General features: G+C 56.3%; 48 protein-coding genes (1 of these 48 running past the window's edge). 23 read left to right on the top strand and 25 right to left on the bottom strand.

The annotated features are described in order from the left end of the window. Together KF784_06485 and KF784_06480 are read right to left on the bottom strand one after the other, a co-directional pair. On the bottom strand, nucleotides 1-1,867 hold the 5' portion of the coding sequence (locus tag KF784_06485) for an ABC transporter ATP-binding protein (protein ID MBX3118694.1). 35 nt of this gene lie to the left of the window's left edge; only the first 1,867 of its 1,902 coding nucleotides appear in the window; its start codon is at nucleotides 1,865-1,867; the stop codon falls past the left edge of the window. A gap of 409 nt (nucleotides 1,868-2,276) precedes the next feature. Continuing rightward, a complete protein-coding gene (locus tag KF784_06480) occupies nucleotides 2,277-3,725 on the bottom strand; it encodes an FAD-binding oxidoreductase (GenBank protein ID MBX3118693.1) in 1,449 nt (482 codons plus the stop codon). Between the two features lie 402 nt (nucleotides 3,726-4,127). Between KF784_06480 and miaB the strand changes: the two genes are divergently transcribed. The 6 genes from miaB to KF784_06450 all read left to right on the top strand — a co-directional run bounded on the left by miaB (nucleotide 4,128) and on the right by KF784_06450 (nucleotide 12,191). Continuing rightward, entirely contained in the window at nucleotides 4,128-5,939 is a 1,812-nt protein-coding gene (gene miaB / locus KF784_06475; protein ID MBX3118692.1) for a tRNA (N6-isopentenyl adenosine(37)-C2)-methylthiotransferase MiaB, read from the top strand. Between the two features lie 50 nt (nucleotides 5,940-5,989). Next, complete coding sequence (locus tag KF784_06470) at nucleotides 5,990-7,603, top strand: hypothetical protein (protein MBX3118691.1); 1,614 nt, start codon at nucleotides 5,990-5,992, stop codon at nucleotides 7,601-7,603. A 16-nt stretch (nucleotides 7,604-7,619) separates the two neighbouring features. Beyond that, nucleotides 7,620-8,420 carry a hypothetical protein gene (locus KF784_06465; GenBank protein MBX3118690.1) on the top strand — a complete coding sequence of 267 codons (801 nt, stop codon included), beginning with the start codon at nucleotides 7,620-7,622 and terminating at the stop codon, nucleotides 8,418-8,420. 105 nt (nucleotides 8,421-8,525) lie between these two features. Further along, nucleotides 8,526-9,170 (top strand): hypothetical protein, encoded by a 645-nt coding sequence (locus KF784_06460; GenBank protein MBX3118689.1) that lies wholly within the window; start codon nucleotides 8,526-8,528, stop codon nucleotides 9,168-9,170. Nucleotides 9,171-9,344: 174 nt separating this feature from the next. After that, on the top strand, nucleotides 9,345-9,971 hold the full coding sequence (locus KF784_06455; protein ID MBX3118688.1) for a hypothetical protein: 627 nt from the start codon (nucleotides 9,345-9,347) through the stop codon (nucleotides 9,969-9,971). Between the two features lie 222 nt (nucleotides 9,972-10,193). Continuing rightward, nucleotides 10,194-12,191 carry a PAS domain-containing protein gene (locus tag KF784_06450; GenBank protein ID MBX3118687.1) on the top strand — a complete coding sequence of 666 codons (1,998 nt, stop codon included), beginning with the start codon at nucleotides 10,194-10,196 and terminating at the stop codon, nucleotides 12,189-12,191. Here the strand turns inward: KF784_06450 and KF784_06445 are convergent. The 9 genes from KF784_06445 to KF784_06405 form a co-directional block, all read right to left on the bottom strand. Further along, entirely contained in the window at nucleotides 12,171-12,710 is a 540-nt protein-coding gene (locus KF784_06445; protein ID MBX3118686.1) for a DinB family protein, read from the bottom strand. The two genes, KF784_06450 and KF784_06445, sit on opposite strands and share 21 nt — an antisense overlap. Nucleotides 12,711-12,798: 88 nt before the next feature. Further along, on the bottom strand, nucleotides 12,799-13,569 hold the full coding sequence (gene hisF / locus KF784_06440) for an imidazole glycerol phosphate synthase subunit HisF (GenBank protein MBX3118685.1): 771 nt from the start codon (nucleotides 13,567-13,569) through the stop codon (nucleotides 12,799-12,801). Further along, nucleotides 13,566-14,351, bottom strand: coding sequence for a hypothetical protein (locus tag KF784_06435; protein ID MBX3118684.1), 786 nt, complete (start codon nucleotides 14,349-14,351; stop codon nucleotides 13,566-13,568). The genes hisF and KF784_06435 overlap by 4 nt, the downstream gene beginning before the upstream one ends. Next, nucleotides 14,348-14,572: a hypothetical protein gene (locus tag KF784_06430; protein MBX3118683.1), complete on the bottom strand. Its 225-nt coding sequence runs from the start codon at nucleotides 14,570-14,572 to the stop codon at nucleotides 14,348-14,350. The genes KF784_06435 and KF784_06430 overlap by 4 nt, the downstream gene beginning before the upstream one ends. 82 nt (nucleotides 14,573-14,654) lie before the next feature. Further along, complete coding sequence (locus tag KF784_06425) at nucleotides 14,655-15,869, bottom strand: family 10 glycosylhydrolase (protein ID MBX3118682.1); 1,215 nt, start codon at nucleotides 15,867-15,869, stop codon at nucleotides 14,655-14,657. Between the two features lie 213 nt (nucleotides 15,870-16,082). Then, on the bottom strand, nucleotides 16,083-16,622 hold the full coding sequence (locus tag KF784_06420; protein MBX3118681.1) for a hypothetical protein: 540 nt from the start codon (nucleotides 16,620-16,622) through the stop codon (nucleotides 16,083-16,085). 181 nt (nucleotides 16,623-16,803) lie between these two features. After that, nucleotides 16,804-17,517, bottom strand: a complete 714-nt coding sequence (locus KF784_06415; protein MBX3118680.1) for a biotin--[acetyl-CoA-carboxylase] ligase — start codon at nucleotides 17,515-17,517, stop codon at nucleotides 16,804-16,806. After that, on the bottom strand, nucleotides 17,514-18,368 hold the full coding sequence (gene nadC, locus KF784_06410; GenBank protein MBX3118679.1) for a carboxylating nicotinate-nucleotide diphosphorylase: 855 nt from the start codon (nucleotides 18,366-18,368) through the stop codon (nucleotides 17,514-17,516). The genes KF784_06415 and nadC overlap by 4 nt, the downstream gene beginning before the upstream one ends. Further along, entirely contained in the window at nucleotides 18,365-18,853 is a 489-nt protein-coding gene (locus KF784_06405; protein MBX3118678.1) for a hypothetical protein, read from the bottom strand. The genes nadC and KF784_06405 overlap by 4 nt, the downstream gene beginning before the upstream one ends. Before the next feature lie 190 nt (nucleotides 18,854-19,043). Between KF784_06405 and KF784_06400 the strand changes: the two genes are divergently transcribed. The 6 genes from KF784_06400 to KF784_06375 all read left to right on the top strand — a co-directional run bounded on the left by KF784_06400 (nucleotide 19,044) and on the right by KF784_06375 (nucleotide 25,545). Beyond that, nucleotides 19,044-19,688 carry an HAD family phosphatase gene (locus KF784_06400; protein MBX3118677.1) on the top strand — a complete coding sequence of 215 codons (645 nt, stop codon included), beginning with the start codon at nucleotides 19,044-19,046 and terminating at the stop codon, nucleotides 19,686-19,688. After that, nucleotides 19,685-20,383, top strand: a complete 699-nt coding sequence (locus tag KF784_06395) for a glycosyltransferase family 2 protein (GenBank protein MBX3118676.1) — start codon at nucleotides 19,685-19,687, stop codon at nucleotides 20,381-20,383. The genes KF784_06400 and KF784_06395 overlap by 4 nt, the downstream gene beginning before the upstream one ends. 4 nt (nucleotides 20,384-20,387) lie before the next feature. Beyond that, a complete protein-coding gene (locus tag KF784_06390; GenBank protein ID MBX3118675.1) occupies nucleotides 20,388-20,978 on the top strand; it encodes a hypothetical protein in 591 nt (196 codons plus the stop codon). Next, the gene (locus KF784_06385; protein MBX3118674.1) at nucleotides 20,935-21,606 is read left to right on the top strand and encodes a hypothetical protein; all 672 of its coding nucleotides are present in this window, start codon (nucleotides 20,935-20,937) and stop codon (nucleotides 21,604-21,606) included. The genes KF784_06390 and KF784_06385 overlap by 44 nt, the downstream gene beginning before the upstream one ends. A 3-nt stretch (nucleotides 21,607-21,609) precedes the next feature. Continuing rightward, the gene (locus tag KF784_06380) at nucleotides 21,610-23,259 is read left to right on the top strand and encodes a glycosyltransferase family 2 protein (protein ID MBX3118673.1); all 1,650 of its coding nucleotides are present in this window, start codon (nucleotides 21,610-21,612) and stop codon (nucleotides 23,257-23,259) included. Between the two features lie 288 nt (nucleotides 23,260-23,547). Beyond that, a complete protein-coding gene (locus KF784_06375) occupies nucleotides 23,548-25,545 on the top strand; it encodes an S-layer homology domain-containing protein (GenBank protein MBX3118672.1) in 1,998 nt (665 codons plus the stop codon). A 125-nt stretch (nucleotides 25,546-25,670) separates the two neighbouring features. Here KF784_06375 and KF784_06370 read toward each other — a convergent pair whose 3' ends face one another. From KF784_06370 to KF784_06325, 10 genes are all read right to left on the bottom strand, one after another. Then, on the bottom strand, nucleotides 25,671-26,069 hold the full coding sequence (locus KF784_06370; GenBank protein MBX3118671.1) for a hypothetical protein: 399 nt from the start codon (nucleotides 26,067-26,069) through the stop codon (nucleotides 25,671-25,673). Between the two features lie 465 nt (nucleotides 26,070-26,534). After that, a complete protein-coding gene (locus KF784_06365) occupies nucleotides 26,535-29,384 on the bottom strand; it encodes a VWA domain-containing protein (protein MBX3118670.1) in 2,850 nt (949 codons plus the stop codon). Nucleotide 29,385: 1 nt separating this feature from the next. Then, the gene (locus KF784_06360) at nucleotides 29,386-31,212 is read right to left on the bottom strand and encodes a BatA and WFA domain-containing protein (GenBank protein MBX3118669.1); all 1,827 of its coding nucleotides are present in this window, start codon (nucleotides 31,210-31,212) and stop codon (nucleotides 29,386-29,388) included. Continuing rightward, nucleotides 31,209-32,105, bottom strand: a complete 897-nt coding sequence (locus tag KF784_06355) for a DUF58 domain-containing protein (GenBank protein MBX3118668.1) — start codon at nucleotides 32,103-32,105, stop codon at nucleotides 31,209-31,211. Before KF784_06355 ends, KF784_06360 begins: the two co-directional genes overlap by 4 nt. A 6-nt stretch (nucleotides 32,106-32,111) precedes the next feature. Continuing rightward, on the bottom strand, nucleotides 32,112-33,116 hold the full coding sequence (locus tag KF784_06350; protein ID MBX3118667.1) for a MoxR family ATPase: 1,005 nt from the start codon (nucleotides 33,114-33,116) through the stop codon (nucleotides 32,112-32,114). Beyond that, nucleotides 33,117-34,739 carry a hypothetical protein gene (locus KF784_06345; protein MBX3118666.1) on the bottom strand — a complete coding sequence of 541 codons (1,623 nt, stop codon included), beginning with the start codon at nucleotides 34,737-34,739 and terminating at the stop codon, nucleotides 33,117-33,119. Between the two features lie 4 nt (nucleotides 34,740-34,743). After that, nucleotides 34,744-36,318 (bottom strand): ABC transporter permease, encoded by a 1,575-nt coding sequence (locus KF784_06340; GenBank protein ID MBX3118665.1) that lies wholly within the window; start codon nucleotides 36,316-36,318, stop codon nucleotides 34,744-34,746. Nucleotide 36,319: 1 nt separating this feature from the next. Further along, nucleotides 36,320-37,246 carry an ABC transporter ATP-binding protein gene (locus KF784_06335; GenBank protein ID MBX3118664.1) on the bottom strand — a complete coding sequence of 309 codons (927 nt, stop codon included), beginning with the start codon at nucleotides 37,244-37,246 and terminating at the stop codon, nucleotides 36,320-36,322. Further along, nucleotides 37,230-38,150, bottom strand: coding sequence for an ABC transporter permease (locus KF784_06330; GenBank protein ID MBX3118663.1), 921 nt, complete (start codon nucleotides 38,148-38,150; stop codon nucleotides 37,230-37,232). Before KF784_06330 ends, KF784_06335 begins: the two co-directional genes overlap by 17 nt. Continuing rightward, a complete protein-coding gene (locus KF784_06325; protein ID MBX3118662.1) occupies nucleotides 38,147-40,078 on the bottom strand; it encodes a hypothetical protein in 1,932 nt (643 codons plus the stop codon). The genes KF784_06330 and KF784_06325 overlap by 4 nt, the downstream gene beginning before the upstream one ends. A gap of 241 nt (nucleotides 40,079-40,319) precedes the next feature. On the opposite strand from KF784_06325, the gene KF784_06320 reads away from it, so the two are divergent. The 5 genes from KF784_06320 (at nucleotide 40,320) to KF784_06300 (ending at nucleotide 44,484) form a co-directional block, all read left to right on the top strand. Then, on the top strand, nucleotides 40,320-41,321 hold the full coding sequence (locus KF784_06320) for a thiamine pyrophosphate-dependent dehydrogenase E1 component subunit alpha (GenBank protein ID MBX3118661.1): 1,002 nt from the start codon (nucleotides 40,320-40,322) through the stop codon (nucleotides 41,319-41,321). Beyond that, nucleotides 41,318-42,310 (top strand): alpha-ketoacid dehydrogenase subunit beta, encoded by a 993-nt coding sequence (locus tag KF784_06315; protein MBX3118660.1) that lies wholly within the window; start codon nucleotides 41,318-41,320, stop codon nucleotides 42,308-42,310. Before KF784_06320 ends, KF784_06315 begins: the two co-directional genes overlap by 4 nt. A 172-nt stretch (nucleotides 42,311-42,482) precedes the next feature. Further along, nucleotides 42,483-43,262: an SDR family oxidoreductase gene (locus tag KF784_06310; protein ID MBX3118659.1), complete on the top strand. Its 780-nt coding sequence runs from the start codon at nucleotides 42,483-42,485 to the stop codon at nucleotides 43,260-43,262. Nucleotides 43,263-43,346: 84 nt separating this feature from the next. Further along, on the top strand, nucleotides 43,347-43,730 hold the full coding sequence (locus tag KF784_06305) for a GxxExxY protein (protein ID MBX3118658.1): 384 nt from the start codon (nucleotides 43,347-43,349) through the stop codon (nucleotides 43,728-43,730). Nucleotides 43,731-43,965: 235 nt separating this feature from the next. Beyond that, on the top strand, nucleotides 43,966-44,484 hold the full coding sequence (locus KF784_06300; GenBank protein ID MBX3118657.1) for a VOC family protein: 519 nt from the start codon (nucleotides 43,966-43,968) through the stop codon (nucleotides 44,482-44,484). A gap of 98 nt (nucleotides 44,485-44,582) precedes the next feature. Here the strand turns inward: KF784_06300 and KF784_06295 are convergent, their stop codons facing one another. Further along, nucleotides 44,583-45,071 (bottom strand): hypothetical protein, encoded by a 489-nt coding sequence (locus tag KF784_06295; GenBank protein ID MBX3118656.1) that lies wholly within the window; start codon nucleotides 45,069-45,071, stop codon nucleotides 44,583-44,585. Between the two features lie 157 nt (nucleotides 45,072-45,228). Next, nucleotides 45,229-46,296 carry a Gfo/Idh/MocA family oxidoreductase gene (locus tag KF784_06290; GenBank protein MBX3118655.1) on the bottom strand — a complete coding sequence of 356 codons (1,068 nt, stop codon included), beginning with the start codon at nucleotides 46,294-46,296 and terminating at the stop codon, nucleotides 45,229-45,231. A 50-nt stretch (nucleotides 46,297-46,346) separates the two neighbouring features. Here KF784_06290 and KF784_06285 point away from each other — a divergent pair, with 50 nt between their 5' ends. The 5 genes from KF784_06285 to KF784_06265 all read left to right on the top strand — a co-directional run bounded on the left by KF784_06285 (nucleotide 46,347) and on the right by KF784_06265 (nucleotide 51,276). Continuing rightward, the gene (locus tag KF784_06285) at nucleotides 46,347-47,297 is read left to right on the top strand and encodes an SIS domain-containing protein (protein MBX3118654.1); all 951 of its coding nucleotides are present in this window, start codon (nucleotides 46,347-46,349) and stop codon (nucleotides 47,295-47,297) included. Nucleotides 47,298-47,348: 51 nt separating this feature from the next. Further along, complete coding sequence (gene lysA, locus KF784_06280; GenBank protein ID MBX3118653.1) at nucleotides 47,349-48,650, top strand: diaminopimelate decarboxylase; 1,302 nt, start codon at nucleotides 47,349-47,351, stop codon at nucleotides 48,648-48,650. A 3-nt stretch (nucleotides 48,651-48,653) separates the two neighbouring features. Further along, nucleotides 48,654-49,325, top strand: a complete 672-nt coding sequence (locus KF784_06275) for a site-2 protease family protein (protein MBX3118652.1) — start codon at nucleotides 48,654-48,656, stop codon at nucleotides 49,323-49,325. A gap of 118 nt (nucleotides 49,326-49,443) precedes the next feature. Continuing rightward, nucleotides 49,444-50,421: a tryptophan--tRNA ligase gene (trpS, locus tag KF784_06270; protein MBX3118651.1), complete on the top strand. Its 978-nt coding sequence runs from the start codon at nucleotides 49,444-49,446 to the stop codon at nucleotides 50,419-50,421. Nucleotides 50,422-50,631: 210 nt separating this feature from the next. Beyond that, a complete protein-coding gene (locus KF784_06265) occupies nucleotides 50,632-51,276 on the top strand; it encodes a hypothetical protein (protein ID MBX3118650.1) in 645 nt (214 codons plus the stop codon). An 84-nt stretch (nucleotides 51,277-51,360) separates the two neighbouring features. Here KF784_06265 and carB read toward each other — a convergent pair whose 3' ends face one another. Continuing rightward, nucleotides 51,361-55,050 (bottom strand): carbamoyl-phosphate synthase large subunit, encoded by a 3,690-nt coding sequence (carB, locus tag KF784_06260; GenBank protein MBX3118649.1) that lies wholly within the window; start codon nucleotides 55,048-55,050, stop codon nucleotides 51,361-51,363. A gap of 317 nt (nucleotides 55,051-55,367) precedes the next feature. Between carB and KF784_06255 the strand changes: the two genes are divergently transcribed. Continuing rightward, complete coding sequence (locus KF784_06255) at nucleotides 55,368-56,297, top strand: hypothetical protein (GenBank protein ID MBX3118648.1); 930 nt, start codon at nucleotides 55,368-55,370, stop codon at nucleotides 56,295-56,297. A 174-nt stretch (nucleotides 56,298-56,471) separates the two neighbouring features. Here the strand turns inward: KF784_06255 and KF784_06250 are convergent, their stop codons facing one another. After that, nucleotides 56,472-57,602, bottom strand: coding sequence for a Zn-dependent alcohol dehydrogenase (locus KF784_06250; protein ID MBX3118647.1), 1,131 nt, complete (start codon nucleotides 57,600-57,602; stop codon nucleotides 56,472-56,474). Nucleotides 57,603-57,671 lie beyond the last annotated feature (69 nt).

Raw genomic sequence — 57,671 nt, 5'->3', positions numbered from 1 at the left:
CTTCATAAATTTGCTGATAGATGCCGCCTCGGTGAGCGAGCTCGTGGTGCGTCCCGATATCGACAATGCGACCACCGTCAACGACGAAGATCCTATCGGCCTCGACAACCGACGACAGCCGATGCGAGATGATAAACGTCGTACGACCCTGCATCGCCTTCTTGAGCGACCCCTGTACTCTCGCTTCCGTCTCGCCGTCTAAAGCGCTCGTGACGTCGTCGAGGATCAGAATGGACGGGTTGGTTATCAATGCTCGTGCAAGCGCAAGGCGTTGCTTCTGTCCGCCAGAGAGCTTGATGCCCCCCTCTCCGATCTTAGTTTCATACCCGTCTGGCAGCCCTACGATGAAGTCGTGAAGATCGGCGATTTGGCAAGCCGCAATCGCCTCTTCGTCTTGAGCATCGCGCTTGCCGTACTTGACGTTCTCCATAATGCTTACGCTAAAGAGAAGGTTTTCTTGAGCGACCATACTCACCTGCCGACGGATCGACTCCAACCTGACGTCGCGCAAATCGGTCCCGTCGATGAGCACCCGTCCGTGCTGAGGGTCGTAAAAGCGCATCAGCAGGTTCATCAACGTGGTCTTCCCCGCCCCAGTTGGACCAACGATTCCGATGATCTCTCCCGCTCCGACCGTAAAGTTCAATTCATGGACAGCGGCAACGCCTTCGATATAGCTAAACGAAACGTTGTCGAACCGGACGCCACTGGTGATCGGCGCTAAAGCGGGAGCATCTGGCTTATCCTGAATCTCCGGCTTGGTGTCGAGGGTCTGGAACACTCTGTCCATCGCCGTGACGGCCCATTGAAGGCTATTGTTGAAGTCCACCACACGAACAGCCGGATTGAAGATATAGCCAATGTAGAAAGTGATCGCCACCAGAACGCCGGTCGTCATCTGTCCGTGCTGCACGAGCGAACCACCATACGCATAAACTACACCTGTTCCGAGCGCCGAGATGGTGCCACTGACGAGACCCAGTCGACGGTTCAGGTGCACTTGCCGCATGTCCACCGCAAACTTCTCACGAACCGTTGTCATAAAGTTTCGGGTCTCGTACTTCTCCTTCACAAAGGCTTTTACGACCCCAATCCCCGCGATCTTCTCGGCCAATTTGCCGAGCATCTCATCCCAAAGTCGTCGCTGTTCGTTGCTCACTTCGCGAATGTGCTTGAGGAAGAAGAGATAGCTAAGAACATAAAACGGCACAAGCCCGAGGATGATCAGAGCCAGCTTCCATTGGAGCGTGAACAGCATCGCCAAGACCGCGACAATGGTAACCAGATCGCTGATGAAGGTGACAAGCTGACCCTGAATGAGCGACTGGATCAACTCGATATCCGCGGTAACGCGGGACATGATCTTGCCGACCTGGGTCTGGTTGTGATAGGCAAGACTAAGCCGGTGGAGGTGCCTCCACGTCGCAAATCGGAGATCGAAACAAAAGCGATGACCGACCCACGTCAGACTGTAGTGCAAGAGATAGCTGAGGAGATTGCGCGCGGCAATCACGACGATCAAGAACCCCGCGATGAGCCAAAGCATCGACGGAGCATCTTTCTCGATCGTCTTCTTGAGCTTGGCGATCTCGCGAGGCGTTGCTTTGTTCGGTTCTTGAGTTCCATCAGGATTGCGTGCACCGGTTGGGGCGGTGACCGACGGCGGGGCTTTGGCGGCCTCCGCTTCAATCTCCTTGAGCTGAGCACGGGCAGAAAGTGCGGGCTGAATGGCGCTGTCGATGGCAAGCTGGAACATCCGGGGCGGGATGATCTGGAGCAACGTCACCGTTAATGTCAGCACAACCGCAAAGACCATTCGCCAGCGATACGGGCGAAGGAACTCCAGCGTGCGCCGAAAAGAGCGCATGTACTAGTTTGTCCGGGAGGGACTGCCAAATACGACCCGTGGGACCAAATTCAGCTTTAACTGTCAAACACCATGCTGTATTCGGCCCCAACATCTACCGGGTTTTGGCGACCCTGGTATCCCTATCGGCTCCGGCTTATTCCAAATGCGGCAAAACATTTGTGAAGCGTGCCGACGATGGGTGCGTGGCTTACGATGAGAGGAATAGAATATCGGGAGGTGATCGGTTGTACCAAATTGTCGCCGCATTGATCGCGGTCGCAGCCGTCGCAGGGGCTTGGGGTCTTGTAAAGGACGCCGCCCATGGAGAACGGCCCAATTGACAACAAGCCTAGCATTGGGCTTACGATGAGAGAAAGGGTTCCGGGGCGCGCCAGCGAGGCTGGCGCGCCTTTGGATTTTTAGACCGTCATTTTTTGGCGGTGCTCTTTCGTCCTTCGGCGGAAACCACAGCCTTGGATGAAAGCGAGACAGGAATGCTCTGCGGATAGTTGAACACGTTGTTCGGGTCATAGTGAGCCTTCACCTTGACCAGCCGCTCCAGATTCCCGCCGTAGTACTGCTGCAGATAGTTGGGGATTGTCGCGTCGCTGTAATTGACATACGCGCCGCTGGTGTGCGGAGAAAGCTCATGCCGCAAATCTTCGACCCACTTGATCGTTTCGGGACCGTCCTCCGGAGCCGTCCAATACCCGTCGTACTGAACGATGAATTTGGTTCCTCTTCCCCAGACAGCCGTTGCCGTTCGATTCACTTGGTCGGGCGCTCCGCCGCCTCCCAATAGCTGCACCATCGTCGGTTGGCTCGGAGGCGCTGAGAGTTGTGGAACAGTCTCCAGGTACTTCCTCAAGATAGAGATGGCATCCATGCTGAAGTACTCCATCGCAAAGGCCGACGTGCTCTTGAATATCTGATTGTCGCTGTGTTGCTGCACTCGCCACAGCGGATTGAAGGGATCAACTCCCAGGATCACACGGGTGGCAATTCGGAACGGGAGCATTTGGATATTAACGGAGATCGGCGAAGGCTCGGAAAGCATCGGAGCGATAACGCCCATAAAACCGGCCAGCTCTTCGTCGGTGCCGGTGTATTGGCCCTGTACTGTGATCGTGCGATCGCCCACCAAAGCGATGAAGGAGGACATATTCCAGTCCGCTTCAAAGTTCCACCGCTGCCATTTATCGACCACGTACTCGAACGCTTCCCACGGATAGCCGATGCTGAAGATCGCCGCGTTGTTGACAGGATGAACCTTGAACTTAAACTTGGTTGCGATTCCAAAGTTGCCACCGCCACCCCCACGGCAAGCCCAAAACAGGTCGTAGTTCTTGGTCTCGTTGGCGATAATAATCTCCCCTTCGGCGTTGACCATCTCGACCTCAAGGAGATTGTCACAGGTCAGACCAAACTTGCGTGTGGTGACGCCCACCCCTCCGCCAAGCGTTAGGCCAGCCATGCCGACGCTGGGCCCGGTTGCCATAGGAAACGTAAGGTTGAGGTCGTTCAACTCCTCAAAGCACTCCAGCATGTCGATGCCCGCACCGACCTCCGCTGTATCGGAACTGCTAGATGCCTTAACGGTTTCCATCTCGCTGATGTCGATAATAATGCCGTCTTTGACGAGCGAGGAATAGCCTTCATAGTTATGGCGTCCCGCACGGGCGCGCATCGGAACCTTGTTCTTCACGGCCCACTTCACTGCATTTGCGACGTCGAGCCGATCCTGACAAAACACGATCACTCGGGGCTCGTTTGCTGCATAGTCGGCGCGTAGTGCAAAGCCGATACATGCCTCCTGCCACACCGGGTCCCCAGGCTGAATAATTCTTCCGGTCAATCCCTTAATACTTTTTTTCATCGTTGCCTCCTCTTGCCCGAGTGCGCCTTCACACGCAGGGCAGTTTCATTGCCTATTCGTAAACACCCTTACATTAAGCGGGCGTCCGTGAATATTCACTAGGGACCCGAATCATCAGGAAGAAATCCCATTCAGAAACACAGACATAAAAACGGATCGCCACAAAGTGATCGACTTTCGGACTCTTAGCTCCGAGCCCCGCTTGTGTTTGAATCGAGTCATTCCGTCCACGACGGCCGCCCCCCCTAAAAGTTGTAGCCCAGCCAGCTACAACTCTATCATAAGCCATTTTCACAGCGATGAGTCAGCGATTGTTTTCTTCGCATGAAACCAGACCGTCGAGCGGCCCGTTGTCTCATGAGCTTCAAAGGGTATCCTTTTGAACCTGAATCGAACTTAAACATGACCATTTCGCCGCTTACCGTTGCAAAGTCCGGACGCCCAAAGGCCCGTCGCGGAACCTACTTCATTCAAACCTGGGGGTGCCAGATGAACGAAGAGGATTCTGAGCAGATCGGGCTGTATCTGCAGCAGATAGGGTTTGAGCCCGCTGGCGATATGATGAGCGCACATGTGATTTTGCTGAACACGTGCTCAGTGCGCAAGAAGCCAGAGGACAAAGCGTTTTCAATGTTGGGCGAGTTGGCATTGCTGAAAAAGCAAAGGCCCGAGATCATCGTCGGCGTAGCCGGTTGCATGGCCCAGCTCCGAGCCAAAGAGATTCATCAGCGAGCGCATTTTGTCGACTTTGTGGTTGGCACTGGGCAACTCTCCACGATTCCTGGACTGGTTGAAGAGGCCGCCCAAACCCGCAGATTCCAAACCCGGCTCGATCTTCCCGAACGAAAGGGCGCGGTGGTGACCGACATCCCGCAACGTTTGGTGGCACCAAGGGTTGATGGAGAGGTCCCTTATGCGCCTACTCTGAGCGATCAGCTGTCGGCTATCGGAGATCAGGGCGCTGGAGATCAGAGATCGCAGATCGGAGACCGGAACCTGGGCAATCAGCTATCGGCTATCGGCGATCAGAATGCGGGAAATCAGAAATCGGAGATCGGAAATCGGAATCCCGGAGCCCCCTCCTTGTTTGAGCGAAGCGAAAATGGGGAGGGGGTTGGGGGTGGGGTAAGCGAGCCATCAGCAATCAGCAATCAACAATCAGCAATCGCGAATCAAGAGTTAAACCCCCTCCCCTTGAGGGGGAGGGTCGGTGAGCAAAGCGAACCGGGGAGGGGTGACAACGATAGCGAAAGCGCGAATAAATTCGCGCACTCCCAAAACGCACACACCAAAGCCCAATCCAAAATCCAAAATCCAAAATCCAAAATCAAAGCCTTCGTCCCCATCCAATACGGTTGTGACAAGTTCTGCACCTTCTGCATCGTCCCCACCACCCGCGGACGCGAGCGCAGCCGCCCGACCGAGGACATTGTCGCCGAGGTTTACGCGCTCAGCGAGAATGGAGTCAAAGAGGTCACCCTTTTGGGCCAGACCGTCAACTCCTACGGCAAGAACCTCGCCGAAGGCCGCGTGCCATTTGCCAAACTCCTTTGGCTGCTCGAAGGCCTCCCCAGTCTTCAGCGCATCCGCTACACCAGCCCTTATCCACGCGATTTCACCGCAGAACTCATCGAATGCATCCGCGACAACCCGAAGGTCATGGAGCACGTTCACTTGCCGCTGCAATCGGGCGACAACGACATGCTCAAGGCGATGCACCGGCTCTACACCGCCGAGTCGTTTTTGGAGATCGTGAAGGACCTGCGCGCAGCCGTGCCCGACGTCGGCATCACCACCGACATCATCGTCGGCTTCCCCGGCGAGACCGAGGAGCAGTTCGAGAAAACGCTGGAGATGGTGCGTGAGGTCCGGTTCGACGGGGCCTACATTTTCATCTACTCCACCCGGCCGGGCACTCCCGCCGCTGAGATGGAGCAGCTGCCGTATGCGCTCAAGCAGTCACGATTGAAGGTCCTTAGCGACCTACAGAATTCGATCACGATTGAGAGAAATGAAGCATGTGTCGGGCAGACGGTTGAGGTCTTGGTGGAAGGCCCGTCACCCAAGAACCCGAGTCTGTTGAAAGGCTACAGTCGAGAGTTTAAGATGGTGCACTTCCCTGCTCCTGCCGAACCCGAAACCCTGATCGGGCAGCTTGTGGAAGTGAAGCTGGAAGAGTCGTTCTTGTGGGGCTTGAAGGGCCAGCTAATTTGAACAACTGTACAGAAATCAGCGCTGATACGTCCCACTGATGAGGGTTCCAGATGCCGCTTGTTGCCACAACCTTGTTATGCTTACTTTCCTTGCAAACCCAGGGCAAGACAACAGAGATCAACGCCATCCTCAACCAGCCTCCCACGATCGCGGGATTTGAGAAGATCGTTTCAACGCTTGATTCAGGCTCGAATGCAGATCGCCATCGAATTCTCTTGGTTGCCCAGAAGCTAAGTCATGACTACTCATCTTATTGGAGCGATTTACAGTTTTTGAGCCATGCCTATGGGCTTGATGCACGCACCAAGGATGTCTATGAGAAAGTCCGCCAGTGGAGGCTCGATTGGGGGAGAGCGCTTGCCGAGGCGGCTCTTCATGGCGACTCAAAGGTTCGTGAAGAGGCCTTGGATGTACTGTTTGGCGAACTTCGAGACATAGACCTTACAACCTCACCGTACCGGGCAAACTGTGGCACAGGGTACGATCAAACGCTCGAGTATGCGTACACTCTTGGGCTTGAAAAAATCGCTCGTGACAACCCTTCGTGCCTAAAGACGCGGCTATCTTCGAACGACTATCAAACGGCTTACAAGGCCTGTAACGTTTTGCCTGACCCTTCTCCGATCAGACAAGACTGCCTGGACAGATGGCTGCATTCCCCCAAGCCAGAGTTTCGTGCGGTGGCGCTCCATCTGCTGTCTGACAACGAGAGCGAATACAGCCAGAAGGTACGGAGCGCAATGCTCTCCGATCCAGATCATTGGGTTTCATTTGCGGCGCTGGATACTTTCTTCCGAATTGAAGATTATCTCGGAACTGACCAGAGCCTGTTCAACCGGATGCCTGCCCATGCTCGATATTTTGTCGTCGATGGGAGCCCTTGGCAAGAGACTAACCCATTCTTGGCTATAGCACGCGGAGATCGCGATCCTATGGTTAGGTTGGCTTCTCATTATAGTACTTATTGGGAGTTAGAAAGCCTTTCGGATTCAGAGTTGATAGCGGGTACGCAAGCTTATTCTGCGGTTATGTGCACGCTTTGTCTCGAAGAGCTCGAACGACGTAAATACCCACAACTGGAAGCAGTTTGCCGTAGGATCCTACTCACCGATCCTGAGGGGTGTCGGTTTCAAGCGCTTCACTTCCTTGGGAAAAAGAAGGTCGCGGACCTTGCCGTCGTGTTTGCAGATTGGATACGGCAAGTGCGACGTCCTTACATGAATCCAAATGTCACGAATGCCCTTTGGAAGGCTTTCACTTCAAAGCAACTGAAAGAGCTTGCTCAGTCGACGGATGTTCGTGTGCGTCGTATTGCATTCGACTTACTCACACAGGGAGGCTTTCTGGGACTGGACTCAGAAGCTGATATCCTTGAATGGACATATCCGCGAATGAAGCAAGACAAGAACCTGGTGATACGTGCGGGCGCAAAGTATTACGCCCCAAAAACCAAGCATGATGCTAACCGCGAGACCATTCGGAAACTGATTTTTAGGGCAACGGAGCAACCAGAAGCGCAGACAAAGACGATGATCAGCAAGTATCTGACATCTGATGATATCCAAATCCATGAATTTGCCGAAATAGCTATCAAAATGCTGGAGGATATTAAGAAGAACCCTCCTAAAGATATAGGCGATGGAAGGGCGAGCGCGACCAAGTAAAATTTCAGCGCAAAATATGCGCACCGTCGTTTATCAGTCCTATCGCACGTTCGACGTGCCCCTCTTTATTGCCGACTGCCTCGACTCAGTCCGCGCGTGGGCCGATCAGAGCGGCTTTGAATACCGCTTTTACGACGATGACCTCTTCGACCGGGTCCCTGACTGGTTCAAAGAGAAGGTGCGACACGACAAGCTCCCGATGTCCGATCTCGCGCGGCTTATCCTCGCCCGCGAACTGTTGGAGGAGGGGTTCGAAAGAGCGGTCTGGGCGGACGCCGACCTGCTCGTTCTCAAACCGGACAGCCTCACCGTCCCCGACGCGCCGTGCTTCGTGTGCAAAGAGGTCTGGATCGACCGTTCTCCGGCGGGCCGCCCGATCGCCGTCCAGAAGGTTAACAACGCCTTCATGGGCTTCACGCGCCAACAGCATGTGCTGGAGTTCCTGACCGAGTGCTGCCTGCGCCACGCCGAAGCCGCAAAGACCATCGCCAAGATCGAGTTTGGGCCCGACCTGCTGACCCACCTCGACCGCTTTGCGCACTTCCCAAGGGCCGAAAGCGTGGCGTTGCTGAGTCCGCTTGTCATCATGGATTTGATCCAGGGAGGCGGCCCGTGGTGGAGTCTTTACGCTCAGGAGTTCGGCCGCAGCTTCAGCGCAATCAACCTTTGCGGATCCTACCTTCGTGAGCGTGTGCAAGGGCTGCAGATCACCGAAGAGCACTTCTCTGCGCTTGTCGAAAAGTTGAAGACGGCCCAGCTTCCCGCCGCGGTATCGGCAAGCCCCTTCGGAGGAAGGCGCAGCCCGACGCCGAGATAGGCGCTGAGACAACTCGACGGCCACAGCATGCAGATTGTTTTATCATTCGGCCTAAAAAACACATGCCAAGTTGCTATCGGAAACGCAGTCTGCGTTTTATGAGGCATGGCAATTCTAACCCTTATCTGTGCCGCAAGCGGGCTTATGCCAACCGTGAGCGCACCCATCGAACCTAAAGAACTCCTTTCAAAGATGCGCGACGCGTATCACAAAGTCAGCGAAGCCTATCTTGAGGTCCAAGCCAAGCACCCCGCAGTTCAGGGAAGCCTCGTTGGCCAGCCGATGAAAGTCAGCTACAAAAAGCCCAACAGCATCCGCATCGAGCTCAACTTAGCAAACGGAAGCACATTCAAATCTGTCTCCGACGGAAAGACCGTCTCCCTGTCGAAACCCGATGCCAGTCCAATGCAGGTAGATGCTAACGATCAGAACGTCTTTGGTGGCTTTCCACTCAACCTTGAAGTGATGAGCTTCCTTCGAGCCGACAAAGAACTCTCGACAGAAAAGGGCGCAAACATGGAGACAAGCAAGCTCACGGTGACCGAGAAAGACGGTCGATACTTGCTTCACGAAGAGGCGCCTGCCCAGCAAGTCGTCGTCGATTATGAGGTTGACAAGAAGACGATGCTCATTATGAAAACCACCGTCAAACTCGAAGGTAAGAAGGAGGTCTTCGCCGAGTTCACGGTTGTGAAAATGGACCTAAAGCCCAAGTTCGCAAAGGACCACTTCGACTTGCCCAAGCAGTAGTCCTGGCAATGCAGGCAAAACCTGAGCCCGGCATGGTGGAGCCGGGCTTTCGGCTTCTGCTTCCTTTCGAGCGATCAACAACGGCATGGAGAAAAGAAGCCTTCACAGCATAACTCACCCACAGAAACGACAAAACATTTCGCCTTTGCACGCCAATTGGGGGTATGTAAGGGCATGGGCATCGTAACATGCGCGGTACTTGCCGCCGGAATCCTTGCTTCAGATAGCACACCAAAGCCTGCCGACCTCCTTGCCAAAATGCGCAAGGCCTACGACGGCATTGAAGCCGCCCAATTCACCGTCGAAGTCTCCCATCCCTTTTACAACTATCAAGCTCCCATGACGGTGAGCATTAGGAAACCGAGCTTTGCCCGAGTTGACATCCAAATGAAGGGTGGGGCAAAGATCAGAACGGTTAGCGACGGAAAGCAGATGGCGCTCAGCGACCTCACAAAACCCGCCGCCAAATCTCCGATGACCGAGCTGAATCAATTCGGCGGAATGCCCGTGAATCTTGAATCGATATGTTTTCTCAACGCGGGTCGTGAACTCTCGACCGAGAAAGGCAACAACATGGAAAAGAGCGTTCTGTCGGTTCAGGAGAAGTCGGACCTCTACATCCTCAAAGAGACCGTCACGCAGCCAGACAGGATCATCTTTTATGAAGTGGACAAGAAAACTTTCCTCATCATGAAAACGACAGAATTCCGCAACAAAGAAGCCAAGCCCTACTCCAACACCAAACTCAAGAACCTAAACCTAAAACCGAAGTTCGGGCCGGGATTCTTCGACTTTCCCTAATGAAAACAACTGGGACACCCACTTTGACAGATAGCGGGTTGAGCGGTATGCGTTGCAAGCGCTATCTCTCATGGTCAGAGCGGACTCTACAGGTAAAGAAAACCCCCTTGCAGCAAATATACAAATAAGCCGAAATAAGGCTAAGGGATTATTGTGCCCGTCTGAAATTGCGGGACTTACGCCAAAATGACGTACTGTCACCTCATAAACTTGAAAAAAACGATGATCCAAGCTAACCTTGGGAAAGACGGTCGCCCCACAGACCGAGTCGAAGACGGTTGTACTTTGAGTGATAATGAACTCCCCACTGGACCGGCCAGCCTTAATTCGGCCTGCCCAACCGCTGTCGTGCGCGAAGGCAGTGTCATTCGCGTCAACAATGCGTTTTGTGTCCTGTGCGGTAATCCCGATGTGAACCACTGGATAGGCAAGGACATCGCCGATGTGCTCTTGCCCTCTTCAGCCCCGGATGGCTCGCCGCTTCCCTACGACAGAGTTGTGCGCCGTGCCGATGGAGAAACGATCGAGGTCAAGGCTTTTAGCCTCCAATCGACCCGCGACAAAAAAGCTTTGTTCGAAGTGATGGTCGTGGAGAGTCAGACCTTCAACAACCTTGATCCCGCCGTTCGTCATCTCCTTGAACGAACTTGGGATTGCCTGGAAGAAAGAACCCTCCAACTTGACGCGACAACGCGCAAACTGGATCAAGAACAAACACGACATGAAGCTGCTCAAGGAGCGCTGAGCGACAACGAGTCGCGCTATCGTCAGTTGATTGATCTTTCGCCAAACGGCATCATGATCCTCAGTCGGGGAATCATCGTTTCACCCAATAAAACGATCGGAGCTCTCATTGGGCTCCCTTCGAGTGAAAGTCTCATCGGCACAAACGTTGTTGACCTATTCGACAGCACGAGCCGAGCAGAAGTGCAGGCCGCCATTGACTCCCCAGAAACCTACGGTCGGCTCAAAGAGGATCATCAGCTCCTGTGCGCAAATGGAGAGACACTCGAAGTCGAGGTTTACGCCGCCGCCTACTCTGGCGACCCCGAAGTCACCTCCTACATGATCGTGCGCGATATTAGCCAACGCAGAAAGGCAGAACGCGATCTCAAAGTTGCCGAAGTTCGATCTCAATTCGCCCTGGATGCAAGCGGCATCGGAGTTTGGGACTGGCGTCCATCGACCAACGAGTCCTACTACTCTCCAACCTGGAAGGCAATGCTCGGCTATGACGACGATGAGATCACACCCCGTCACGAAGAGTGGTCCTCTCGTGTCCACCCCGACGACTGGCCTGCTATCTATGAAGCCGAGCGACGCTTGTTTGAGGGAGAAGCCACCCACTACGAATGCATCCACAGATTGCGGGCCAAAGACGGAACTTACAAGTGGATCCTTTCGAGAGGAAGACCGGTTTCCTACGACGACGATGGTAAGCCAGTACGGTACATCGGAACTCATATGGACCTCACCGATCGAGTCAGCTTTGAGACTCAGATCGAGGAGTTAAACCGAAACCTATCGGCAAGAAATGAAGAGCTTGAAACCGCCAATAGCGAACTAGAAACATTCAGCTACACGGTTTCACACGACTTGCGTTCACCATTGCGCACTATCGACGGCTACAGCCATGCCATCGAGTACGACTACGGCGACGAACTCTCGGATGGCCCCAAGGAGTACTTACACGCCATCCGTCGAGCCACACAAAAGCTGGGACACTTGATTGACGATATCCTCAGCCTCTCACGCATCAACCAGTCGCCCTTGCGCATCCAAAACGTTAACCTCGCGACGATTGCCGAAGACATTGCCAAGGACCTCAAGTCTTCGGAGAAGGACCGGAAAATCGAGTTTGAAATCGAGAGCGGACTGATGGCTCACGGTGATCGTAACTTGCTCTTTCTTGCTCTTCAAAACCTCATGGGCAACGCGGCAAAGTTTAGCGCGAAAAGCGATCCAGCCATTATCACGGTTGGCAAAACCGACGGCGCATTCTTCGTCCGCGATAACGGGGTTGGATTCAATATGCAGCACTCAAACAAGCTGTTCGAGCCATTTCAAAGGCTGCATAGTGCACAGGAATTTGAAGGGAGCGGCATCGGGCTAGCCACCGTTGCGAGAATCTTACGACGTCACGGAGGACGGATTTGGGCGCAGTCGGAAATAGGCCGTGGTGCAACGTTCTACTTCACGTTAGGCGAACCGGAGAGCTAACTCCTCTATCTGCTTCACGTGTCGCTCGGTGTGAGCGGCAATGATCTCGAACATATCGGCGACGTTCATTTTCGCGAGCTTCACAAAGGGATTCCGAATCTTTGCCTCGGTTAGATTTATCCCATCCGAATTCTTGGCGATTGAAACGAGCTCAGAATACTGCGCTGCCCAATCATCCACTTTCGACTTCTCCATAGGACCGGGACCAGGGTGCATCGACCGGTGAGCCGGAATGTTCGGTTTGTCCATCGCATTGATGAGAAACCTGCCAAACCAGGTGTGCTTGATCTCGTCAGTACCGCCTGATCGTGGGGCGCTTTTGGCCACGTGCGCCATTTCAACCAAGTACGGCCCGTTGGCGATCATCAAGTGCTCGATGATCTGCCCAATGCTCCACCAGCCGTCCTCTTGTTTCGTGTTGAATTGCTCGTCGGTGAGCCCGTCAACCGCCTTTTTCAGCCGTTCAACCAGTGCATTCACTCGGTCCGGATATCCAGCCAGGTACTCCTTTGACGTCATAGCTCAATATAGCCTCTCGCCTTTACACTATGACGTTAGGCTATGACTTTTGGAGCATCGATAGACCGCACGTTCGTTACCGTTCAGCCTAAGTTTTCTGTACCAACCTGACCGGGAGCCCTGCCTGATGCATCTCCTGTTTTAGATCGGCAATGCGATAGAGACCGTCATGCAAGATGCTCGCCAACAAAACGGCGTCCGCCTTGCCAAGACTCACTGCCTCAAGGAGATGTTCAGGCTTGCCCGCTCCTCCGCTAGCGATTACAGGCACCCCTACTGCTTCGCTAACGGCTTTAGTCACTCCCAGGTCGTAACCCGCTTGTGTGCCGTCGCCACCCATGCTCGTCAGCAGAATCTCCCCTGCTCCGAGCTCGACTCCTCGGCGCGCCCACTCAACCGCGTCTAACCCGGTCGATTTCCTTCCGCCGTGAGTGTACACCTCCCACTTGCCAGTGTCAACGGGCTTGGCGTCGATTGCCAGCACAACACACTGCGCCCCAAACTTATCCGCAGCCGCCGAAATCAAATTGGGGTTTGCCACTGCCGCGCTGTTCAGGCTGACCTTGTCCGCTCCAGCGAGCAGAGCTTGGCGGATGTCTTCGACGGTACGGAGCCCGCCACCAACCGTGAAAGGAATAAAGATCTCTTCAGCTACCCGACTCGCCAATTCCACTACCGAAGGACGATCTTCATGAGTTGCCCCAATGTCTAAAAAAACGAGCTCATCAGCGCCCTCGTCGTTGTAAAACTTGGCAAGCTGAACAGGGTCACCGGCATCTCTGAGGCCGACGAAGTTGACGCCTTTGACAACGCGCCCATCCTTGATATCCAAACAAGGAATAACACGGATCGACCTCATACCGGGTGTCTCCGAATCACACGGACCTGAATGGGACCCTTGCTCTTCGGCTCAAGCTGGACAACGAATTCATCCCCAAAAGCCTCCACGTCGATCTGGTCGGGCAGCGTCGTTTCTTTCCAGAGTTTCGCGGCGGCCTCCGCAACAACATCAAGAATGACCACCCGATGATCGCTGGGAGCGGCATGGGTTCTTAGCTCTGGAAATCCTACTTTCATCAAGCCCCGCGTCTCCACGTGCCCACCCTCTTCTTCCTCAACCCAAATCGTGCGCAAATGGAAGTCGGGGTTTGCCGTATCTGGGCGCTCGGCAAGCTGCTCGCGAAACTCTGCGATCCCAATAAGCTTCTCGGAAATGCTGTCGAAAATAACCTCGCTCTTGCCAAAATACGCCGCCGCTTCGGCGAGGTGAGGGAGGAAACGCAGATGCCGTTCGTCGGCCAGCTTTACGGCGCTCAGATAGCGAAGCTTCACCAGCGCGGAAGCATTCGAAAGCGCTTCCAAAACAGCGGCTGTCGGTTCAACGTGTCGGTCAAAGAGATCGGGTCGGAACAGGTGCGGATTCTTGGCCTTCAAGACCATCGCCATATGCAGGCGAATATCGCTAAAGAGCAGCCCTTCCGGGGGACCGCAGGCAGGGTGTCCGTCCACTTTGAATGGACTAGAGCGCAGAATTCGCCCCGTCAGCAAATCTTGGGGCGGGATTTTATCTCCCTGAACGTAGACCCAATATTCGATAACGGCAAGGTAGGGCACTCCCTTCTTGCCGAACGGCCATTTCACCAGCCAACGGCTCCTCGGCCCGACATCCAGGCCTCCGCCAATTTGACCTCTTCATCGTTGAGCATTGTAAAGCAGACTTGGCAAATCCCTGCTTCGTTCACTTTACGATTGCGGCACAGCAGGCAGGCGTCGTTCTTCACTGCGACGCGTATGATCTCAGGCTCTTTGAGCGCCACTTTCAGAAGGTCCCTCGGAATCCCTTCCGAATTAATGCGATCCACAAATCGATTTTACTGGAACCGACCAAGACAACGGTTGACAATCAGCGAACGGCGATCCCCAATCTAAAATCTAAAATCCCATTTAGCTTCCCGGCCGACCCTTAAGCCAAGGCGACTCCGGCACCAAAGCCGGTTCCTTGTACGGCCCATTCTTTAGAGCCGTCGCAATCCCCTTCGCATCCCTCATCAGCGCCTTCATACTAAAGTGCACGTTCCCGGTTGCTTTCGACCCTCGTGTGGCTTCGATCTGATCAATCAGTTCCTGAGCCTGCCAGCCCCCTGCCCCAGTGACCAAACGGCTCGTATAGTTGCCCACCCAAAGGTGCCGACCCTTCGTGTTTTCGCCGATCCACCAATCCTGCAGGTCCTTGTAAGCCTGCTCCTTTTGTCCAATCGCCCAATAGAGCTGAGGCGTCATATAGTCGCACCAACCGTTGTTAAACCACTTCTTTGCGTCGGCATACAGCTCGGCATATTGGTCGATTCCAGCCTTGATCCCTTGAGGCACTCCCGGACGGTAAATACCGAATGGGCTGATCCCAAACTTCACCCAAGACTTCTCCTTCTTGATGGCCTTGTAAAGCCCTTCGATGAAGTCATCGACGTTCTTCCGTCGCCAATCGTCCACCTTGAGCTTGCCTCCCGCCTTCTGATACTTTGCGTAAGAAGCGCTATCAGGGAAGGGGACATTCTTGCCACCGCTCTTGACCGGGTAAGGATAAAAATAATCGTCGATGTGGACGCCGTCGATATCGTAGCGCTTCACCACATCCATCATCACATCCATCGACCGCTTTTGAACGGCTGGCTCGCCTGGATCCATCCAAAGAAGGGTGCTGTAGGACTTCACCAGCCCCGGGTTCGTCTTGGCGATATGGCTGGGGTCGCACTGCCCTTTCATGCTCGGGTGCTTCGCCCGGTACGGGTTGAACCATGCGTGGAGCTCAATCCCCTTCTCGTGACACTTCTCCACCGCAAACTTGAGCGGGTCCCAAAACGGCGACGGCGCTTTGCCCTGCTGGCCTGTCAAATACTCCGACCACGGTTCAAGTTTGGATTCGTAAAGCGCGTCGGCTGACGGGCGCACCTGAAAGATCAGCGCGTTTAGGTTTAGCTCCTTGGCCTTATCGATGATGGCCTGAAGCTCGGCCTGCTGCTGCTGGGTCGTGAGGTCGCGCTTCGAGGGCCAGTCGATATTGTCAACCGTGGCGACCCATGCCGCGCGAAACTCACGCGGAACAGCAGGGGTTGAAGGTTGAAGAAGAGCCATTGCCGAGACCAAAACCACCGAGAGCATGGTTCTTTATACTCGCAAACTCAAGGAGTCGTGCCGTACCTTCAGTTCAGCGTATGAAGAACTTGACGACACATCCGACGTCGATGAGGAAACTCATCGGGCAACGGTCGCAAGCCCTGCCCTCTCCACGGATAGGCTGGAATCGCCGCAAGAATATAGGGAAACATTGACTGCCGTGGATGTCTCTCCGTCATGCCGTCCTTGCCAAGCTATCTAAGTTTGCGTTTGGTTTGTCTCTTCTGTATCCTCGTTACCGGAATCATCAGACTGAGAGTTCGCATCTGGATTGACCTGCTGTCCAGAACCTCCATCCCCTGCATTGCCACCATTACCAGCGTTGCCACTGTCGTCTGAATTGCCACCGCCCCGCGACTTATCTGCGTCAACCCTTCGACCATTGACATAACCGATAACAAAACCAACAACGGTTGTCAGCGTCGTAATCGCCCACTGTTGCGCAAGCTTATAGCTCTCACCGTTAAACTCCGTTGCTGTCGCGCTCCCGCTCGGAGACGATGCATTTGAAATCTTGTCGGCAATATAGAAAATCAGCCCCGGAAAGATGAGAATCACAACAGCCGAACCTACAATCCCCGTCATGATCCAAACCAGGATAAGCTCCATCTTTCGCTTGTGACGGCCCTTATCTAACTCTTCGCTAAGCTTAAAGAAGTCATGCTCCGACATCAAGGGCCGATTCCACGTATCGTTCCCCATGACCTTCTCACGTAAAGATCGAATCTTAAAAAGCACTCGACTGCCTCCACTATATGAACGCTAAACTAGGCTTTCGCCATCCAGTCTAACTATAGTACAAAACGGACTCTAAAAAGGCAAACTAACACTTTGCAATAAAAAATAGTGAATTTGACGAGCACTTCCGCAATTCCTCTTACAAAGGCCACCCCATTGTTGTTTGGGGTAACGGACCAGCCTACACACCAAAGACCGCATCTGCCGCCAGTACCGATTTCGTCTCCCCATTCACCGAGCAGATCAGCTCCCCATCCGGCCCGAAACCCAATCCCACTGCCTCCTCCCCATCGGGCAGTTTGAAGCGCTTGCCCGGCGTAGCGTCAAACAGCATCCACACCGACTCCAGCGCTTGCCAGCTCTCCGGCTCAGGAATCCCTGCCAACCGTTCGGCAATCTTCTGCGCAATCTCCAAAGGCGAATGATCGTGCCCACGCTCGATCTTAAGGCTCGTTGCAATGTCCTCGATCTCAGTAGGAAAGGAGTCGTGGTTGAGGTTTAGCCCGACCCCAACTACCGGAATACTCCGTCCCGCAACGTCCTTGACAAGTTCAGTAAGAATCCCCCCGACCTTCTTCGTGCCGATGGAAAGGTCATTTGGCCAACGCAACTGACAATGCAGAACCCCCGCAGCCGCAATCGCCACGCCCATCCCCACCAGCCAGGGCTTCGGATGGTCGGGATAGTCTCGTAGCACCAGAGTCATCGCCAGAGAGTCACCCGGTCGCCCGTACCAATTGCGCCCAAATCGCCCCCTACCCGACCTTTGATCGGTAGTCCAAATCACACCCGGAATCTCACCCGAGCGTGTACCTTGCAAGAATTCGGCGGCAACATCCTGCGTCGATCCTGCCGAATCCAGTTCGATCCATGGCTCAACACGCAGATCGGTCATTCAAACTCCATGTGCATCGCCAAAGCCGGGGCAGAATGGGTGAGCGCGCCAATCGAGATGATGTCCACACCAGTCTGGGCCATGCCGCGAACCGTGTCGAGTGAGATCCCCCCGCTCGCCTCAAAGATGACTTTGCCCCGATAGTCCTTGACGGCTTCGCGCATCATGAAGGGGTCCATATTGTCGAGCATCACGATGTCGGCTCCCGCATCGACGGCCTCCGCCACCTGCTCTAAACTTGTGCACTCCACCTCAATCCGAACCGTATGCGGCGCATATTCCTTCACCTTCTCCACCGCCTCCTTAATACTGCCGCAAGCGCGAATGTGATTGTCCTTGATCATCACACCGTCGAAGAGCCCCATCCGGTGGCTGTGCCCGCCACCGCACCGCACCGCATACTTTTGAAGCGCACGAAGGCCCGGGAGAGTTTTTCGTGTATCCACGATTCGGACGTTGCTTTCACCAGCCTGATCGACGAACTTTCGTGTGAAAGTCGCCACCCCGCTCAGATGCATCATGAAGTTGAGGACCGTCCGCTCGGCAAGCAACGCCCTCCGCGCCGATGTCCGCCCGCTGACCAAAATGTCGCCACGGCTCACCCGATCGCCATCCTTAAACCCAATGTCGATCTTTACGCCATCGGGATCGGTCGGGTAGGGCGCGAGAAGATATTCGGCGATGCCCAAACCGCAGACCGTGCCTTCGGCTTGCGCTTCGATATAGTAAGAGGACATCAATTCAGGGTCGATGCATCCGCCAGAAAGATCGCCGCTGCCGACATCTTCTTGAATCGCGTCATCGACGTTATGCCACCAGCTAAGGGGCTCAGGTTGCAGCCATATACTCACAAGTATTCTATGTTTACCTTGCAACGAGCCGAAAGCTCATCGAGCAAGGTCTCATAGGGTACTTCGAGCCCGTTTCTTGCCCAGCCGACCGGGGCCTTGAGTTTCCCGGCGACGATATAGGCGTGAGGCTTAATGGTAACGCTGCCCTGCTTAAGCACGACTGTCACTCGGTCGCCACGCTGCTTCATATCGACGACTTCGTCATAGCGGACAGTCTTGATATTCCCTGGCGTCACGACGTCGAATTTCTCGGCATGAAGCACATATTCGCTTGCCTCAGCCTGATGGTGGAGAACCTCGGCCCAAGTGCTCTTCCCCATGTCCACAAGCGCGCTCGCGACGTCTTTGAGGTCTTTGCCAATCGTCCGGTCGCCTTCGCGCTTAATCACGCTCTTGCCTTGCCGCACGGCCTGCTTGCGCAAGTCCTCTGCGCCGGTGTGAATCCAGCGGATCGCCTCTCCTGGTTTGTAGCGGATGAGCTCCATGCCTCTCCTCAGCCTAGCTCAGAAGCAGGCTGCGCGTTAATGTAAACACGCAATCCCACATTAAATCGTTGCGCGAATAGGCGCAACGGTCAAAAACAGGGTCGAAAACCTAAAGAAGTTCGTCAACTTCCCCGAAAAATTACCTGGAGCTTAGGTTCGCAAGACGAACTTATCGGTGGTAAGCCCACTTATGATCAAGGCAGTTCTCTTTGACGCAGACGGAGTTCTCGTAGATGCATGCGAGTTGCATTACGTTGCGCTGAACCGTGCACTCGCCGAGCACGGATACGAAATCACACGCGAAGAGCACATTCGAGCCTACAATGGTCTCCCTACACGCGTGAAGCTAGGCAAGCTCACCGACGAAAAAGGCTTCCCCAAAAACCTTCACGAAACCGTACACGAACAGAAGCAGCAGCTCACGGTCGAGTTGATCGAAGAGGTCTTGCGCCCCGATATGACCAAGGTCCAACTCGTCAAAGAGTTGCTTGGACACGAGTTTCTTGTCGCCGTTTGTTCGAACTCATTACGGCAAACCCTCGACCGGATGTTGCGTGCCATTGGGCTGCTCGACTACGTGAACATCATCGTAGGCAACGACGACGTAAAAAAAGCCAAACCCGCGCCTGATATCTACCTCGAAGGTGCGCGTCGACTTGGGATTTCCATCAAAGAGTGTCTGATCGTCGAAGACTCGCCAGTTGGATTGCTCGCCGCCCACGCCGCAAACCCCGCCAAGATCGTTAAAGTTTCCAGTCCAGATGAGGTCAATGTCGGGCTCCTGCCCAAACTCATCGGACCCCTTGATTCAAAGGAGAGAGCAAAAGCCGCATGAACATCGTTATTCCTATGGCCGGCGCAGGATCGCGCTTTGTCGTCGCTGGATATCACACCCCCAAGCCATTTATCCCGATCAAAGGCAAGGCGATGATCGAGCACGTGATCGAAAACGTCGCAATTCCGGGCGCAAAGTTTTTTCTTCTTTGCCGCATGGAGCACCTCTCTCACCTAAATGAGACTCGCATGATGGAGCGCCACGACGTTGCATTCGTGCCGGTCGTACACCCAACAGAAGGCGCAGCATGCACCGTCCTGCTCGCTGAGAAGTTCATCGACAGCGACGAGCCGCTGATTATCGCAAACTCCGATCAGTGGGTCAGCTACGACAAGGAAGCTTGGCAGAACAGGCTGCAAGGTTTGGATGGCGCAATCATGACCTTCCGTGCAAATCACCCCAAGTGGAGCTATTCCCTTGAAGAGAAAGGCCGAGTCGTTCGTGTTGCCGAGAAGCAAGTCATCAGCGACAAAGCCACCGTCGGCGTTTACTACTATCGTCATGGAGCCGATTTCGTTTGGGGGGCTAGACAAATGATAAGCAACGATACTCGCGTGAACGGTGAGTTCTACGTATGCCCAGTCTTCAACGAACTGGTCGAAACCAAGCTCATCAAAAACTTCGACGTCGAAGCGATGTACGGACTCGGAACACCCGAAGACCTGCAAGCGAACTACGACCGTATCGCCGCATAAGCCCATGAATTTGCCAACTCTCTATCTACACAGAGCCAATGACGAAGCCTCCATCCGCAAAGCTGCGGACAAGGGCTGGGGTATCGAAGTCGATATCCGTAGCTACGAGCACGATATCTACCTGGCCCACGATCCGATCCTATCAGCGCCAAGCTTTACCGGCCTTGACTTGCTCAAGGGCTTCCCCGGACCCGTGATCTTCGATTTCAAAGAGTCAGGAATCGTAGACCTCACCATCAAGCTGATCAAATGGGCAGGGCTCGATTTGAACAAGTGCTACGCCGCCGACATGATCGTTCCCGACATGATCCGTGCCGAGCGAAACGAACTCAAGACTCTAGCCCGATTGAGCCCTTACGAGGTTATCAGTGGCCCCTTTTACGGTTATTGGCTGGACTATGTGAAGGACACTGAGCCGTTCACCCACGTCCCCAAACACACTTTTCTCGTCTCTCCTGAGCTCCACGGCTGGACGCTCGACAAAGACTTTAAGGCAGCCGCGCTTCGAGCTGGATTCGAAGGCATCTGCACAGACTTCCCGGAGCGCTGGAATGATTGCTATAGCAACGAACAATGGACACAAATTTCTGCCTGAACTGATTGAAAGTTTAGAGACCTACGGAACCGATGGCCACGATGTCTTGATCGTGGACACGGGATCAAGCGACCCCGCAGCGACGGAGTATCTTGGCGCCCTTGAAAGCTACAATGGCCCGTTCAAACTCATGGTCACCCAGACGCCGTATAAAGGCTATGACACCGGGGCATACCTTTGGGCTTTCCGAAACTTCCCCGCCGACACCTACATCTTTATGCAAGACAGCGTGCTCGTCAAGCAGCCAGGCTGGACCAAAGAGTTCGAGTCGAGATTAAGCTTCGGCGTCGGCGCAGTTCCGTGGCTCACTTTCCCGCTTCAATGGGACAGCGAAGAGCAGGTTGGCTTTGTCACCGAAAAGTTTCAAACCACAGACCTTGCTCCATTCGGCGTTTTCGGGCCGATGTTCGCCACGACCCATGATGCGTTAAGCGATCTCGAATCTCAAGGCTTGCTCAATGTAATCCCATCGAATAAACACGAGCAACAGGCGATGGAGCGCGGCTGGGCCTTCGCATTCATCAAAGGCGGATACGGTGTGCGCCCAATCCACAGCGCATTTTCAGCCGACCGCATTCGCCACAACCAATATTCAACACTCACCAAGCGCCTGCCCAAGAGAGCCTAAACAATGCGAATTCAAACTCTACCGACCGCCGGAACAGCCCTTGTGTCCTCCGGGCCTTCAAAACCTATCCTTAGCGTGATTGTTGCTGAGCCGATCCAAGCGCCCACCTCTTGGCAAGCATCTTTGCAGCAGCAAGGCATAGAGGTATTGACTGTACAAGTGAAAGGCTCACGTGCAGAGTGCTTGAACGAAGCTGCCAAAAAAGCAGAAGGTGAGTTTCTCTTCTTCGCACCGTTTGGCGGTTGGTGCGATGCTTCTACCCTGATTGCCCTCAAAAACGACATGGAGTCGATCCCGACTCTCGCAGCAATAGCCTGTCCGGTCGCCTTGCCCAACGGCCACACCATCACGAACGGTTTCAGCATCATTGAAGATCACTTCAATCGGATGCCTCTCTCCTCCATTCCTGCTGACCAGCCGACCCAAGGCCTCGCCAGCGTTTCGGCTTTCCGACCCGATTGCGTCCTCGTTCGTAAGCAAGCCTTTTGGGGTGCGGGAGGATGGGATACCGAAGTCAGCGAAGATCTGCTCGGGCTCGCGTTAGGGGTTGCGATCAAGGGTCTGCTATGGCAGATCGGTGTCCGTGGCGACATGCTTTTTCACACATCGCCCACCTCCCCGACGTGCTCTGGAGAAGCCTCCGATGTCGGCGGATACCAAGACTTCGTCCGCAAGTATTACGGAACATTTATCCCAGATAACATCCGCACCGCCGATGGCGTGAGCCGCATCCACCCCGGACGATTTGGCTTTTGGCGATATGCGAATCAAGCCTCCTCCGCAGTCTCGGCAGAGAACTGGGAAACTCTGGCTCATCGAAAACCGACCGACGGCACATGCAGCATTGTCGTCGTCACCTACAACTCGATGAAGACCATCGAAGCGTGCGTCCATAGCGTTGTCGCCAACCTCGGACTGTTCGACGAACTCATCATCGTCGATAACGGCTCTCGCGATGGTACTCCCGAGTTCCTCAAGCAACTGACCGGCATCGGAAACAGGGTCAAAGTCATCCTGAGCGACAAGAACCTTGGCTTTTCTGGCGGCACCAACCTTGGAATCGAGAATTCAAAAGGCGACTTTATTGTCTTGCTGAATCCAGATACCGCCGTAACCCCTGGCTGGCTGGGCAAACTCGTCGAGCACTTTGCCGACCCAACAGTCGGTGCGGTCGGACCAACTTCCGATTGTGTCGCTGGTTTCCAAAAGGCCGAGTTCCATGCACCGGTCCAGGCAACGGGCGGATTTAACTATGATCGCTTTGCCGAAATGCTTGGGCAGGTGAATTCACGGCGCGCAATAGAAACAAAGCTTCTTATCGGCTTTGCCATGATGATCCGCCGAAGCGCCCTGGACAAGGTTGGTCTGCTCGACAACGATCTTTTCCTCGGGATGGACGATCTCGATATCTCATGGCGACTTCGCCTTGCCGGATATCGGCTTCTCATCGCCACGGATGTATTCGTTCATCACGATGGACACGTGAGCTTTGACTCCGAGCCATCGCAGCTCGTGCAGAAACTGAATCAGGAGAGCACCGACGCCCTCGGCCGCAAGCTGATCGAACACTATGGCAAAGGACAGGTTCCGGGCCAGTACGAACTTTGGGGAATCGACTGGTTCACGCCAACGTTCGATGTCTGGGCAGCGTAGGATGGGCGCTGTCAAGTTGCTGTCAACCACCTGCCGACCACCTGCCAACTACCTGCCAACCACCTGCCAACTACCTGCCAACCACCCGCCAACCACCTGCCGACGACTTATCCCCCATTTGCCTTCTCCGGCGCACCCTGCTATACTTGCCGGTAAGTTGTAAGCAGGGATGCGCTCGCGACGGGGCAGCTGGTTGTGAAAGGAAACTAGGAAAGTTTTCACTCCGGCTATCATCGCCACGTTCGTTTCCTCTGCTTCATCTAAAAACACAAGGAGCAGTGTAACCATATGAAACGAACGTTCGTTTACGCGCTCAGCGCCGTGATGGCAGTGGCTTTGGCCGCTCCCGCATCCGCGCAGGACGCATTTCCGGATACCCCGGACAATCACTGGGCATACGAAGCCCTCGCACGACTGAAGAACGCCGGCCTCTTGGTCGGTTACCCGGATGGCCTCTTCCGAGGCGGAAGACCGGCTTCCCGATACGAAATGGCAGTCGCCCTTAACGCCCTCTACATGAAGATGATGGGTGTGACGGACGGTCTTGCTGGACAGATCAAGGCTCTGGAAGACAAGATCAACCAGGGTGGCTTCGCCACCGCTGCCGAGCTTCGCCAGGTGCGAGACGCTCTGGCTGCAGCACAATCCCAGATCGACGGCATGAAGGCTTGGGGAGACGAAATCGCCAACCTCAAGCGCATGGCAGCAACTTTTGAGAAAGAGCTTGCTTCCATGGGTGTCGATGTCGAAGCCATGAAGAAGGGCTTTGCCGACCTTGAGAAGCGCGTTAAGGCTCTTGAGGATCGCAAGTTCCCGATCGCTGTTTCTGGCGATCTGAACCTGTGGATGGGCAACGGTTATTCGGACGAAGAGAGATACGGTGTCACCGTTGATGGACGTCCTACCGGAATCAAGAACGGCAACAAAGTGGGCATCGGTCGTGACTTTACCGTTCTGCACGAGATGGGCCTTGAGATTGAAGGCACTAACGAGACCGGTCCCAAGTGGGGCGGCACCCTCGTCGTTGGTAACACGCTCGGAGCTCCGTTTAGCAGCCTGATCCCGCAGTCCATCGCTCTCGACCGCGTTGCTTTCGGCAACCAGTCGATGACCTGGAGCGGTTCGCCGTTCTCAGAGGGCAACACCGACGTTTGGTGGCAGACCCTTTGGGTGAAGTACGACACCAGCCTTTGGGGCCAGAACTTCTCTGCGACTCTCGGACGTGTCGGACACCAGGTCGGCAGCTACTTCATGGAGCGCCCGGACACCACACCGTACTTCAAGAACAAGCGCTGGGACAACGGCGATTGGTACTTCGACGGCGGAGTCTTCGACTTCTCGCTCGGCAGCGCTGATCTCACCGTATTCGGAGGACGTCAAAGCGATCGCTATTCGACGAATGGCATCGACCTCAACCCGATGAGAGCCGGACAGTCCGGTCAGTGGTTCAACGGCTCAGCCCGCGACCTTGGCCTCGACAAGAGTGGCAACCAGATCTTCATCGATCAGCACCTCGGCTTCCAGCTTGGACTGCCGTTGACGGATCGCGGTAGATTGAACCTGAACTACCTCATCTTCGACTCCAACAGCACGGCAGGTATCGTCGGCAGCTCCGACGTCTTCAACCGCGTCGTGGTCTTCGGCGGAGAGTTCGATTGGAAGGTCAACAGTAGGCTCAACCTCAACGCTGGATATTCGCAGTCGAACCTTATGCTCAACAGCGACATCCGACTTGACGAGGACAACTCGGCATGGTGGGCAAAGCTGAAGTATGATGGCGGACGATGGGGTGGCTACCTTGGCTACCGAAGCATCGACCCGCAGTTCGCCGCGCCTGGCGATTGGGGACGAGTCGGCCTGTTCTGGAATCCGGTGGACATCCAAGGCTTCCAAGCCGGTCTTCGCTACGACCTGAGTTCGCGAACGCGGATTCACGCGGGTGGCGAGTGGTACAGCGGACGAGACACAGATAGCAGCGTCCTAACAGCAGACGATAGCCTATCACGGCTCCAATTCAAGCTTGAGCATCAATTTGCCCAAGATTGGAGTCTCTTGCTTGGCTCCGAATGCGTCTACTGGGACTTTGATGGAACCAGCGCAAGCCCGAACGAGCACTGGTATCGCATTGGCCTCAATCACAGCATGGGCAACAACACGAAGCTCATGTTTATGTGGGAGCGCAGCGACTACCACGCCGACGGCCTGAACGCGTTCAACCTTCCGTTTGGAAATGGTGGACGACAAAGCGGTGGACTCTTCACCACTCAGATCTCGGTGCGCTTCTAAGCTAACGCTTGGAAACGAATGAAAATGGCCCTGGCAGTTTGCCGGGGCCATTTGGATTTTGGATTGTTGATCGCAGATAGCTGATCGCTGATAGCTGATAGCTGATCGCTAATTCTTGATCGCTCCTAGCTCTTCTCCGCTTCCCTCCGCAGCGCCTCAACCGCAATCGTCCCGACAATTCCCAGCAACGCTCCGTAGATCAGGCCGAAGGTAAACACGGATCGAGGGTCGGCAATGTCGCTGCGCACCGCTGGGGCAACAAGCACGATCGCAAAAGCCAGAATAAAGCTCGCGCCGATGCTTCTGAGCGTACGGAAAAGGATGTGCAGCCAGGCGAGCTTATCCGACATATTCGCTTTTGCCAGCAGCCCGACGCTGCACCCTTCAACGATCAAGACCAGAAGGTAAAAGATCGAAAGCCCCTCGCCATTCATCACGGTTCCGAACGTGGCGACCGCCAGCGAAACAAGAAAAATCGGAAAGCTGTCTTTGATCTTGGTTATCTTCTCTTCCTGTACTCTCATCGACGAATCCCCATTCGAGTAGTGTATTTGCCCCCGCAAAATCAAATCTACCACGAAGACTCGACAAGGTCAAATCGGCATGTGAAGAGGCGGCGTAGGTTGTTGCAAACCATCCCACCGTCGCCTGTGTCCCGTGTTATGACAGCTAGTCGTGTAGGGTCTCCCGATCAGCACCGCCACTCCTTGCCCCATCCACTCGCTCCGCTAGGGAGAAATGGAAGCACCAATTCCTGCCTGGAGGGACATTGTCCTCAATGTCCAAATACAGGTCACTGAGGACAGTGGCCCTCCAAGGCGAGCATTGCCAAGCGCCCTCAGAGTGTAAGCGATGTGTTATCAGAAACTGTTAGCGATGTATTGTCAGCGCACACTTCGTCTGTAGGCGATCCCAATGCACTCGTCTGAGCTAAAGACAAGCCTCCAGATTGCGAATCTGGAGGCAAAGAAAGCCCCGCACTCCAAGAATCACTCTTCCCCGCTGTCGCGCTTGCGCTTCTTTTCAAGAAGCTTCGACCCTGCCGCAGACCCCCCGACCGAAGCCGCCGGTCGAGGCGCGGGCTTTTCATCCGCCTTGGCGGCAGGCGAGGAAGCCGAGGAAGAGGAATCGGAGGAAGACACTGTCGCGGACGGCGCATCCGATCGCTTCGCCACCCGCTGTTTCGCCGACTGTAGCCGCCCGATCGCGGCCTCCGTCTCCGTCGGAGCGCGAGCCTTGAGCGACTTGGCGCGGATCCACGCCAGCGCCTTCGCCAGAATCTCCCCGACCGGGAGCGCGATGCGTCGGGCCGCAATATCCAGCGGCAGCAACAGCGCGGCAAGAAGAACGCACAGCGCCCAAAGCTCGGTAAGCGACGAGCCGGGGCTCTCCACAGGCCGCAGCGCTTCGGCGGGGGTCTTCAGCTCCTTGCCCTCCGTGACGGTGCTGAGGCCCGACAGCAGCGGAAGGTTCGGGCGCGAATAGCGATACTCGGGGGGATAAGGGACGGAGAAGCCGGAGGCGTTCACCCGAACGCCCTGTGCGTCGTTCTCGGCGACGGTCACGATGTACGAGCCGATCTCGCTCGCCTCGAAGGTGCCCACGTACTCACCGGGGGCCACCTGGCTCAGCGTCAGCTCCTGCGCGTTGCCGCTCGGGCTCGCCACACGAACCTTCGCCGGAAGGTTGTTCATCGGGTTTCCGTTCGGATCGGTCGCCCGCATCGTGATCTTCCCTTTCGTGCCCTCCTGGATAGCCTCGATCTGATATTGGTTGCTGGTAGCCCGTCGGCTGATCGAGCGCACCGCCTGCGCCCAAAACGTGCTGAATCCGCTCCAGGTCGTCCATCGCTGCGCCCATCGCGGCTGGGCGTCGCTGGTGAAGGCGAGGCTGGTGCCAAGGCCGTACTGCCAGCTTGCCAGCAGAGGATCGTCCTTGCCCGTGCGCATCCCCGTCCGCGCGATGGGGCGGCTGTCGGCTAGGCAGTAGGCGAGCAGGGCCGGGAACGCGCCGGGATCGATCCCTCGCGTCACCTCTTCGCCCATCATCACCTTGGGGAAGAACGCGCCCTCTTCGATCGCCGAGCGCGACATCACCGCCGCATCCTGCGTAAAGATCGCAGGAAGCTGGGAGGCCTTGGTCGCCAGGTAGAACCGCCCTCCTCCGGCAGCGGCAAGCTGCTTGAGGAAAGGTACAAACTGCCCGTCGCCGATGCTCACCACCGAGGTGGTGATCTTCTCACCGCGCATCGCTGTCACGTAGGGGATGCAGCCGTCGATCAGGTCGCAGTCCTGACCGTCGGCAAGCAGGATCAGGTGTCGGACCTGCGTGTTCTCATTGTTCAGATGCTTGCGGGCAAACTCAAGCGACGGCTTGATGTAGATGCCGCCGCCGCCCACATCCAGCTTGCGAATCTGGTTGATGACAGCCTGCTTGTCGGTGAGCTTTTGGATCGGCGCGCAGAACTCGATGGCGTCGGTGCTGCCCGCCACGCCGACGCGGTCCATCGGCGAGAGCAGGAGCACGGTCTGCTCAGCGGCTTTGGCGGCGAGCTTGACCTTGGGCACGCCGTCCTCGATCATCCCCATCGAGCCGGACGTGTCGGCGACGACGAGGATGGTGGTGGAGGGAAAGTTCTTGCGCTGGCGGATGTTGAGGTCGACGGGTAACGCCTCTGCTATCGGAGTTCCGTACCACCCGCCCGGCAGGAAGGAGTTCTCTCCCCCGATCATCGCAAACCCGATGCCGCTGTCGCGGATCGCCGACTGCATCATCTTCATCTGCGTCGGCGTCATCGTCGCGGCGTTAATGTCGTTGAAGATCACCGCGTCGTAAGCCTGAAACGATTCGGGACGGGCGGGCATTCCCCCGGGACCGCGCAGGTCGGTGTCGATCCCCTGCTCGTTCAAAGCTCGGGCCAGGGCCGTGATCTCCGGCTTCTGCTGCAGGATCAGCACCTTCGGCTTGCCCTTGATCGACACAAACCCCGCGCCGACGTTGTTGCGGTTGTCGCGGTCGGCTTCGGCCTGGATCGTGGCGCGATAGCGGGCAAAGCCGGGGCGTTCCAGCCGCTGGGCGATCACGAACGTGTTCGATCCGGGGTTAAGCTGGACCGGCTGGCGGGCCACGATCTGACCGTCGCGATCAAGAACCAATTCGCCGCGCGTCGCCTTGGTCGCGGTCGCGACGACGCGGACGTCGAACGGCTGATCGACCCGCGTCTCGTTGGGAACCTCAGTCGAGAGCACGGCGACTTCTGCGTCCTCCTGGACCGAGCCCAAAGCCACATGGTCGATCTGGATGCCGTCCGCCGCCGCGACAGTCGCCGCATCGGCGGCGTCGCCGTTGGTCTCGTTACCGTCGCTGAGCACGACAATGCGCTTGGCCTTGCCGTCGGGAAAGGTCGCGCTGGCGAGGCGGATCGCGGCGGCGAGATCGGAAGCGGAAGGGTCGGCGATGGCGGTGAGTTTGGGAAGTCCGCTGAGCTTCGACGGGGCGATATCGATGTTCGAATTCTTGCCGAAGACGACCACGGCGGCAACGTCGTCATCGTTCAGCGACTTCAACGCCTCCTTGACGAACGTCTCTTGCTTGCGGCGATCCACATCGCGGATCGAGTCGGAGCGGTCGAGCACGAAAACGGTGCAGGTGCCGACGTTCGGGCGATAGAGCTGCGGCCCCGCCAAAGCCAGGATCAGCAGCGAGGCCAGGACAAACCGAATGCCGAAGGCCAGCCGCTTGCGGCCCTTCATCATGCCGCCCGTGCGCCGATAGGTCCAGAACAGCCCGTAGGCGACGGGGATCAGGAGGAGCAGATAGAGGGGATCGGTAAACCGCAAGCTAGCTCCTCCTCATAAACAGCCACCACTCGCCCGCCAGCACCAGCAAGGCCAAGAGCAACAGCGGCTTGTAGAAGTCGGAAAGGCGGAGGGTTGTGCTCTCAGCCGCGACCGCGTTCTGCCCGATCAGCACCCGATCCTGCGGCTTGATGTTCGATTTGAGGTCGCTGCGCAGGATGGCGTAGGCGGTAGTCTTCTTGCCCCCCACCTCCAGCGTGTACCTGCCGATCTGCTCCATCGACCGCACAACGTAGGAGCCGCCCGCCGGAGCGATCTCCGTCTTGTCCCCCTTCTCCGTGGTCACCGTCAGCTTCTGATCGGCTTCGACGGCGGGGATGGAGAACGGCTTGCCCGCCTCGACGACGAACGTCTCGCCCGACGATCCGCGCGGGATGAGGTAGTCGATGGCGTTGGCGATGAAGATCGGAAAGGCGACCTGGAGCGGAAAATCCGAATCCATCGGCTTGAAGGAGACGTAGATCGAGCGCTTGGGCTGGGAAGCGACGACGATCAGCGGCCCTGCGTCGGAAGTCGCCACCACCGTTCCCCTTGCGGTGGGCTCCACCTTCTCGCCTTTGTCGATGTAGGTGTCGCGCAGATCGACCGACCGCATCACCGGATGGTTGCCCTCGCTCCCCTGATAGGCGGGCTTGCTCGCCGTGCCTGTTCGACGGACGGGCGACCCCGCTCCCGCGCTGCCGAAGCAGATCACGCCCCGCGCGGCGACCTCTTGCGCAGGCACGCCGTCGAAGATGATGATGTCGTAGCTGGTCTGGGTGCGGGTTTCGGTTTCGGGCAGGCTCTGGGCGCGGTCAAGGATCACGCGGGGATCGAGGGAAAGAGCCCGCTCCAGAAAGATGTCGCCCTGGCTCACCAGAAGCACGCGTAGCTGGGCGTCGGGATCGCTGAGGGCCACGGCAAAGTTGTCCGACTTCAGGTCGTCCTCAGCTTCCAACTCTGCCCTCAGCACTTTCGCGCCGGTAGGGATCGGAACCGACTTGCCGTAGGTGCCCTTTGCCGGAACCTCGACCTTGAGAGCGTTGAAGATTTCGCCGTCGGCAAAGAGTCGCAGCGTGCCCAGCGAGGGCAGGCTTCCGTAGTTCTTGAGGCTGAAGAAAAGCTGGGTGCCTTCGCTGGTGCTCCCCGCCCCGAATGCGGCGATGGCGACGTTCTTGTCCGACTTTCCGACCCTCTGAAACACAAGCTGGGCCTTGCCAGGGGAGAAGTCGCGGATGTCGGAGAACACGCCGTCGGAGATCAGCACGATCCTTGCGCCGGAGTATTGGCTGACGATGGACGAGGCCAGTCGGAGCGCCTCTCCGACGTCGTTCTCGGCGTCGGTTGGGTTCAGGTCGTTCAGCGCGCGCTGCATCTTGGCTGGGTCTTCGGAGAGCGGGGAGACGATCTTGGGCGTCGGCCCGGCTTCGATGATCGCCAGCCGGTCGCCCATCTTGACCGACGACACGATGTCCTGTGCAATCTTGCGGCCCATCTCAAATCGGGTCTGCCCGCCTTCCCTAGCCGACATGCTCGCCGACGTGTCCAGCACGATCACGGTCAGTTCGCCGCCGAGCCCCTTTGTGCGGACCTGCGGTCGGGCCAAAGCGAAGACGATGGCGGCGAGGGCCAGCAGCTGGAGCACCAGCAGCCAGGAGAATTTCAGCTTTTGAAAGAGGGCATTGGCGCGGATTTCGTAGACCATCGAAGGCCACAGGAACGTTGCCGGAACCTTGAGGTCTTTGCGCCGCATCTTCAGCAGATACAGGGCCACGATGATCCCCGCCAACGGGATCATCCACAGCAACGCCCCTGCGCTGACAAAGCTCACGAGGCCACCCACCCATGACGCTTGAGCGTCATCTTGACGAAGTCTTCCAGCGAGCCTGCCGAGTTGAACAGCGCATACCGCCCGCCCACGCGCAGGGCCTCCTGCTCAAGCTGGTCGCAGTGCGCCTTAAGGTTCTTCTTATAGGCCTCCAGCGCATAGCTGTTCGCCGTGATCTCGACGGGCGAACCCGCCTCCGCATCCAAAAGCCGCAGATCGCCTTCGATGTCGGGATCAAGCTCCTCGTCGCTGAGGACCTGGATCATCCAGACTTCGTGCCCCCGCCCACCGAGCACCCGGATCGCCGAGAACACCTCCGGGTCGAGCGCGTCGGAGATCACGATGGCAACGCCAGGCCGCGCGCTCGTCCCGGCAAAGTCTTTGAGGGTTTTGCTGAGTGGGGCTTGCCCAGCGGGCTCCAGACTCTGCGCCCACTTGGCGAATCGGGGAAATGCCGAACGTCCTCGCAGCGCGGGCATCGGGCTTTCGGAGATTCCGAGCGCGCGGGGATAGACCGCATCCTGCCCGCACAGACCCAGATAGGCCAAAGCCGAGCCCATCCGCACCGCCGCTCTCAGCTTGTGAACCTGCCCAAAATCCATCGACGCCGAGCAGTCGACCAGCACATGCACGGCAAGGTCCTCTTCGTCCTGATACGTCTTGATGACCGGGGTTTCCAGGCGGGCAAAGACGTTCCAGTCGAGATGGCGCAGGTCGTCGCCGTCGGTGTAGTCGCGGTAGTCGGCAAATTCGATGCTGATGCCCTTGCGCTTGGTCAGCCGTTCGCCGCGCACCCGCCCGGTGAACGTGCGTCGGGGGGCGATGTGCAAGCCTTCCAGCACGCGAAATTCGCGCGATTCCAGCACGAACGTCGGCAGGTCGGCAAGGCTGCTCACCGTTCGTTACACCTTGATCGGGTCGCGGTCCTTCGCCTCGATGTGCGACACGACGTCTTCGAGAATGCGGTCGGCGGTGATCGCGTCGGCTTCGGCCTCGAAGTTCAGAAGAAGGCGGTGTCTCAGCGTGGGCTTTGCCGCTTTCTTGAGGTCGTCCTTGGAGACGTTGAACCGACCGTCGAGCAGGGCATAAACCTTGGAGGCAGAGATCAAAGCCTGTGCGCCGCGCGGGCTTGAGCCGAACCGGACGTAGCGATTGACCAGCGGCGAGGCTTCCGGCGCGCCGCTGTGGGTCGCCACGATCATGCTGAGCGCGAAGTCCATCACATTCTGGGCAACGGGGATCTCACGCACGATCTGCCGCATCTTGAGTATGTCTTCCCCGCTGGCGACGGCTGAAAGCTCCTGCTCCTTTGTGCCGGTGGTGCGGTTCACGATTTCGGCGAGCTCGGCCTTGGTGGGATAAGGCACGAGGAGCTTCATAAAGAAGCGGTCCACTTGGGCTTCGGGGAGTGGATAGGTTCCCTCCTGCTCGATCGGGTTCTGCGTCGCCATCACGAGGAACGGCTCGTCCAGCTCGTACCGCTTCCCACTCACCGTCACCGACCGCTCCTGCATCGCCTCCAGCATCGCCGACTGCGTTTTCGGCGTGGCGCGGTTGATCTCGTCGGCAAGGATCAGCTGGGCAAAGATCGGTCCGCGCCGAAACTCGAACGCTCGCGCGCCGCCGTCACTCTGGGTGAGCACGTTCGTGCCGACAACGTCGGCGGGCATGAGGTCGGGGGTGAACTGGATGCGGCTGAAACTGAGGTTCAGCGCGCTGGAGAGCGAACGCACCAGCATCGTCTTGCCAAGTCCCGGCATGCCTTCGAGGAGGACGTGCCCGTTCGCCGCCATTCCGGCGAGCACGCCGGTGACGACCTCATCCTGACCGACGATCGCCTTGCGAACCTCGCTCTCAACCTTGACGAACGTCTCGCGGAACCATGCCGCAGCTTCTTGACCCTGCATCTATTTGTCCTTCTTGGGTTCTGTCTTCTTCTGCGTCGATCCGCCGCTCAGCGAGTCGAAATAGTCGCGCACGCGACCTTGATACTGCTTGGGGATGGCCTGCTTGTCGAGCGCCTTTTCGGCCTGCTTCTTGTACTTGGGCAGGGCCTGACCGAGCGGGACGCTGGACGGACCGTTGAGTTGCGCCGGACCCTTGACCTCGATGTACATCCCGGGGTCTTCGGCTTCGCGCTTGAGGCCGCTCGCCTTGATGGCGTTCGACTTGCCTTCGATAGTGGTGGCTTCTTCGGACATCGGAAGCTGGCCCGTGTCCCTAAACCAGTTGTCCTGCCCAGGCCCGCTGGGGCCGTTGCCCAGACCGAGCATTCCCATCAGGCACATGCCCATCTCTTCGCCCTCGCATGCGCCCTCGCCCTCCTCCATCGCTTTCTTGAGGGCCTCAAGGAATTCGCGCATCTCCTTCTCGCCCTTGAGCTTGTCGGCAAGCTCCTCAAGGGCTTTCATCATCTCTTCCATCTGCTCTTTGGTGAGACTGCACTTGCCGCCCTTGCACTCGCCCGCGGCCTGCTTCATCTTCTTGAGCATCTCCTGAAGCTCTTTGAACTCCTTCATCTCGGAAAGCTTCTTCAGGAACTCCTTGGCCTTCTTCGACATCTTGAGGCCTTCCATCTCGTTCTTGGCCTCGTTCAGCTGCTTCTCCAAGGCTTCGCGCTCGGCCTTGCTCAGGCTGGGGTCTTTCAGCTTCTGCTCCATCTGGCTGATCTGCTGCTGAAGCTGCATCATCTCAGCGTCCAGCTGGGCGTCGGTCTTTTCCAAATCTTCGGGGTTCACGTTCTCGAACCCGGCCTCTTTCAGCTTTTCCTGCTCAAACTTCTGCCAGGCGCTTTCGGCGTTGAGAATGTTCTTCTCCATGCCCTCCGCTCGCTCCTTAATGAGTTTTTCAGCCTCCTTGGCGAGTTCGTTGGCGCGTTCAAGGGCCTCCTCCTTGTTCATTCGGGCGCGCTCCATCTCCCGGGCGAACTGCTGAATCTTCCGCGCAAGGTCCTTCTCAGGCGTTTCTCCCTTCTCCTTGTCGTCCAGGATCGGCTTCATCACGCGCTCGACTGCCGCCGAAGCCTCTTTCAGCTCCTTCATCGCCGCCTTGTCCTTGTCGCTCAGGAAGAGGGGGGTGTTGCCGAGCAGGAAGATCGTGGACGCGACAGCCGCTATCGCCAAGAAGAGGCCGTGCTGACGCCCTACCCGGATCGGATAGACCTGCGTAGGCTTGAGGCCGGAGACGCGCTGCATGGCATCGCTCTCCTGCGCATCGTGAAACGTGCCTTTGTCGTCTTCAAGGGCTGTCGAAAGCCGCTCCCGAAGCTCAGCCCGACGGTCGATGCTGTCGGCAAGTCCCTCGGCGGGGACCTTCATCAGCAAGCCGACGACCGCGCCGACAATCGCACACACTCCCGCCACAATCCCAAGCCAAAGCCATTCCGTGTACCACACCCGGAAAAAGTCAAGGATCGCCCACACAAGGGAAAGCCCTGCGCCCGCGCAGGCTCCGATCGCCAAGCCCTTCCATGCGCGAACGATACGCACGCGCTTCTCGAAGGGCACCAGTTTTTTCTTCAGCTCGGTCATCTTCTTACACCTCGAATCCAATCGACGGAGGCGTCGATGGTGGAGTCTGTATTACATTCGTTCTCTTTAGCTTACGGCGAGAAACAGCAATTGAGTACAAAACAGTTCCTATGGCGCCCATGACAACCGCATAACCTCCCGCATAGGCCATCTCTGTGGTCGTCATAATCGGATACATAACGTACAGTACCCAAAGCGCATAGTCGCCTCTGTATGAGTTCATCTGCAGAATAGAAAGCATGGGAATCGGCAGGACGACTACAACTAAAATGGACATGAAGACGCCTATTCGCGCCGAACGCAGGTTATTCGCGAGTTCGGAGGTCCAGCGACCGACGCACCACCAAAGATAGTTGAAGCCCAAGCACCAGAAAGCAACCAACCAGAAGAACGGGCTCGGCAAAGTTGACTGAAAGAAGTAAAGGCCGGCTATGGTGCCCGCAATCATCGCGAGCCACTGCATCAGCATAAAGGGCAACGCTCCCGCAGGAGTACCTAAAAACGCTGCCTTGATCTTAAAGTCGCCATCGAACCAGTATCGCCTGTCCGCATCGCTTCCATAAGACATGAGATGCGGCATTTGAAAGAAGGAAGAGATCGCGTAGATGTAGCCAATGATGATTCCGGGAATGTATACGGTGGTAGGAGAGCCGCCTATAACACTCATATCAACCGCACCGATGACAATTGCGAAGAACAGAGCTGTAAATCCAAGCGACCACGAACGGAAGATGACCGTGTCGCGAGACTTGAAATGGCTCATGATCGAGGCCGCCGCCATCACAAGGGTCTTCGTGATCAGCAGGCACAAAACTGAGGCGATGATCCAGTTCGGAACTTCGCTTCCAAACAAAACTGTATGCGTTGGTGCGGCTACACCCACCGTAAACGGGTTCATGCCACCAGTGAAAGAGGCCTCTTGTGTCGTACTGCGGAACGGCGTAAACGCTGTCGCGCTATAAAATATCCCCGTCAGCCCGTTGTACGCAGCAACCGCAACATAGGAGTAGATGATCGCGGAGACCATGTTGGTGCTCAGCGTCGAGATCAACAGCCCAATCGCCGAGAAAACCAAACCGATCATCGAGAGCATCGCGAACGAGGCAAGAACGTCGCCCCAAGAAGCGCCGCCCATAACGATCGCCACCGACACGACCGGGAGCGAGAGAATGAGCAGAATCCACGTGTAACGAAAACAGCTGAGCATCTTGCCCATCAAGTAGTAGCTTGTTTCGACTGGCGCAGAAAACACGAGATCAAGAGACTTGCGCTGACGCTCGGCGACTACCGAAGTCGCCGTCATAGCCGGGGCGATGAGGCAAACCAGTCCACCCAACAGCCCCATTAGCACCTGATAAAACGTGCGAAGCTCCGCCTGGATTTCGACAATAGAGCTGCTGCCCGAAACGTTGGTCGAATAAACGGTCGAAGTAATAATAATCAGGATAATCAGATAGCTCGACCACAGCCATATCGCCCGATTGCCGCGAAGCTGCGAACGGTAGTCACGCACCGATGTCGCATTCCCAACATAGGCTCGTGCCCAGTTCTGAATCGAAGCGACCGGATTGAACGCCATCCTACTGCACCGCCCCCGTTGTGAGTTTCAAGAACACATCCTCAAGATTTGCTTGGGTTTCTCGAAAATCGACGACCTTGTGTCCACGCTTAATCATCTCTTCGAGCAGTTGAGCCTGGGCTTCAAGGTCGCCCTCAAACTCCACCCGGATCGCCCGATCAGTGACGATCACATCCTTCACTGAAGCATTTGCGCCAATAAAATCGACGGCTGTGCTCTGCTCTGATAGCACACGAACTTCGATCACGCGTACAGGCTGAATTTGCCGCACGATATCGGCAACCGGCCCGAAGGCGACCATGTTGCCGCGCTCAATGATGCCCACAGAGTTGCAAAAGTCAGCAAGCTCAGGGAGGATATGCGAAGACACAACCACGATCTTCCCCATCCGCCCGAGTTCCAAAATCAGCTCTCTCAATTCAGCGCGAGCCCGAGGGTCCAGACCCGATGCGGGTTCATCCAGCAGCAGCAGGGCCGGATCGTGAACCAAACACCTCGCCAAGCAAAGCCGCTGCTGCATACCACGAGACAGGGTTTGAACCATTGCGTCGTACTTAACCGTGAGGTCGGTCAACTCCAAAACATCGCGAATGATGGTTTGACGGCGATTGGCGGGCACGCGATAGATCGTCGCAAAGAAATCGAGATACTCCCACACCTTGACGTCGTCGTAAAGTCCAAAGAAGTCGGGCATATAACCGATCTGCCGACGAACGTCCATCACATCTTTGCTGATGTCGTATCCATTGATCGAAGCCGTCCCCGAACTTGGCTCAAGCAACGTCGAAATCATCCGAATCGTGGTCGTCTTCCCCGCTCCGTTCGACCCAATAAACCCGAAGATATCTCCCGGCTTCAGACTGAAGCTGAGATTATTTACGGCTGTCAGTTTGCCGTACGTTTTGTGCAAATTATTGACTTGGAGCATCTTTAGACCTTGGGAGGAATCGGGTTTCAAAATCTAGGAAACGAATAGTGTGGGAAGCCCAGATAAGGAAGACAATGGTAAAGAAGATAGAGAAGAAAGCGGGAGCGACCAGCATGAAGGTCTGGGTGAGGTCCTCCCCAGACGCGCCAGAGTAATCGTCGTAAGGATCGTAGTTGTAGTAATTGATATTGCGACCCACAGAGAACACGTGCATCAACGCAAAAAACGGGTGCCATGCCATCCCGATCCCGAGGAACACGCCTCGCATGCTGCTCATTGAAACGCTGCTTATCATGCTAGGGAACACGACGAGAACAAAAAAGATGATCCCAAAGGCGATAAAGAACGCGCCAAAAGCTCGCCTGCTTCGCGCCGAGATGAGAATACAGAAAGCCGCCAGCGCAAGCCCATAAAGAAGAACATCCAGCTTTCCGAGCGCCAAAGCCCAAAAGCTGATCGCTTCTGGCATGTACGAAGTGTAACTATTTGACCCGTAAACGCTGGTCACATAGGCAAGCAAAGTCGGTATCCAGAGCAGAATCCAAACGAGGAGAATGCCATAGGCCGCCCCAATAAATTTGCCCATGATCACCTGGGCTCTGCTGACGGGGGCGGTCATCAAAACATCCCAAGTCCCCTTTTCTCGCTCTGCGGCGACTGCGCCGTGGGTCATGGCGGGGATGAGCAAGCTCAAAATGAACAACTCTGAATAGACGATCATCTCCGCGCCAAAACCCGGAATCGTCAAGCTAATGAGGGTGAGAATAAAGAATCCTATCGCACCGATGATGAGAACGAGGGTGTTGAACGTACTCATCCGGCCGGGCGTAAAGAATCGATTCCGAAAACGCTTCGTCTCGACCGTCATCGGGTTTTCAACAACAAGCTCACGCCACCACTTCAAGGAACCTTCACCCCCTCAACAATAGGGATCGCAAAGAGCCGGATACCTCTGGCGTTCGACTCTTTCCCGACCTGTGGGCCAGGGCGGAGCCCTTTTGAGACTGCGCCCTGTACAACCCAAGCATCCCGCGAGAGCGTGGTCGGAATCTCGTATTCGGAGGTTGTCAAGACAACCGTAGCCGTCTCTCCGGGCCCGATCGTTCCCAGAGGGATTCGTGAAGACCACTGACTGTAGCTCACAGTAACATCGGCAAGTTCATACGGCGAATCGTTTGTAAGTTGAACCTGGCCGCCCTTTGCCGTGAACTTTTCCCCTGCCACGGGCTTGATGCGCAGAATGCACCGCTGTTCGAAGTTTTGGGCATAGGAGACTTGATAAAACGCGAGGTTGTTGCAGCGCATATTCTTGGAGATCACCTCTCCAACGTCAACCGGCCTCATCGCCTCAATCGACTGCGCCAGACCATCGCCGCCATAGTAGTAATAGCCATAATCCTCAAGATCGCTGCGAACATACTCCACATTTTTCAAACCGAGGTCGTAACCGCCCCCGCGCGGGAAGAACATCTGAGACGATCCGATAAAAACAGAATGCGGACTCTTGGAATCGACAATCAGCGTTCCTCCAGTATTGGTCGCCATCTCTGAACTGTAGAGTCCAGAAGCGAACTGAAAGAACACGATGGCAAAGCCAATGCTGATCAATGGCGCAGAGAGCCAAGCCCACTCTCCCCGCTTCATAAGCCGGAGGGCGGTAAAGTTGAGGGGCACAACCACGGCAAAATACGCGACAAGAATCCAAATGATCCGTTCAGCCGGGGGAGTCTCTACTTTAAAGGGATTTTCGTTCGAGACGGTAGGAAAGCTGGAGCCGCTTGAAGGACCCGCTGGCCCACTATAAACGGAAAACCTTTCATAAGGATTCGAGCCTGCCAAGTAAGCATTGCGGCTAATAATCTGCTGGATAACCGATTCCTCACTAATGCGTGAGTAGCGCGTAAACAACCGTCGCCTGCCCTCGAACGTCTCCATCGGACCCGCAAAGGCGTCGAATGCAAATAGAGTCACCGCACCGAGTCCAAATCTTCTTGTCAGGATGACCGGCTTATCCCCCTGCTTGATGGAGACGGTGTCCGGTGCAACATCCCCCGTAACAATCGTGATAGCTCCCGACGGAGCCTGCCCGCCCGCGTAGCTCTTGATAGCGTCCATCCTCGGAATCGTGATAGGACGAGGATTCAAGAGCGGGAGAATGGATTGCCATCGCGGGTCGTGCAGCAACGCTGTATTGGCGCCCGTCGAGATGATCAAAGCGCCGCCTGCCAACGTCCACCGCTGAATCGCTTCAACCTGATCGTCGCTCAACCGCTCGCAGCCTTCTCCCAGCACCAAAGAAGTCAAGAATTCGTAAGCTCCGAACCGGTCGGGTGCATCTTTGGGCGACACATAGGCGGGTTGGATTCCAAGGTATCCGGAGTTCTGTTCCTCTTTGGTCGGTGTGCTTAAGAACCCGAGCAAGCCCGAGACATCGCTGATCATTCCAATGATGTTCTCGGACCGGCTGTAGCTGTCCTCGGGCATTTTGAGTTTGATCGAAGAGCGATCTGTCCTTAGCGTTGGAGCATCGCTGTATCCATATCCGCCGTAACCCTCCGAAAAGAAGACCACACGCTTTTCACTTCCTGAAGGAAGCGAGAAAGGGTACTCAATAGTGCCGCCCGTAACAGGCACGACAATCCGCGCCTGTGTATCGGCGCCGTTGTTCCTCACCGTTAAAGCGAATGGGACGATGCCCGATCCGCGAGCCCCCTCGAACACGGGTGTGGTTTTGGTGATGATCGTGCGGTCTTGAGCCACTAGGATCGAAGGCGCAAGAAGAAACGCTCCGAAGAGCGCCAACACGGTATGGATAGATCGGCTTGCCCTCATTGTTCTCAACTGCCTAAGCTCTATCCTTAGTCTACGAGACCGATAACGCCGAATTCCTTCACCCAAGTACTAATATTCTCATACTAAGCGTTTGTGTATTGGACGTGTCGAATGTTCAAAAAATGCGTACGCTCGGCAAATCCTTTGGGATTCACTCTTTTGCAAAGACAACGATAGCGCCCGCCCAACCGTTCCAAGGCTCGCGGAAGGTAATCTGATCCCTTCTTAGGCTCAAAATCTAATGTCATCAAAACCCATCGCCAAGGTTGAAAATAGACCTTCAGACCAGCTCGATTCGGCGGCGCTCAAAGCCATCTATCGGCAGATGATGCTGATGCGGCACGTTGAGGAGCAGCTCACCGCCGCATCGCAAAGCGGCGACCTGCGTGGCTCGCTCCACCTTGCCACTGGGCAGGAGGCCCTGCCTGCCGCCGCCTGCGCGGCCCTGCGCCCCGACGACTATCTCACCTGCACCTACCGAGGGCACGGCTATGTGCTGGCGAAGGGCTGCGACCTCACCCGCGTGCTCGCCGAGATTCTTGGCCGGGAGTCGGGCTTGGGCCGGGGCAAGGGTGGAAAGATGCACCTGACCGACCTGGACCACGGACTGCTTGGCGCAAACGGCATCGTCGGCGGGGGCGTGCCGACGGCGGTGGGGGCCGCGATGTCGGCCAAGATCGACGGCAACGGACGCTTGGCGATGACGGTCTTTGGGGATGGGACGATCAACCAGGGCGCCGTCCATGAAGCCCTGAACATGGCGGGACTCTGGAAACTCCCCGTCATCTTCCTTTGCGAGAATAACCTTTACGCCGAGATGACGCCGCTCAGCCGAAGCTCGGCGATCACGCAGGTCTCCGACCGCGTCGCGGGCTACGGCATCCACGCGCTGCGCATCGACGGCAACGATGCCCTCGCGGTTTACGACGCCGTCTGGCTCTCCGCCGAAAGGGCGCGAAAGGGCCAGGGCCCGACCTTCATCGAAGCGATGACCTATCGCACATCGGGCCACTACCAAGCCGACTCGGAATCCTACCGTACCAAAAAGGAGGTCGCCGAGTGGGAGGCCAAGTCGCCGATCCTGCGGTTTGCGAAGGAGCTGACGGCTCGCAAAGTCTGCACGGCGAAGGAGCTGGAATCCCTTTCTGCCGATGCTCTGGCTGAGGTGCAGGCTGCCTACAAAGCCGCGCTGGCAAGCCCAGAGCTCACCGTCGAATCTTGGAAGGAGGACGTTTTCGCATGAGCAAGGCTGCCGATAAGACGCAGACGCTCACGATGGTGCAGGCGATCAACGCCGCGATCGCTCAAGAGATGGAGCGCGACCCGAACGTGATCCTCCTCGGCGAAGACGTCGCCCACTACGGCGGCATGTTCCGCGTCACCGAAGGCCTGCTGGACAAGTTCGGCGAGAAGCGGGTCTGGGACACGCCGATCTCGGAGAGCGGGTTTATCGGAATGTCGCTGGGCTTGGCCCTGACCGGAAAGCGTCCCATCGCCGAGCTGATGTTTATCGACTTCAGTCTGGTGGCGATGGATCAGATCCTGAACCAGATCGCCAAGACCCGCTATATGACCGGAGGCCATGCCAAGGTTCCGCTCGTCATCCGTACCCAAGGGGGCGGATACAAGGGTGCGGCGGCTCAGCACTCGCAGATGCTGGAAGCGCTTTTCCTGCATGTGCCGGGGCTGAAGGTCGTTGCCCCAAGCACCCCTGCCGACGCCAAGGGCCTCCTCGCCGCCGCCATCCGCGACGACAATCCAGTCGTCTTCATCGAGCACAAGCAGCTCTACACCATGAAGGGCGAGGTTCCAGCCGGAGAGCATGTGGTGCCTTTGGGCAAGGCGGCTGTGGTCCGGGAGGGCTCGCAAGTCTCCCTCATTAGCTATTCGTACACGCTCCAGCTTTGCCTGGAAGCGGCGGAGGCTTTGGCGAAAGAGGGCGTAGACGCGGAAGTCATCGACCTGCGCACGCTGAACCCCTTGGACTTCGAAACGATTGCCGCGTCCATCCGCAAGACGCATCGGGCGGTGATCGCGCACGAGGCTCATGGACGCTTGGGCGTTGGAGCTGACCTTGCCGCGCAGATTCAGGAGAAGCTGTTTGACGATCTCGACGCTCCCATCTTGCGCATCACCGGAAAAGACGTTCCAATCCCGTTCAACAAGGGGTTGGAAGATCAGGTCCTCCCGTCTGTAGAACGGATTGTCGAGACGGTACGGAGGGTGTTGTGACCTTACAATCCTTTTGGGAGTGCGCGAATTTATTCGCGCTTTCAAACGCGACGATTTATCGTCGCGTCGAGACCTCTCAACGACTTACGTGTCCTTCCCCTGGAGGGTCATTGTTCACAATGACCAAGTCCCCCTTTGCGTCTTAGCGCCTTGCGAGAAACCAGAAAAAGCCATGAACAGACTCTCCGGCAAAAACGCAATCGTCACCGGTGCGGCCCAGGGTATCGGACGCGCAATCCTCATCGCCTTCGCAAAAGCCGGAGCCAACGTCCTCGCAGTTGACCTTAGCGAAGAACGGCTCGAAGATAGCCTGAAAGAGGCCGCCAGCTACGACGTCAAAGCCATCGACATGGGCTGTGATCTTGCCAACATCCACAGCCTCGACGCCGTCATTCACCGGGCCGAAACCGACCTCGGCGAAGTGGACATTCTCGTCAACTGCGCGGGCGTTTGCCCAACGCGAGCGATGATGGACATCGATGAAGAGACCTGGCGTGCCGTTTTCGACGTCAACGTCCACGCGCCCTTCTTCCTAACCCAGGCTGCCTCCAAACGGATGATCCCGCGCGGGTATGGGGTGATCCTCAACATGGCCTCTATCTCCGGGATGCTGCCCAAGCTGGAGCAGATCGACTACGGCGCGAGCAAGGCGGCTCTCATCAGCATCACACGCTCGACCGCGCTGTGCCTCGGGCCGCTCGGAATCCGCGTCAACGCCATCGCGCCGGGAGTGATCGAGACGCCGCTTACCCAGTCCATCGCACAGCAAAGGGCCGAGCTGCGGGGGGTGTCTCCGAAAGAGACTTTGGAGCCCGTCCTTTCGGCAACACCCCTGCGCCGGATCGGTTCGGCTGACGAGGTGGCGAACCTGGCGGTCTTCCTCGCCAGCGACGAAGCGAGCTACATCACCGGGCAGACATATGTGGTCGACGGCGGTTTTTTGATGCGGTAGGCTCGGATCCTGTCTCACGCAGAGGCGCAGAGGCGCAGAGGCGCAGAGGACGCTGAGAAAAACGGAGAGGAGTCCATGGCACGGGTGCATATCAACGAACTCTCGGGCATCATCGTCGATGCGGCCTTCAAAGTGCACACTGCATTAGGCCCTGGGTTGCTGGAATCTGTCTACGAAGCAGCTTTGGAGCATGAGCTTGCCTCTCGTGGGCTCAAAGTCAAGCGTCAGCGACCTATCCCCGTTATCTATGAGGGAACTAAGCTTGCTGTCGGATTCAGAGCCGATCTGATTGTAAACGACATAATCATTGTCGAAATCAAGTCCTTGGACTTAGTGCCGCCGGTTGCATACAAGACATTGCTAACCTATCTGAGGCTAACGAACATCAGCCTGGGATTGTTGATCAACTTCAACGTTGATCTCATCAAAGATGGCATTAGGAGAGTCGCAAACAATGTGGAGGATTAGCGCTCAGAATGAGTCCCGCGCATCAAACTCTGCGTACTCAGCGCCTCTGCGAGGAAGGATTCACTTTAGAGATGCAGGCAAGCTTGGATCGAAAGTAATAGTATGGAATGAGAACTCTGCGTCTCTACGAGATTAAGATTCACATTAGAGATGCGAGCAGCCTTAGATCGAAAGCAATAGTGTGAAATGAGAACTCTGCGTACTCTGCGTCTCTGCGAGAAACAAAAGGAAAGACATGGCATTTAACGGAATCTGGCACACAAGCTTCACGATCGCGGATATCGACCGTTCGATCAAGTTCTACACCGAAGTACTTGGATTAGAAGTAATGAACTATCAAATCCAGCACAACGAGTACACCGCTAAACTCGTAGGCTACGAGGGTGCCAATCTCAAGGTCGCCATGCTGCGCATTCCGAGCGCGTTCGTCGGACCCTCCAACCACCATCTGGAGCTGGTGGAATACGTCCACCCGCGCGGCGAACCCACCGACGTCAGCACCAACCGCCCCGGCGCGCCCCACCTTGCCTTCGTCACCGACGACATCTTCGCCGACTACGCCCGCATGAAAGAGATGGGCGTGAGGTTCCGAGCTCCAGAACCCGTCGCCATCGAAGCCGGGATCAACAAGGGCGGGTATACGGTGTACTTCCTCGACCCCGACGACATCACGCTGGAGATGCTTCAGCCTCCCGCTGGGAGGCTGTGGGGGTCGGTGGATGGAGTAGAGGTCAAGCCCCCGCATGCAGAGTGATGATAGGACTTATAGGACAGATAGGACACATAGGACTTATAGGTCATATACGTCCTATAGGACCTCACGCCTAACGCCTAACGCCTAACGCCTAACGCTTAACGCCTCTTATACTTCAACACCCACTGATCTTCCCAGCTCTTCCCCTCATCCTTCGACATCTGCCAAGACCATGTAAAGCTCTCTTTCTTGATCTCCGAAAAGACCATCCGCATAGAAACGCCAGCCCGGATCACATTCGTCTGCTGCAGCACTACCGTATCCCCAACCTTTCCACCCTCAAAGAGCAAATATCCACCCGAATCATCAACCCAGGTCTGACTCCACTTCTTCTTCTGTGCTGACCACACCGACCAAGACCTGCCATTGAACCCCTGCATGGAAAAGTTCTCCTCAATCACCTTGCCACCCAAAGTCTTTTTGATCACGTTTGTGGACTTCGTATCGGTCCATTCGTCCTTGCCGGGAGCGGTGCGCGACTTGCCTGTGCACTCCCAATTCCCCACCCAAAAGTCCATGTCGTTCGGAACCGCAGCGGCCGTCTGACCAACGGCGATTGACGAAAATGCGATAAGGGCTGTAAACATAAATAAACCTCTCCAAGAGAATGCTGCCTTCTACGCAGGATCAGATCATGGGAGAGGATTGTTTTGCAACAATCGGAAAATTGATCGCTTTAGAAAAAGCGCTACCAACCACCTGCCGACTACCTGCCAACTACCTGCCGACAACCTGCCAACGCCCCTAGTCAGGCACCCCAACCGCCCCACTCTCACTGGAAATGTACGCCGCCTCAACCACCGCCATGGTCCGATACGCATCCTCAAAGTGAGTCGGTAGGGGCTTCGTCCGGTCCTCAAGATGGCATTGCAAAGCGGCCATCGTCCCACGAAAAGCATAAGGGATCCAGCTTCCGATCAGCGGCACGGGAACCCACTTTGTCGATCCTTGCAAGCAGTATTCCAGCTCATCGGGACGCCCGTTAGGGTAGTCCAAATTCAGTCCGAGCTGCCCTCGAATAACGCCCTTTGTGCCCTCAATTTTGAAGAAGCTCTGCTGATGTCGTGGGCCGTAATCGTGCCCGTGATAGGTGTTGATGACAGCGCGAACCCAGTCGCCATAGTCGAAAATGATCGACGATCGTGACGAATGCAGATCGGGCGAGTTGGGGTGTTTCACCGTCTTCGCATACATCCCTTTCGGATCGCCAAGGAATGATCGCACCAGATCGACATAGTGGATGGAATGGTAAAGGATCTCCATTCTCGGCGCGGCTTTTAGCCATTCCCACAAGTGCCAAGGCATGTTGACGTTCACATAAACTTCAAAATCCAGGACATCCCCGATCAGCCCCTGCTCAATGATGTCCCGCGCCACCATAACATTCGGCGACCATCGTAGTTGGAAATTCACCGCCGCAACGAAGTTCTTATCGCGGCAGATCTGACGCAAAGCACGAGCCTGCTCCAATACTTCGCCGAACGGTTTTTGAATCAGCACCGCCGCACCCTCGGGCAACGCAGAAAGAATCTCTGGCAAAGAAGCCGCCGGAACCGCCACATCCCAAATAACATTCTCCGGGGGGTTCGACAAGGCCTCTTCCAAGCTGGAATAGACGTTCGGCAGTTCAAAATCCCGCGCCAAATCCTGGGCTGTCTCAGGCACGACGTCATAAACCCCATACATCGGCAATCCCATCATCCGGTAGGCCGGGATGTGCCCATGCCGCACGATCCCACCCCCGCCCAAGAACACGATCGGTCGGGCGGTATTCGGAAGCTCTGGGTCTTGTCGGAAGGTGTGGTGGCTCATAGTCTGTGCTTCAAGCGACAGTTTAGCCTCGAAACGGTAATCTCTCCACCATGCTCGGACAATGGATGGAAAAGGAGATACTGGAACAGCCGTTCGTACTCACAACAAACGGTCAGCGCTATTTTGAGGAACTTCATCATCGACTATCCAATCGCCGATTCGATATGGCAGTCCTCGTCGCCCGAGGGTCATCCGACAACGCAGCGCTTTATGCGCGTTACCTGTTTGAGATCCATCTCGGCATTCCCGTTAGTCTCGCCGCTCCATCCGTCCTCACCCGCTACGGCACCCACGTCAAGTATCCCAACTGCCTCGCCATAGGTATCTCCCAAAGCGGAGCCGCGCCAGATGTCGCTGAGGTCCTTGCCTCGTGTAGAGAAGCGGGCCACACCACACTTGGAATCACCAACACCGAAAATTCCCGCATCACCCAAGCCGCCGAGTTCTCGCTCCTGATGGATACCGGCCCCGAGAAGTCGGTCGCCGCGACGAAGACTTACTCAGCTTCCTTGCTCGCCCTGTATCAGCTCGTACGGGCGTTGGGCGCAAACCTGCCCGACCCGATGACGCACCTCCCCACCGACTACTTTGTCGATGCCATGTTCGAGCAGGCCGCCGAAGAAAGCGGAATCGTCGTCCGCTCAAATCCCGTTTTCTCCTTAGCACGAGGGTATGGTTTTTGCACAGCTCAAGAGACAGCTCTAAAGCTTATGGAGTGTGCCCTTATCGCCTGCAAGAGCTACTCCTCTGCCGACTTTGAGCACGGCCCCAAAGCCCTCGCCGGTCATGGCAGCGCCGTTATCAGTTTCGACGGACACAAGGAAGCCTTGGCCGCCCAAGGCGCTCACATCCTCGAAGCTCCAGTCGATGACGCCCCCGAATGCCTTCGCCCCATCCAAGAGATCGTTTTTGGTCAGGCCATCGCCCTCCTCGCGGCACGGGCAAGGGGCCTTAACCCCGACGATCCTCGACACATCCAAAAGGTGACAGAGACGCTGTAAGTGGCAGGTCCTATTCCCTTTTGAACCTGCTATGCGCATAATTGGGGCTCCATGAAGGACATAAGCCCACCCCAAGAGCGCCTCATTCTGGGCGATGAAGCTGTGTCCGAAATCCTGTGTGAACGCGGCACACCGCTGTACGTGCTCAGCGAGCCCCATCTTCGCGAGCGCATCCGCCGCTACAAAGCCGCGCTGAAGGCTTCCTACCCCAAAACAGAGCTCGCCTACGCCTCCAAAGCCAACAGCACACTCGTGGTGCTTGCCATAGCCGACGACGAAGGCTGCAAGATCGACATAGCCAGCAAGGGTGAGCTTATGGCCGCCCTCCAAGCCGGAGTGTTTGCCGAAGATTGCCACTTCCACGGCAACAACAAGTCGGAAGAAGAGCTTAGCTTCGCTATCGAATCCGAGGTCGGTCAGATTGTCGTCGACAATTTTGAAGAGATCGACCTTCTTCACAGCTTCAAGAGTGAGAAGCCTCCGCTTGTCTTGCGGCTTGCCCCCGGCGTCGATCCCAAAACCCACAAGAAGATTTCGACTGGGCAGGAAGACACCAAGTTCGGCTTCAACATCGCCGACGGCTCAGCTGAAAAGGCGCTCCTGAAGTGTCTGGAATCTAAACTTCCCGTGATCGGCTTCCACTGTCACGTCGGCAGCCAGCTCATCGACCCCGAAGCCCAAGAAGCAGGCGGGCGCACCCTCGCCGAGTTCGCCGTGGAGATGCTGAACAAGCACGGGTTCAGGACAGAAGTAATCAACGTCGGCGGAGGATTGGGCGTGCAGACCAAGGCCGAGTCCCCCATGCCCATCGAGGATTACTGCATGCTCATCTCTAAAGCAGTGAAGGAAGGGCTTGGCGATTCGGGCCTGGAGCCCACCCTGATGCAGGAGCCAGGGCGCGCGCTCATCTCCGATTCCGGAGTCACACTCTACAGGGTTGGCGTCCGCAAAACCGTGCCCCTTCCCGGCGGAGGCCAGCGCACCTATCTCATCGTCGATGGCGGCCTTGCCGACAATCCCCGCCCCGCAATGTACGGCGCGGAATATGAGGTGATCGCACGCGGGTTCGGGCGCAAACTGAGCCCGCAGATGGAGATATTCACCGTTGCAGGAAGGCACTGTGAAACCGACACGCTGTTTGAGGATATAGCCCTGCCCGCCGACGTTCGTCCTGGGGATTCTCTGCAAATACTGAGTACAGGGGCGTATAACAGTTCCATGGCGAGCAACTATAACCGCTATCCGCGCCCGGAAACGCTGCTTCTGCGGCCCGATGGAAGCCTCTTCCGCGCGCAAGCTCCCGAAACTTACAGCCAAATACTCGCCAGAGAAAGCGTTCCGGGGGACCTTTAAGCAATGGATCCGATGCAGGTCATCGCCGCGATCATCGTCCTCTTTCTTGGGGTCGGTATCCACGAATACGCCCACTGCAAAATCGCTGATCTTGCCGGCGACCCCACACCGCGCCTTTATGGACGCGTGACGCTCAACCTCACCAAGCACTTCGAACCGATGGGCACGATCATGATGATCATGACCGCGTGGTCAGGTTATGGCCTTGGCTGGGGACGTCCTGCACCGATCAACCCTTCAAAGATGAACAATCCGCGTTGGGACACTTTTATGACCGTAGCCGCCGGACCGCTTAGCAACGTCATGCAAGCGATTGCTTACGGCATCCTCTACCGTGTCACGGCCATCGCAGCGCCGGATTTGCTGGTCTCGGGCGTCGACAATCTGAGCCTGCTGGGTTGGATATTCTTCCTCGGAGTTGTCATCAATCTCCGGCTCGCCATGTTTAACCTCATCCCCATCGGCCCTCTCGATGGTCACTGGCTTGTTGGTCAGTTGCTGCCCGAGAAGCAGAGGTTCTATTGGTACAAGTTCAACCAAGGCATAGGAATGATCGGACTGATCGTTCTGATCCTTGTCCTTCAAGCTTTTCGCAACAACGGTGGCCCCGACATTCTGGGGATGATTCTCGACGGTCCAACGCAATTCCTACGCGGCATCTTAATGGGATGGTAAATTTGTCCACCAGCCCACGCGGCAAGGCATAACTCTTGCCAGGGCTGGGAATATCCCTCATCGGCCTGTGGTGAGCCCGACTTGGGATGTCCGTACCTGATTATCGAAGGAACACAAAATGGAAAAACAACGACTACTCAGCGGAATGCAGCCAACGCAAGCGAAGCTGCACTTAGGCAATCTTGAAGGGGCTTTGCGCAATTGGGTGAAGCATCAGGATGACTATAACCTTTACTGCTGTGTCGTCGATTGGCATGCGCTCACCACAATGGCGAAGAACCCCACCGAGATCAGCGACAACGCTCGCCAGATCGCGATGGACTACCTTGCGGCAGGCATCGACCCCGACAAGTCGGTGGTCTTTATCCAGTCGCACGTGAAGGAACACGCAGAGCTGTTTTTGCTGCTGAGCATGATCACTTCCCTCGGCAAGCTGGAGCGGGTACCCACTTACAAAGAGAAAAAGGAGAATCTGCAGATCGACAACGAAGCCTACGGTCTCCTTGGATATCCCGTTCTGCAGGCCGCCGACATCTTGCTTTACAAGCCTTACGGCGTTCCTGTCGGGCTGGATCAAGCGCCGCACCTGGAGCTCTCCCGTGAGATCGGGCGCTCGTTCAACCATCTGTACAGCGAGGTGTTCCCCGAGTTCAAAAACATCATCGGCGAAGTGCCGACAATGCTTGGGCTCGACGGCCGTAAGATGAGCAAGAGTTACGGCAACACGATCAACATCGCCGACACTGCCGACGAAACGGCTGACAAGATCAAGACCGCCTTCACCGACCCCACCAAAATCCGCAAGGACGACCCTGGACACCCTGATGGCTGTGCGGTGTTTAGCCTCCACACGGTCTACAACAAGGAGAACGTGGCGACGGTGCGGGCCGAATGCGAATCAGGCGCGCGCGGGTGTGTGCAGTGCAAGCGCGAGTGTACGGAAGCGGTGAATGCGTCGCTGATGGAGATTCGGGAGCGGCGGGCGTTGCTGGATTTGCCCACGGTCGAGAAGATTCTGGACGACGGCGCTGACAAAGCCCGTGCATTCGCCTCCCAGACCATGACCGAAGTCCGCTCCGCGATGGGGATTCGGTAGTTCTTGGCGATCAGCGAACTGGTGTCAGCTTTCGGAAATCTGCGTTCTGAACCATAACTATAGTCTAACGATCCCTCCATATTTGTTAATATGGAGGGTACATTCGCATCCTAACAATCCCACTTAGTACCCTCCAGAACGGCAGTTCTGGAGGGTACTGATTCCCCCTCCTCGTCAACGTCGGAGACTTGATGAGGAGGGGGTTAGGGGGTGGAGATCCGGAAGATTATTTGCCTCCAGACTCGCAGTCTGGAGGCTAAATCATCCCTGCAACTGACTGCAATAAAGCCGTCTGATGACGCATCTGGAGGCAACAAAGAGTGGATTCCCTTAACGCTGCTTTACCAGGATTTTTTGTGTCGTAAAATACATTCAACCATGGCAACCTCGCCTTACCTAGTAGTTGGTCTCGCTGTCGTTCTGTGCGCCGTCTTGACGACGACGTTAAGCTTGGCTGCATATTTGTTCCGATGGACATTTCATGGGGACCTTGGCTATGGAGTTTTGCTCTATGCTTTCCTTCCAAGCTTGCTGCTCTTGTTGACAATTGTGGCTATTGGCATATTGAGTGATCCGAGGGAGAGGCTGCCAGATACTTGTAGAGTCAGTGTCAAACGGACGCAGTCCTTCTATTCAACCGCAACGATCTTTGGGTTCATGCTGCACATGAGCTTCATATCCTTAATTACAGGAATAATCAGAAGGCCAAGTGGTGACAACTTTCGCGAGAGCTCAAGAGATTTCGCGGCTATAGGCATCGTTGAGAGTGCACTTCTTTTTGGGATTATGCTTGCGATTATTGGCGTCATGCTGATTCACATCCACGCAATCATCGTAAAGCACCAAAGCAAATGAATCTCCCACACTTTCGATAGAAGATGGCCTATTGACTATCCCATTAGGACTCTCCAGAACAGCAGTTCTGGAGGGAACGGATTCTCACACCGGAAAATACTCTTCCAACCGCGCACAGCTCGACTTCATCGGGTTCTCAAACACATCCAATGCCCGCACCAGGGCATTCGCCGTGTCGATATTCGTCACGCACGCCACGCCCGTTTCGATGCACGCCCGACGGATGCGCGCGGCCTCCTCTTCCGCCTGACGGTCGTTCGATGGCGTGTTGATCATCAGGCTCACATCTGCCTTCAGGATCAGGTCCAAAAGGTTCGGCTCACCCTCGCTGATCTTCATCACCCACCGGCTCTCAATCCCGGCTTCCGACAGCGCATCGTGAGTGCCCCCCGTTGCAGCAATCTTAAACCCTTTCGCCACTAGCTTCCGTGCAATCTCAATCGCCCCCGGCTTGTCGGGGTCTTGGACCGTGAGGAGAACGTAACCCTTGGCCTTGAAGTTAATGTGGCTTGCGATGAGGGCTTTGTAAAGAGCGGATTCGTAAGTCTTATCGACTCCAAGTATTTCACCAGTAGACTTCATCTCTGGGCCAAGGCTTGGCTCTACCTTGCCGAGTTTTTGGAAGCTAAAAACGGGTGCTTTAATGGCGTAGAGTGAGGGTTCTGGGATGAGATTTTGCTCCCCGTTGATAAAGGCGTTTTCAGGAATAATCCGGCCCTTTGCATGCGGCTTGGGCGACATCCCTTCCACGGTTCCACCTGCATCCAGAGTCCACAAACCGCTTCCATAACCCATTCCCTTGAGCGTTTGGCCCATCATGCACCGCGTCGCCAGATCGACCATCGGAATCCCCGTCACCTTGGAAATATACGGCACGGTCCGCGATCCACGAGGGTTGACCTCAAGAACGTAGGCCCGCAACTTCCCCTCCCCCTGTGACGAAGGAGCGAGGGGGAGGCGGTGGGGGGTGGGGGTTCCGTCGCTCGAAACAGTAGTCGATGGAGTGGAAGGGGTAGGGGGTGGAGGTCCCTCCGGCGCGATCACGAACTGAATATTCATCAACCCCTTAATCTTCAACGCCCGCGCAATCTTGCATGCGCTTACCACCATCTGTGCCTGGATCTCCTCGCTCAGATGCACCGCCGGATAGACCGCCATCGAGTCGCCGCTATGAACGCCTGCGCGCTCGATATGCTCCATGATTCCCGGCACCAGCGTGTCCACGCCGTCGGAGATGACATCGACTTCGGCCTCAATCCCCAGCAGGTACTTATCCACCAAGACCGGCTGTCCGGGGTTGGCATCCTCCGCTTCCCTATAGAAATGCTCTAGCTGCTCTTCGTCGAAAACGATCTCCATCGCCCGCCCACCAAGGACGAAACTCGGGCGGACCAACACCGGATAGCCCACCTCTTGGGCGACTTTGACGGCATCAGCGTAAGAGCGCACCGCTCTGCCCGCCGGCTTGGCGATATCCAATTCGGTCATCAGCTTTTCAAAAAGGTCGCGATCTTCCGCCATCGCAATTGCTGCCGCACTGGTGCCAAGAATTGAAACATCCTGGTCGTGCAAGCCTTGAGCGAGATTGATGGCTGTCTGTCCGCCAAACTGCACCACCGCCCCAATCGGCTGCTCATGTCGCACGATGTCCATCGTGTCTTCCAGCGTCACCGGCTCAAAGTAAAGGCCGTCGCCAGTGTCAAAGTCGGTGGAGACGGTTTCGGGGTTGTTGTTCACGATAACCGCCCGATAGCCCATCTCCTCAAGCGCCCACACGCAGTGGACGCACGAGTAGTCGAACTCGATCCCCTGTCCGATACGGATCGGACCGGACCCGAGCACAAGCACGGTCTTGCGCGTGTCCTCAAGCTCGGTCAGGTTGCGGGTGGCGTCGTCATCCTGCTCGAAGGTTCCGTAGTAGTAAGGGGTTGCGGATTCAAATTCGGCAGCACATGTATCGACCATCTTGAAGACGGGCTTGGTCTTGAGGCGCTCAACTGCTCTCAGGCTTTCAAATAAGAAGATGGACTCAGCCGAGCTAAAAGAGATTTCGTTCGATTTCAAAAACTGTAGGAAGGGCGACGGATGATAAGTAACCTTGTCTGAGAATCGCTTTACAAAGTCCTCTAGCTGAGCACTTGATAGATTCGGGAAATCTGCGTGAGCCTTAAGTGCGGTCTCAAACTCCTGATCCGTCGGCATATCATTTACAAAGCTTGACAAACCAAGTCCAGGCGGTATTCCAAGGAGGCTCATAATCGTCGGCGATGGGAATCCAATCAAGAAAGCCTCGCGGACCAGGCTTTCTATCGGTTCCGACTGCCCATTCGTTTCCCTTGCCTTCACCAACCGCTGCTCAACGTCCAGCAATCCTTGCATCTTCGTCAAGAACCACTTATCGACGTTGCTCAGTCGGTTGACCTCGTCTACGCCCCAACCGCGCCGCAAGCCCTCAGCAATCGCCCAAAGGCGCTCGTCGGTCGGGAATTGGATGGCATGGGCAAGCGGTGCGTCCTCCATTCCCATAAACTTCGCATGCCGCAGATCCTTCTGCTTCACCTCCAGACCCCGGATCGCCTTCAGGAACGCGGCTTCAAAGGTGCGGTCAATCGCCATGACTTCGCCGGTAGCCTTCATCTGCGTAAAGAGCGAACGGTCGCCGGTGGTGAATTTGTCAAACGGCCAGCGCGGAATCTTGACGACGCAGTAGTCCAATGCCGGCTCGAAGCAGGCTTTGGTCGACTTCGTGACCTGATTCTCAATCTCGTCCAGCGTTTTGCCAACCGCAATCTTCGCCGCCACACGGGCAATCGGATAGCCAGTGGCTTTGGAGGCCAGCGCAGAGGATCGAGAAACGCGGGGGTTGACCTCGATGACGTAGTAGTCGAAACTGTCCGGATTGATCGCAAGCTGAACGTTGCATCCGCCCTCGATGCCCAGCGAGCTGATGATCTTCAGCGAGGCCGTTCGGAGCATGTGATACTCCAGATCGCTCAGGGTTTGACTCGGAGCGATGACGATGGAGTCGCCCGTGTGTACGCCCATCGGGTCGAAGTTCTCCATGTTGCAGATCGTGATGCAGTTGCCTTTGCTGTCGCGCATCACTTCATACTCGACCTCTTTCCAGCCGAGCAGCGACCGCTCGATCATGACCTGCGAGCGCATCGAAAGCTGCAAGCCCTTTTGCCCGATCTCCCAAAGCTCTTCCGGGGTGTGGGCGATGCCACCTCCGGTACCCCCAAGGGTATACGCAGGGCGCACGATTCGGGGATAGGGAAAGTCGATCAGGCGTCCGTTCTCGTCGGGGATGCGCGTGTCCAAAATCGCCTTGAGCTGCTCAGGCGTTTCGATGATAAAGCTCTCGGGGACGGGCTCTTTGATCTCCCGCATCAAAGCTCGAAACTCTTCCCTGTCCTCAGCCTTTCGGATCGCGCTCAACGGCGTACCGAGGAGTTTGACGCTGTACTTCTCAAGAATGCCCAGATCAGCGAGCTGCGTCGCGAGGTTCAAGCCCGTCTGTCCGCCAAGGGTTGGGAGCAGGGCGTCCGGCTTTTCGCGGGCGATCACCCTTTCGCAGAATTCGGGGGTCAGCGGCTCGATGTAGAGCGCGTCTGCCACGCCGGGATCGGTCATGATCGTGGCGGGATTGGAGTTGATGAGGACGACCTCGTGGCCCTCTTCTTTCAGGGATTTGCAGGCTTGCGTTCCTGCGTAGTCGAATTCGGCGGCTTGCCCGATGACGATGGGACCAGAGCCGATCACGAGGACTTTCATTCTAAAAGTAGAGTCTGACAGATGACGCGCTCAGATCGGATGCGAAAGGGGCTTTTGTTTTTGGGAAGAGGTGATTGGGTGTTGGATGTTCGATTTTGGGTGGTTCGCGTCTAAGGCTAATTGGTCCAAACGGGTACCTCCAACGCCTGAACAGCCCGAATGCCAGCGCCCGAACGCCTACGCCCTCCTTCATCCTTCATCGTTCATCGCTTATCGTTCATCCTTCATCGCTCATCGCTCATCCTTCATCCTTCATCACTTCCCGAACACCAGATGCCATGAGATTTCCCTCATAATGTCCATGAAGGAGAAAACCCATGCGAAGAATCTCATTGCTTTTGCTCGCCGCAACACTCGGTGTAGGTCTTTGTTACGCCAACCAAGCCAAACCCGAGAAGAAGCTGAAAATGCGCATCGCCGTCGCACAGCTCGACTGGAACAGCCATGAATACTGGAACGAATGGCAGATTCCAATCGAGTTCAAAAACGCGATCCAAGAGAAGCTCATCAAAAAGCTGATGGATACCGGACGCTTTGTCGTGCTCGAGCGCGAAGCCATGGAGGCGCTCGAAAAAGAGCAAGCCATCAAAGAAGAGAACACGGGGCAAAGCCAGAAGGGCAAGATTATCCCGGCTCAGGCATTAGTACGCGGCAAAGTTACTGACTTCGAAATGAGCCGCAGCTCCACCGGAGGCGGTGTCAATATCGGCGGCATCGGCCGGGTTGGCGGAGCCGTCACCCAAGCCAAGATGGCGATCAACGTGCGAATCTTCAACGTGGATACGAGCGAGATGCTCGCCAGTGAAGAAGCCGCTGGAAAGGTCAGCTCGACCAGCTTTAAGTTCGATGGCAACAGCAAAGTCGCCTTCGCCGACTTCGCGTCCTTCGAGAAGTCACCGCTGGGTGAAGCCACAACCAAAGCCATCGATCAAGCCGTCGAAAAGGTGTTAGCGAAGCTTGAGAAAACGGCTTGGTCATGCCGGGTCGCCGATTTTGATGCCCCAACCAAGGAAGTCACCCTGAATGCGGGTTCCGAAGTGGGCGTTTCCGTGGGCGACACTTTCGAAGTTCACAAGATCGTTCGCGTGATCAAAGACCCCGAAACCGGCGCGATCCTCGGCACACGAACCTCAAAGGTCGGAACGATCAAGGTGATCGAAGTGGATAAGAAGTTCTCCATCGCGACCGTTGTCGATGGCGACGGCTTCGAAACCGGCGCGATCGTGAAAGAAGTCGGGAGCAAGTAGTCTCCGGCCCCCCTCCTTGTCTCCACGACGAAGTCGGGGTGATGGGTAGGGGCAGGGGGGGTTCATGGAATCCCCCTCCTCGTTAACGCCGAAGGCTTAATGAGGAGGGGAGTTCCATACCTCTTTCATCTTTCATCGTTCATCACTCATCACTCATCACTCATCATTCCTCCCTCAAAAAACAATCACGCCTCTCACGCTCTTCCCGCTCAACATATCCGCATAAGCCTCGTTGATTTGGTCGAGCGAATACCGGTGGCTCACCAAATCCCCCAACGGCAGCCGCCCCGTCTCAAACATCTCGGCATACAAAGGGAAATCCCGCTCGGCATGACAGGTGCCGTAGTAAGACCCCATCACCGTTTTCTCCTGCCGCACCAGCACCGCGCCCGGAATATTCGTCGCCGACCCCGAAGGTGACAAGCCGCTATAAACGATCACACCACCCGGACGGGCAAGCTCCAACGCCAACTCCTGCAAAACCGGCTTGCCCACCGCTTCAAAAACATAGTCCGCGCCTCGGCCGTCTGTAGCCGTCCTAACTTGCTGGACAACATCGGCACCAGAGTCAAGCGCCAAATGCGCGCCCATCTGCAACGCCGCATCACGCCGGCTTTGCAAGGGATCAATCGCAATAATCTTGCTCGCCCCAGCTACCTTTGCTCCCATGATCGTGCTCAAACCAACCCCGCCTGCTCCGATCACTACCACGCTCGACTCGGGCTTCATCTGGGCCGTATTCAGCACGCTTCCGACCCCGGTAGTGACCGCGCACCCGATCACCGCCGCGATCTCTGGATTCAGGGCTGATGGCATCTTCACGCAGCACGAAACTGGCACAACGCAGTATTCGGCAAAGCATGCCAGCGCCGAGTAGTGGTAGATCGGCTCACCGTTTCGGCTCAGCCGTGTGGTCCCGTCGATCATTGTGCCAGCCCAAATCGCGTCTACATAGGTGTCGCAAAGGCTTGGACGTCCGTTAAGGCAGTAAAAGCATGACCCGCAGTTCGCTGCCCAGTTGAGGGCAACGAGATCGCCGATGGCCAATTTTGCGTTCGGTGCTGCTTCTCCAGTGTTCGGAGATCCACCCCCACCCAAAGCCACCACCGTCCCCGCTCCCTCATGTCCTGCGACCAGCGGAAATGGGTGGTTCGTCGCCCCTTCGACCAGGTGCCAATCGCTGTGACAAACCCCAACCGCCGCAACCTTGATGAGAACTTCCCCCTCCCTCGGTTCGGAAAGGTCCGCTTCTTGGACTTGAAACGGTTGGTGGGGAGCCTCAAGAACGGCGGCACGAATCTTCATGCCGGGAGTCTACCGATCCTTTTTGGGAGTGCGCGAATTTATTCGCGCTTTGAGGTTTCATCCCTCCGC

This window comes from Fimbriimonadaceae bacterium, assembly GCA_019638775.1.
Classification (GTDB): domain Bacteria; phylum Armatimonadota; class Fimbriimonadia; order Fimbriimonadales; family Fimbriimonadaceae; genus JAHBTD01.
Note: the sequence above shows the minus strand (reverse complement) of the source record. Positions and strands in the feature narration are given on the sequence as shown.

What these genes read in the sequence shown, in the direction of transcription:
- KF784_06300 (MBX3118657.1), top strand. Translation starts at nt 43,966, where the DNA reads ATGGCATTTAACGGAATCTGGCACACAAGCTTCACGATCGCGGATATC.
- KF784_06460 (MBX3118689.1), top strand. Translation starts at nt 8,526, where the DNA reads ATGGCAATTCTAACCCTTATCTGTGCCGCAAGCGGGCTTATGCCAACC.
- KF784_06350 (MBX3118667.1), bottom strand. Translation starts at nt 33,116, where the DNA reads ATGCAGGGTCAAGAAGCTGCGGCATGGTTCCGCGAGACGTTCGTCAAG.
- KF784_06345 (MBX3118666.1), bottom strand. Translation starts at nt 34,739, where the DNA reads ATGACCGAGCTGAAGAAAAAACTGGTGCCCTTCGAGAAGCGCGTGCGT.
- trpS (MBX3118651.1), top strand. Translation starts at nt 49,444, where the DNA reads ATGGAAAAACAACGACTACTCAGCGGAATGCAGCCAACGCAAGCGAAG.
- KF784_06340 (MBX3118665.1), bottom strand. Translation starts at nt 36,318, where the DNA reads ATGGCGTTCAATCCGGTCGCTTCGATTCAGAACTGGGCACGAGCCTAT.
- KF784_06415 (MBX3118680.1), bottom strand. Translation starts at nt 17,517, where the DNA reads ATGACCGATCTGCGTGTTGAGCCATGGATCGAACTGGATTCGGCAGGA.
- KF784_06310 (MBX3118659.1), top strand. Translation starts at nt 42,483, where the DNA reads ATGAACAGACTCTCCGGCAAAAACGCAATCGTCACCGGTGCGGCCCAG.
- KF784_06470 (MBX3118691.1), top strand. Translation starts at nt 5,990, where the DNA reads ATGCCGCTTGTTGCCACAACCTTGTTATGCTTACTTTCCTTGCAAACC.
- carB (MBX3118649.1), bottom strand. Translation starts at nt 55,050, where the DNA reads ATGAAAGTCCTCGTGATCGGCTCTGGTCCCATCGTCATCGGGCAAGCC.
- KF784_06425 (MBX3118682.1), bottom strand. Translation starts at nt 15,869, where the DNA reads ATGCTCTCGGTGGTTTTGGTCTCGGCAATGGCTCTTCTTCAACCTTCA.
- KF784_06445 (MBX3118686.1), bottom strand. Translation starts at nt 12,710, where the DNA reads ATGACGTCAAAGGAGTACCTGGCTGGATATCCGGACCGAGTGAATGCA.
- KF784_06395 (MBX3118676.1), top strand. Translation starts at nt 19,685, where the DNA reads ATGAACATCGTTATTCCTATGGCCGGCGCAGGATCGCGCTTTGTCGTC.
- KF784_06290 (MBX3118655.1), bottom strand. Translation starts at nt 46,296, where the DNA reads ATGAGCCACCACACCTTCCGACAAGACCCAGAGCTTCCGAATACCGCC.
- KF784_06480 (MBX3118693.1), bottom strand. Translation starts at nt 3,725, where the DNA reads ATGAAAAAAAGTATTAAGGGATTGACCGGAAGAATTATTCAGCCTGGG.
- KF784_06285 (MBX3118654.1), top strand. Translation starts at nt 46,347, where the DNA reads ATGCTCGGACAATGGATGGAAAAGGAGATACTGGAACAGCCGTTCGTA.
- KF784_06325 (MBX3118662.1), bottom strand. Translation starts at nt 40,078, where the DNA reads ATGAGGGCAAGCCGATCTATCCATACCGTGTTGGCGCTCTTCGGAGCG.
- KF784_06250 (MBX3118647.1), bottom strand. Translation starts at nt 57,602, where the DNA reads ATGAAGATTCGTGCCGCCGTTCTTGAGGCTCCCCACCAACCGTTTCAA.
- KF784_06375 (MBX3118672.1), top strand. Translation starts at nt 23,548, where the DNA reads ATGAAACGAACGTTCGTTTACGCGCTCAGCGCCGTGATGGCAGTGGCT.
- KF784_06275 (MBX3118652.1), top strand. Translation starts at nt 48,654, where the DNA reads ATGGATCCGATGCAGGTCATCGCCGCGATCATCGTCCTCTTTCTTGGG.
- KF784_06400 (MBX3118677.1), top strand. Translation starts at nt 19,044, where the DNA reads ATGATCAAGGCAGTTCTCTTTGACGCAGACGGAGTTCTCGTAGATGCA.
- KF784_06320 (MBX3118661.1), top strand. Translation starts at nt 40,320, where the DNA reads ATGTCATCAAAACCCATCGCCAAGGTTGAAAATAGACCTTCAGACCAG.
- KF784_06380 (MBX3118673.1), top strand. Translation starts at nt 21,610, where the DNA reads ATGCGAATTCAAACTCTACCGACCGCCGGAACAGCCCTTGTGTCCTCC.
- KF784_06405 (MBX3118678.1), bottom strand. Translation starts at nt 18,853, where the DNA reads ATGGAGCTCATCCGCTACAAACCAGGAGAGGCGATCCGCTGGATTCAC.
- KF784_06450 (MBX3118687.1), top strand. Translation starts at nt 10,194, where the DNA reads ATGATCCAAGCTAACCTTGGGAAAGACGGTCGCCCCACAGACCGAGTC.
- KF784_06385 (MBX3118674.1), top strand. Translation starts at nt 20,935, where the DNA reads ATGATTGCTATAGCAACGAACAATGGACACAAATTTCTGCCTGAACTG.
- KF784_06255 (MBX3118648.1), top strand. Translation starts at nt 55,368, where the DNA reads ATGCGAAGAATCTCATTGCTTTTGCTCGCCGCAACACTCGGTGTAGGT.
- miaB (MBX3118692.1), top strand. Translation starts at nt 4,128, where the DNA reads ATGACCATTTCGCCGCTTACCGTTGCAAAGTCCGGACGCCCAAAGGCC.
- KF784_06370 (MBX3118671.1), bottom strand. Translation starts at nt 26,069, where the DNA reads ATGAGAGTACAGGAAGAGAAGATAACCAAGATCAAAGACAGCTTTCCG.
- KF784_06295 (MBX3118656.1), bottom strand. Translation starts at nt 45,071, where the DNA reads ATGTTTACAGCCCTTATCGCATTTTCGTCAATCGCCGTTGGTCAGACG.
- KF784_06455 (MBX3118688.1), top strand. Translation starts at nt 9,345, where the DNA reads ATGGGCATCGTAACATGCGCGGTACTTGCCGCCGGAATCCTTGCTTCA.
- lysA (MBX3118653.1), top strand. Translation starts at nt 47,349, where the DNA reads ATGAAGGACATAAGCCCACCCCAAGAGCGCCTCATTCTGGGCGATGAA.
- hisF (MBX3118685.1), bottom strand. Translation starts at nt 13,569, where the DNA reads ATGAGGTCGATCCGTGTTATTCCTTGTTTGGATATCAAGGATGGGCGC.
- KF784_06465 (MBX3118690.1), top strand. Translation starts at nt 7,620, where the DNA reads ATGCGCACCGTCGTTTATCAGTCCTATCGCACGTTCGACGTGCCCCTC.
- KF784_06335 (MBX3118664.1), bottom strand. Translation starts at nt 37,246, where the DNA reads ATGCTCCAAGTCAATAATTTGCACAAAACGTACGGCAAACTGACAGCC.
- KF784_06390 (MBX3118675.1), top strand. Translation starts at nt 20,388, where the DNA reads ATGAATTTGCCAACTCTCTATCTACACAGAGCCAATGACGAAGCCTCC.
- KF784_06315 (MBX3118660.1), top strand. Translation starts at nt 41,318, where the DNA reads ATGAGCAAGGCTGCCGATAAGACGCAGACGCTCACGATGGTGCAGGCG.